Source organism: Bacillus cereus group sp. Bce019 (assembly GCF_051781745.1).
GTDB lineage: Bacteria > Bacillota > Bacilli > Bacillales > Bacillaceae_G > Bacillus_A > Bacillus_A cereus.
The window spans coordinates 1-57,671 of the sequence record NZ_JBPWJX010000019.1 but is presented as its reverse complement, the minus strand read 5'-3'; the positions used below and the strand labels follow the sequence as shown (position 1 = coordinate 57,671).

Below are 57,671 nucleotides of genomic sequence, written 5' to 3'. Positions count from 1 at the left end.
AAACATATTATATTCAGTTAAAACATTTCCAATAGGATAATAACAAGCCACATAATCCCAAGTTTCCTTAGTTTTTGAATTTTCCTGTTTTCTACCATATATCATCAAAGGTTGCTCCCACGTTTTAAATTACTCCAGTCTTATATTAATCCCGTTTTTTTGTAAATTTATCATAAAATTCCTCTTGCGCCCACCGTCCGAATTTTAAAAAACATATTAAACCTGCTCCCAAAAGAATGAGAACGATAGTTCCTAACAATTTTTCCCACAAATTGTTAGATGGAGTAATCATTAATCCTATAATAGATACAGATATTACGACATAAACTAAAATATATAATGGTTTATACGATGGAGTTTTCATATCATTTTTTCTCCTCAGCTTTTTCAAATTTTAAACTACTTCCCACAGTAAAACCCTCTAAAGCAGGAACCGTTATACCAGTTTCTTTTCCAAAGCTACCTTTCAAACCTATTGCGCCTAATCCCAAATCACCTTTAATTTTTAGGTCTTTATCTCCAATAATTGGCAACTATTCTGAAAAATGTAGCATACTTACTTCTACTTCATACTTAAGTGTAGAAGCTTCCGATGCTGCTTTTAAGGAGTAATCGTCAATACCTGCTATAACTTCTAATGAGCAAAATATATATTGGTTAATTTCACCAAACACATTGTAATATATTATTCCGAACTTTTAAACACTTTATCTTTCTATTGAATATTCTACTTTTACTTGCTTTACAAGATTTTATGCAAAAAAGACCACCAAAAGGCAGTCTCAAAACTCAATCCTATTCACCATCCCTCACTCCACCGCTTTCTCATACAAATACTTCGCAGCGATAATATCTACTACTGCCAAACCAACTGATTTGAAAATAGTAATCTCTTCATCATTTTCGCGTCAGTTTTTCCACCGCTTAAGATTTGTTCAAGTTCGGCGTGGAGATTGCTAGTTTTATCGGAATTTGAAGATCATCTGTTTCTAGATCATATTCAATTAAGCAATCCTACAAATGTCTCTTCTTCCTCATCTATAAAACCTACAAATATAATTTCTTCGATATCCTCATGATTAAATACAAATGTATACTCAGGATTAATGTATCCTTCTGGATAAAAACAGCCAATATAATCATACATCACAGGTTCTTTAACCATAAGTTTTTGTTTTCTTCCATAAATCACAATTTTCTTTGTCCCACCTTTTAATAGAACAATAGAACCATTTGGTAAAAACTTTTCTTTAAAAAATGGCATAACTCCCCATCCTTCCTTTATCTAAATGTAATTCTATATTCATGATGTTGCTTCTCCCTTTTCTTTTCCGTAGTCTTTACTGACTATAAGAGAACTGCGATTATATACTTAATATTCAATACAGACTCTTTAAAAGGTTTTATGTGTTCTACCCCCATCTTCTATATGCTTCCTTAAATAATAGTACCTATGGAGTTCCATAATGAAATGAAACAACATAAACGAAAGCATGGAGTATACACACATTAATACAATTGCTACCATCTTTTGTGTTGCAAAACCAAGACTGATATTAGCAATGAGTTGACCCAATCCTACAAAAGCCACTACTCCGAAACTAGAGTTTTTTTTCGATGATTTTGATTTTTTGATTGATTCCTGAAGTTTTTTAATATGATTTTTATAATAATAATTCAAAGCAAAAATATACAAACCAACCGAAAAAATAAAATAGATAGGAGTTTGTAATCCTAACATTCCATATGCAAACTTTTGGGTTATAACTAACAATCCTACTGAACATACGATGCCAAATACCCCACGAAATAGAGTGTATTGTAATTGCCGCTTCCTAGGAGTTATAACAATCCATATTGCCCATACATTTAAAAAAGCAACTGGTGGAACTATTATGTACATATATATCGGTTGAACAGGATTCGCAAAAGCAGGTAAAAGCACAAATATATCTGCTATCCCAATCACAAGAGTAATTATAGTCGATCTTATATCATTTACAGCATAAAGAGCCATATAATATTCAAAAGCTTTTTTATTAAAATCTGTATTTTTTTTCATGTTAATTAAACCACCCCGCTACTGTTGACCAAGCTTTTTTCGAACCCGTTTTCACCCTATCCTTAATACTATTATCTTCACCATCACCATCTAAATCAACATCCCATTTTACACCTTCTGTGAAATATTATTCCCTTCTCGAAAAGAAGATCAACCCATTAATAAAATCTAGGCTTATCAAAAATTTCAAAAAGCCAAAGATTTTGCTGGGATCGAATCTATTGGGACTCACACCATGTGCAAAACCTTCGGCTATTGGTTCTATAAACAAACAAAAGATTTCGCTATGTTGTAAGAAATACTCAATCATAGCACCTCATAAATTACACTTAAAATATATTGGTATCAATAAGGAAGAAAAAGATAATATCTGAGCTACATTTCAAATTTAAAAAATAAAAAGGGCATATCCCTTTCAGAATTGCCCTTTACCTTAAAAGTATATGTCAGCTTATTATTTATTTCTTTTCACAAAATGATGAATCCCTTCAAAGATTACTTCTTTTAAAGCTTCTGGATAATCCGAATAGCCTTCTTTTTCCATAATTATCTCCAACACTTCCCTTAAATTCCCATCAAGTATTATAGTAACTCCTGGCGTTAGTTCACCAGTTTCTTCATTTTTAAATGTTTCTTTTATCATAACTACTTTATTTTCTTCCATGACCTAATCCTCTCTAACTAAATAGTTTTTATTCTCATCTTCCCAATATCTATATTCATAGGGTACTTGTTCATCAAATCGCTGTAAATAACCTCTCCAGTTATTCGGAATATATTCTTCAAAAGATATTGATTCCGGATAATTAGAATAAAAAATTAAACGCTCAAAGTCTATTAGGAAACATGGATTATAATCATAATAGGCTTCTTCTCTATTAGTTCTTAGTTCCCTTAAAAATTCTAACCTAATATCTTCTGTAAATCTTTTATATTTTTCTATTCTTTCTAAAAAGTTAGCTATTGTAGTCTCATTTAAAATACTAATGCCTTTTCTTTCCTCTGGATATTCACTAGGAGAATATCCAGCTTGATTATAATCTAAATACCATAAATCCGATTCAGTTATATACCAATTGAGCTTATTTTTATATTTTACACCTACTATAATATTTTCGGCGTATAAAGGCTTAATCATTTAACACGCTCTCCTCTCTTACTTAATAAGTTTAGCATTCCGTCCGTATTCTACCAACCACCGACTAATGGGGTCAGGTAATTCGTATGCAACACCTTCAAATCCATATTTATCGAAAATACCCTTGTCAACAATCTTAGGAGCTGTTCTACCTTGGTTAAGTGGATTAGTTTTATAACCCTTCTGAGAAATCGCATTTTCTCTAATTAAATCATCTAAATACTGTGGTACATCAAATTCCACAATATATGAGTCTGCTCGTTTATTTTTGAAATATGTAGAGTGATCTTTTCCAGTAGATACATTTAAATTATGATCTGCCCTCCATTTACTATTTAAAGAGAGTGTACCATCATCATTAACTAAAATTAACTCTTTACTATCACCACCTTGAACCCTACGATAAGTAACGTTTTCTTCTCCTACACTAGTTCCGCTGACTTTCTTATTAACTTCACTTGTACCTTTAGCTTCATTTACTTTCTCAACAGGTACTTTTTTAGTTTTATTTACAACCTTAGTAGCGTCAGCAGTCATCTTTACACCCTTACCAACTTTCGAAATTTTTCCAATTGGGGTAAGACCAGCTACTACCATCCCACCAGCTAAAAATCGGTCCAAAGTAGACAGTTTTTCTCCAGATGATGGATCAACACCATCCCAAGCCCGACGAATATCATATTCACCACTTATTTCACCAGCTATATCCCTTGCTAGTTTTTTACCATCAAAACCTTTTTCTTCTGATTCCGATGAAAATCTACCATCAATTGCTCCTTCTTCAATTGTACCACTATTTAGAAGGTTATCAGTCTGACGATTTCTATCTTCTGTAATCTCCTGAATTGAAGTTGTCCATTCCATATTCAACCCTTGCGTACTAAATGTACCACTTGCAGGACTAAAACCTTTCCCACTTTGAACTTCTGCAAGACCTGCAGCAATACTAGCTGCTAATTGAAGGGCTGTACTATAATTATTACTAGAGGTCTGATTGAATTGATACAAATGATCCAGCTTTTCTTGCAGTTTTTTCCTCATCACAGTAAAAAGATTCGCCATAGCGTCCATACCTGGGATTGGCATAGCTTGACTGATGGCTTCCATACTTGCTTTCATTCGGTCAATTTCTCGAATTTGTTCTAATATTTCTTGTTCAATTACATCTGTGGAAGCGACTTGTGATTGAAATTGACTTGGAAAAGCATCGTTCTGGCGAATTAACTCTTCACACAGATAAATGATTCCTTGCGCTAAAGGACGAAAGGTTTGTACAAAAAATGATTTTGCACTGCTATAAGTTTGTCCTTGTAGAACAGTATCAATTGCAAAGGCATCAATTGACTGAATGACTTGTTCCATACCTTGAATGGTAGCGTTACATACAGCATTCATGCTTTGAGTTCGGCTTTGTACTTCTCCTAAATACATATTTAAACTCATGCATTGACCTCCCTCGCTAATTGTTGTTGTTGATAGGAAAGGTCGTTTTCTAAATCACTAAGCTTTCGTCTTTCTTTAAGCAGCGTTTCTTTTTTATTTTCCAATTCAAATGTGACTTTTCGTTCAATATGTTGTGCCTCTTGATATGTATTCATAAAAAACTGAGACATTTCTCTATCACCATGCCAAGTTCCTAAAATTCGATCAAACAAACGATGGTTTCGACCTCTCCATTCATAAAAATCTGCTTCCGCTTGCTCCTGAATGTGAATCGCGGATTGATTTCGGTCTTGTTCTTCAAATACACTTCTTAACTTTTGATTTACTTGATTGATTTGTTTTTCAATATCTTGACTCATTATATTCCTCCTACTATTTTACCTTTACGTAGGTTGTCACATTAGCGAAAAGTGTTGTGAAGTTCGTTATCCATTCTCTCAAACTCTTGGGCTACTGAATGAATATTATCGATCGCTTGTTGAAAGGCAGTGGAAAATTGTTTCGTAAAATCTAACATTTGTTGATTCGCTTCTTGTGCTTTGGAATTAACAGATAGTGTTGTACGCGTCGCCTTTGTTATAGAACGATTTGTTGCACTTTGGATTATATTCGAAGCTGTTCTCATCTGCGTAGCAATTTGTTGTGCCGTTTGAAAATTACTTTGAAATTGTCCCATCACTCAAATCCTTTCTCTAATTTTCAGAACATGCCAAAGAAATCCCAATAAATATATGAAAATTCCCTATCAATATCACTCTTTTTAAACGTGTGTCCAGCTAAGTTGGGCATGCAATCAAATGAGCCATACAATATAAGCTGTATGGCTCATTTGAAATGCTTGTTATATAGAGTATGACAATTTTTATTTCAAACCGAAATTACGTGATAATTCTTCATCATGAGAAGCAACAGCCTCTGCAGTTTTATTAAGCTGCATATTAATTTCTTGTAATAGCTGTGCAAAGTTTTGTACCTTTGGCTTTAATTGATTGAACTGTTGGTCAAAACCTTCAAAAGCACGACCTTCCCATTCTCCTCTTAATTCATTTTGTAAGTTTTGTAGTTGACTTAAAATGTCCTCAATTTGATTTGCACCTTGTCCATATCGAGCCGCTTTCGATTTAAGCTCCTCTGGTGACATACGAATTTGTCCAGCCATTTTCATTTCCCCTTTAATACATAATGAGCAAAATATAAATTGGTTAATTTTACTAAATATATTATAATGTATTATTTTGAACTTTAAAACATTTTATCTTTCTATTGAATATTAGAATATTAATATTCAACTTTTTCTTACTTTACAAGATTTTATGCAAAAAAGACCACCAAAAGGCAGTCCCTCAAAACTCAATCCCGTCCCGCGCTCCACTACTTTCTCATACAAATAATTCGCAACGATAATATCTACTACAGCCAAACCAACTGATTTGAAAATAGTAATCTCTTCATCATTTTCGTGACCAGCTTTTCCCCCTTATAATTTAATCAATTTCGGCGTGGAGATTGCTAGTTTTATCAAAATTTGAAGATCACCTGTTTCTAGATCCTATTCAATTAAGCAATCCTACAAATATAATTTCTTCAATAGCATCATGATTAAATAGAAATGTATAATCAGGATCAATATATCCTTCTGGATAAAAACAGCCAATATAGTCATACATCACAAGTTCTTTAACCATAAGTTTTTGTTTTCTTCCATAGTTATTTATGTGAATTTAGCTCGTTTTTTTGTTTTGGGTGAAAAAAATTTTTAACTTGATAGCAATGTGGTGTTGCCCCTATTAGGCAAATTCGACAAAGAAAAGACACCCAAAGGTGCCTTTTTCCGACTTGAACCATCTTAATTTTATTGCGTTGTTATTATATAAGAAAAGAAGACATCGCTTAAGATGTCTTCTTTTACTTGTACACTTGGTGTTAAGAAGGTATTTATTGCTTAAAAACCATAAAAAAATATAACAATCATCGAGTAAACCTATTATAGCATCAATAAATAGAGTTTTTATATGCATTTTTACATATATATAGATTTATTTACGTTTTATCTATATAGTTAAATTGTCTGTTTCTTGTTTTAATTCGTTTGTTTATTTTGAGTGCTCCAGCAATGGAGCCTTTTTTATGCAATAAAACATTTTCTTAGCATTACTTAGTTGATCTATATTAACTTTACCCTCTTAAATTATATCTATATTTTACCAAATAATTATATAGATAACCAGTTTTTTCTAATAATCTATTGAATTGATAATTTTAATGTTAGATGTTAATACTCATAGAAAAATTCATTATGCAATGAAAATTGAGAAATCAAGAATTATAAAAAACTTATAGTATCTTTTGGAAAAGTATATTTATAATTTGTATATCAATATGTTATAATTTAATTTCTAAAACTACCAAAAAAGAACTGCCAGTAATGGTGGTCCTTTTTTATATTGGTGAGATTGTACTAGTATAATAAAATAGGATTAACTGTTTATTGTGAGGGTGATTGGTTATCCCTTCTTTCCATTTGGAAGGAAGGGGATGATATAACTATGGAGTTTTTGTTTGAGCTTCTAAAAGAATTTGTGAAAGCCATTGTACGTGAAGTGTCTGCATATATTTTTAGGAAACAAATTTTAGAAAAAGATAACAAAAAAACCACTCCTCGTCGCCGTCGGAAGCAAAAGGGTGGGTTTCGTAAAAAATAAATGATCACGTTATATCCCTAATTGATTGTAAATTGATTTGAATACGTGAATTCACCACGATATTTAATTGCAGCGACATAAGTACCGCTCGTATAGCTATCTGTGATAGGGGTTTGCCAAATTTCTGTTCCAGGAATAAATTCTGGTTCTATTGTTTGGAATCGTTCTAGGGTACCATTTGTGTGGATTTTAAAAATTTTCATTTGCGCACCAAAATGTTCTCTACCAAATTGCTGTGTTAAGTAAAATGTATCACCAGTTATTAAATTCCCAATCTTCCAATCTGGTTGATATGTACTTTCCTCTGAATTTTGTAAATCCACAATGGTTTTAAATCCCCAATCATCCTTAAGTGGATCTGAGTAAGCTGCAGCTGCTTGTGAGGTAGGTTTACTCATTTCTATTGCAGTAAAACCGCTAAAAGTTAACGCCCCAATTAATGCTAATTTTCCTAACTTCATTATTGTTCCCCCCTATTAATTTTTGTAATTTTCAAAACCAGAAATCATACACACATAATAATATAATCTACCGTATTATATTTCAAATATTTTCTAATAAACTCTATAAATAAAAAGGCACCCCAAAGGTTGCTTCCTCCAATTTGAATCCCTTTAATTCTAAGAATATGTATTGGACTCCCATTCAAGTATTATTTTTCTCAATGAATAATTGGGATATTTTAGGTTTTTACTATTTTTATGTTAAGATATTTTGGTTGATATTCATCTTATTTTAGGAGGTTGGAAGATCTGTTACATGCTTTTCATATGGATTTTAGCTTCTATACAGAAAATATAAAAGTTTTAGGGTTATTAGGGAATTCTACTCGCTTATCAATTGTTTGTAAATTGATTACATATGGATCGTTGTCAGTTTTTGATTTAAGTAAGCAAACAAGAATTACAGAGGATTTGATTGTACAACATTTGCGTAAATTAGCCTTTGGAAATATTGTAATTAGTGAACGTATAGGGAAAAGACTTCATTTTAAAATAAAAGATAATAAAACAATGGAGATTATTAGGGTTACAAAGTTAATTTTAATTACTTTCGATATAAATGCTTTTGCTATAACTTAATTGTGTAAAATCACAAGTAGTCCACCTACGGAAATAGGTGGGCTTGAAATTCATAAAAAAAAGACACCTAAAGGTGCCTTCTGCCGACTTGAACTATCTTAATTTTAATAATATGTATTGGATTCTGACCCAAATATTATTGTGCCATGTTAAGTTATTGTATTTTATTTTTGCACCAGAACTGTTTTCTTTTCATAGGGTAATTTGTCCAATTAAAGACTACTTCCACTAAAAAGATCGACTCTTTAATAGAGTTGATCTTTTTTAATTTTGAATATTTTAATTTTTAATAACAATAGAATCCTATATTATGTTAACATATAAGTATATCCCAATATTACCAATAATTATTAAATTTTCCACAGTGATATTTGTTACTAGAAACGTACATTTCACTGCTTTTTTCGCTGTTGATCTCTCATAAAATAATAATAAAACCTCTTAACTTATTTGAAAGGCGTTATTATTTCAAATAACATTTAAATCTTTAAATACCCTTTTTTGATCCCGCAAAAATAATAAAGATGAATATATGAACAATGAATTAAAAACAATTATTATAAACTGAAAATTTACTTTTTATTTACAAAAAAATAAGTATATGGTAAATTTACATTGTAAGATTTTACTTTTTTGTAAAATCTTAACAAAATATAAAATGATAGAAATGGGGAATTAGTATGAAAAAAGCTATTATCGGTGCAATTGCTGCAGGTGTTTTAGTAGTTCCAGCTTCAATGAATGTATTTGCCGCAGAAAAAACAGTTGGAAAGTCCGAAATTGTGACAGCGGATAGCACAATAACTGAAGGATTTGTAGCAGATGAAAACAATTCTGGCAATAAACCTCAGTTATACGCAGGTGTAACGTCTGGTAAAGCAGACGGTGGGTATTGGATTAGAGGAAAAAGAGATGGAAACGTTATTTCCGAATATAAACATTACACAAAACAAGGTAGAGCGACAGTTACAAATGGAAAAGGCGTCTACAATGATGGAAAATGGCAGAAGAAAGATGTATTTAGCAAAGCAAAAGCTACATGGACATCTAGTGGTACAAATAAAGCGAATTACGATAATAAATAATATTCAAAAACAAGAGAAGTTTAAAAACTTCTCTTGTTTTTGAATATAGATAATTAGTGATATTAGATTTTTCTAAGAGGTGTTTGCATGAAAAAAATCATTTTTATTTTAATGGCAGCAACGCTGGCATTAACTGCATTTTTATCTTTAAATATTTTTAAAGAATATAAAACACAACAATTATTCTATAAAAATACAACTAGTATTACTTTAAATTTTGAAGAAGAGAAAAGTTACACTAAGAATTACATTGAATTTTTACAAAGTTTAGCAAAGAAATATAATGTGAATATTTCAAAGTACATATACCCGGGAGAAAATGATTTACATATTTTCACAACTGATACTGGTTTAAATAACCATATCAAGTTAAAATCAGGGAAGTTTCCAGAAGTAAATTCAAACAAATTTATAAGTACTTCTGAAATTGAGAGCACAGATCAAATTGGTATTATAAAAAGAATAGATTCGAAAACTAAAATAACTATCCAACCTTTAAGTGCAGATGAAAATTTTGATGGAAGTGGTATGTACTATATCTCGACTCAAGATAAAGAAAAAATAAATGCCATGTTAAAAGAACTAAATGAAAATGTAGCTAAAACAGAAATTTTTGGCGAAAATAAAGCCGATTTTATATATTTACTTGAGAGCAATGTGTTTCAGATATTTTGTATATTTTTGATTGTATTATGCATCTTTGTTGCGATTATTCACTATATCATTCGTAGATTGAAAGATATAGCTATCATGCAAACATTGGGCTATACAAGAAAAAAAATAGTTAGCTACTTTATCTTTAATTTAGGGAAAATCATGATACTATCAAGTCTTATGATTTATGTATTATTTATTATGTATTGTATATTTACAGATAGTACAGATTTTTATTTTGAATTATCATGTATTTTTTGGATTATAGCAATTACATTGAGTTTTATTTTAATTATACCTATCACAATAATTACGATAGTAGCCTTTACTAGAAATATAAATGTTTCAAAAATAAAAGGTAACAAGCCATATATATTAGTTAGCACATTAAATTTCACTTTAAAATTTCTATTTATAGTCGTAATGTTATTGTCCACGTATCATTGGAAAATCCTATCGAATGAACTCAATCAAAAGATAGATAATTTATCTAATTGGTCAAAAACTAAACATATTTATAAAACTCAAGTTACTTTCGCTAAGGGCGACGATTTAGGTGCGGAAGAAAAAATTAGTAAAAAAATGAAAGACCTTTACTTGGATATGGAAAAACAACATGGTGGCTTTCTAATTAGTACGTCAAATTATGACAAAATAGATGGAAAGTATATCTATGATTTAAATAATGAAAATGGGGATCCGAAGTTAGAACCTTCCGGAAATAGTGTTACTATAAATTCAAACTATTTATCTTATAATCCTATTAAATCAGTTGAAAAAACAATCAAAGAGCAAATTATTCATGATTCGAATACTATGAATATATTAGTGCCTGAAAAATTAAAGGAATATGAGAAGGAAATATATAAGAATTATAGAAAACATTTTTATTTCCAAAAAGTTGAAGTTGATAACATTTATAATGAGGAACTAGGAAGAGAGAAAAATAATACTAAAGAACAAGAGTTAAATATAAATATTATATATGTAAAAAATAATCAAGATTATTTTACTTATGATTCAACTATAAAAGCGGAAGATAAAAATCTCATTAGAGATCCTATTGCAATTATTGATACAGGTATCTTCAATCAATCCTTTTATTTGTCATATGTTGCATCTGAATTTTATTTTAAAACTAATAGTGAGCAACCATACGATAGTATAAGGGCTACTATTACTAAAAATGAGGCTCAATCAACTATACAAAATATCACCTCAGTATATGATCGTTTAGCGTTTGAAATTCAAAACCTAAAAACAGAAAAAGAAAATTTATTGATCGCAATGATCATATTAATCGTCTCGAATTTTCTAATAACTTATAACACTATTTCTAGTTACTATGAAAAAAACAAGTTCAATTTGTATATTAAACAGTTATTTGGATTTAGCGCTATAAAGCGCAATAAAATTATGATTACTTTATTGTTATTAGTAAATATTATACCTATTATATCTGTATCTATATATGTTATTGATACTTATGTGATTTCTATAGGTATTTTGATCCTAATCTTAGAAATTTTAATAAGCTATTTCTTTGATAAGAAATTAAGCAATCAAACATTCAATGCTATCATAAAAGGAGAACATTAGTAATGATTGAATTAGTGAATATAAATAAGAAATTTGGTAATAAAGTTGTATTAAAAGACTTCTCATTGAAGATTGAAGATACAGACTTCATCGCAATCGTTGGGGAAAGTGGAAAAGGAAAAACGACGTTATTAAATATTATTGGTTTATTAGAACAAAGCGACTCTGGAGATATAATTATAGAAGAACAAATGAATCCAAACAAAAAGCAAACCTTACTATTGCAACGTGAAAAATTAGCTTATCTATTTCAAAATTACGCTTTAATGGAAAACGAAACGGTAGAGAAAAATTTATTAATAGCCCTAGAATATCAAAAAAATATCGATAAAAGAAAAATAATAAAAGAAGTTTTACAAAAAGTGAATTTGCCTAATTATGAGAAGAAAAAAATTTTTGAGCTTAGTGGTGGAGAACAACAAAGAATCGCTTTAGCAAGAATACTTATTAAAAAATGCGACTACATTTTAGCTGATGAGCCAACTGGTAATTTAGATAACAATAATCGAGATTTAGTGTTTAACATATTAAAAGACCTTAATGAAGATGGAAAAACGATAATATTTGTTACACATGATATGGAATTGGCCTCTAGAGCAAAAAAAATTATAACAATTTAGCGTAGGTTAAAAAGAAACTATTTTTACCCATACCATTAAAATAGTATGAGACTGATATTAATGCATCATTTGCAAAACGAAAGGACGATTCTTATGTATTTATAGAATCGTCTCTTCGTTACTATACGTACCCTTATTAAAGTCATTAAAAGGGGTCCTGTTGCAAAAAATCGAGAAGCTGATATTGTGTATGAAATATTGTATAAAAGAAGCTTATAACGATTTAATAGTGATGAATTATTAAATCAGTTGGAATCTGTTCGTAAAAAAGTAAGGTATGTAGAAAACAGCGCTAGTAATTGGGCTAGGATTAATCCCACTCTGTTCTTAATTTAAGGAATTCCAAAACGTTCTAACTTCAATGGAAGACCGCCTGCACCACAAGCTTAATTGTTCCGCAAAGAAAGTCATACTACTTGTATGGCTTTTTCTTTATTTTAGTTACTTAAGCCCTACATTTTTATCTGATTTGCTTCTGCTGGTGTAGAAGAGGGAAAAGATATAGAAGCATAAAGTGAAACTTTAATCAGCCCTCACCAATTGGGCTTTTACAGGCAGCCCGCCCCCCCACCTAATTTCTTTGATTCCGCTGAATTTTGAAATGGGGATCTTACCGCCCGTTAATGCGGGATAAAAGAAAACCACCTGAAATGATATGTACTTGAATAGTAGTACATAAAAAATACAAATAACAATAAATTAAATATCGTTAAAACAAAAAGGAGATGTCCTAGGCATGGTACTAGGACATCTCCTTTACTTATCTAAATTTCTAAACTCTATACAGCACTATCATTTAAACAATTATTAAATATATCTTCTATCTAAAACATCGTATTATCATTAGCTGCTTCACTTGGAATCTCTTGAATTACATCCCAGTGTTCGACAATCTTTCCATCCTTGATACGAAATATATCCACTATAGCAACTCCCTTATCTTGAGAATTAGTACGAGAATGTACATGAAGAGCAACTGTATCCCCTTCAGCTACTACACGTTTAATCTCTGCAGAGGAATTAGGATTTTTAACAAAATCCTCCTTAAAGAAATCCATGAAGGCTTTTCGTCCATCAGCAACAAAAGGATTATGTTGCTTATAATCTTCGCTAACATATTTAGGGATAATATCGATATTATGTTTGTTAAAAACTTCATTATAGAAATCAACTACCATCTTTTTATTCTTTTCATTTTCTTTTGATACAGAAGCGACATTTTCGCTCTTTATTGAGTTCCCTTTGTTATTACCGGTGGAAGCTTGATATACCAAAGTCGAAACTACTCCTAAAATAAATACAGAAATAATTGTTATGATTAAACTTTTCTCTAATTTCATATATACCTACCTCTTCTACTTAAATAAGTTCTCTTCTATAAAAAGCTTGAAGAAGGAGAAACCTTCCCCAAAATGTAATGTCAGGGGTAATGTTAGGAATTTCATTTATCCTAACATTACCCTATACAAGGCATATTAGAAACGATTAACTCTAACTTAATACCTCATTAACAGTTGCACTGTCCACAATTTGAATAAACTTCTTAACCTTATCGTTCTCATCAAACTTATAAAGGTGACAAAAATCTGCTATGAACGATTTCCCTGTAGCTTTATATGTTCCACTATATTTTCCATACACGATAACAGTATTGTTATTAAAAGCGTAAATTTCATCTTTAGCGCTATAGTCATCCCATTCTGTGCCAAGACGTTCATGTACGTTTTTCACTACTTCATCTGGACCTATATAAGTACCTGCATATGGAAACCCAGCAGCTTCTGTCCAAGATACATTTTCACTTAAATACGTTTTGAACGCATCCAATTTCCCTTCGCCAGTTAACACATACGTTTCATGTAATAGTTTTTGATATTTATTCATATCATTAACCCCAAGGCATTTCTTTTGTTACAACTTTTGCGCTTAATTCTAATACACCTTTATTTGCATAGCCTGGATATGCTGCTTCAAGTTTTGCCACAAAATCTTTTGAAGTTCCACTTTCCTCAGAAGCTTGAACCGCATTTCTTAGATAATCCATTGTCGCAGTAAGTGCTTGATTATTTAGGGATTTTTCGATTGATCCATGGCTAGGTACAATTATGTCAGCATGTAATGCTTGTAATACTTTCAAGTTCTCAATCCACGCCTCCATAGCCGCTTTTGAGCTAGTATCCGCTAAGAATACATGTATTTCGTTAAAGACATCAATACCACCAATTAATACTTTTAGTTCTTTATTAAATAGGCTAGTTCTGTAATGATCTAAGCCTACTAGTTCAAATGTTAACCCCTGAAAATCAATCGCTTTTTCTTTAAACACTTGAGGTAATATCACGTTATTTGGTGCATTTTCTCCAAGGATGTCTTTCCAAACTTTTAATTTCCCTAAGACAGAATGAACGATATGTTCAACAGTAGACTCTGTTGCATACGCTATAGCTTCTGGGTAAACGGCTTTAATGCTCTCTAATCCAAAGTAGTAGTCTGGATCCCCATGAATAATAAAGATTTTATCTAAAGATAAGTTATTTTTTTTCAGATACTCCACAATTTCTTTCGAATCAGATTGAGTAAATTTTGAGTTTATTAAAAATGCATGTCCTGCTTTCTCAACTAATGTTGCTGTGACCATAAAGCTTTTTTCGTCCGAACTAAACACCGTTAATTTCACATCTTTTTGATTTGTATCGATTGTTTTAAACATAGTATGTTATTCTCCTTTTGTTAAAGTTATTAACTAATTATCATATTTTTATCTTGTTCCGATAAAGTGAAACTTTAATCAGTGGGGGTTTTGTTCATCCCCCACTGATTATTAGCCTTCACCAATCGGACTTTTACGGACAGTTGATCCCCCACCTAACTTCTTTGCTTCCACTGAATTTTGAGGTGGGGGTCTTACTGCCCGTTAAAGCGGGATAAAATCTCCCACTCCCATTTATCTGAAAGTGTAATAGTACTGGCGAATATTCCGGAGATCAACGTCAGGTGGTCTAAGATAACATGTTTGCTACTGTATCCTAAATTTTCTTAATAAAAATTTTTAAAACGCGCTTCAATTTTATCCGGCGTCATTACGCCACCACCAATAGGAATAATTTGATTATCCTTTTGTAAAAGTAATGAAGGATAGCTATTAACACCAAGCTGTCGAACTTTATTAAAATCATTTTGGACATCTATTATTGTTTCTTGAGCGTTTAAACGTTCTAATACTTGTTCAGGGTCCAAACCATGCTCGATTGCAATTTTGCGATATGTTTCAGGATCACTCAGACTTTGGCCCTCATAATAAAACGCTTTTTGCATAGCCGAAGTGAATTCTAATAAACGGTCTGGCGCTAATGAGCGTAAAGCTGAAAAACCAATTGCAGCATCTTTCGAATTCATTTTAAAAGTCCCTTCCTCCACCAATTTTTGATAGGAAGGACCAAATTCAGCACCTGTAAGTTGATTAATTCTTTTATTTCCTTCTTCTATATATGAGAAGTTTTTCATTGGTAAATTATCTAAAAATAACCCTCCACATAAAACCGTTAATGGCACTTCAGTGTGTTTTTTGTAAAATCCTTTAATACTTTCTGAAAAACCATAGCACCATCCACAATATGCATCCCATACGTAAATAAGGTTATCTTGTTTCGTCTCCATTTAAATCTCCTACCTTTTTTTTATTATCCAGCTCAACTAAATTTTTGGTTTATATAAGTACATCTTTTTATACCTTATTCTTTTTTAGATACCTTACTATATTTCCCCAAAACTAATATTTCCAAAGAAAGATCCACCAAGGTTTTTAACAAAAGATAACGTTGCACCTTATTGCCCCGTAACAGAAAATACTAAAGCTTGGAATATGCATTGATTTGAATGTGTTAGTAACTTTCTACACCGGGGGCAACGTATGGACCACCATCCTTAATTAAATATACAAATCATATTTTTAGCAGATATTAGTTGTAACTAAATTGATTACACTTTTATGTAACTATTTTAGTTACAACTAATATAGAAGTCAATTCTTTTTTCCGAAAACATTAAATTTCTACATTATAACGAACTTTTGTGTTAACTTATAACAAAAAAAGAGGAGCCATCTCCTCTTCATAAATAAACACTATTTAATTTGTTCCTTATACTCATTGTTAACAACTACATACCACTTTCCTGTATCAAATTTTTCTTTATTAATCACGTAAACTTTATTTTGTCTCTTTACCTCCCCTGGTTTTAATTCCTTAGTAATAGTAGAGGTCTCACCTTTTTCAACCGCATAACTACTAGCTGCTAACACATCACTTTGATAAGCATTATCATTTTCATCCACTAAATCCACTGATGGTAAAACGGCTAATTTCATCGGTTCGTTTGTGATATTTTTCCCTTCTGCTTCTACAACAATAAAGACATGTCCATCTTCAGGTTTTTGGAATCCTATACTCTCTTTACCAACCTTATCTCTTTCTACAACTCTTTTTACAGTTACATCAAATTTAGGTGTATGAAAATCCTTGTTTACAGCATACTCTTTTTCTTTTATTTTTGATTTCTCTTTTGTTTGTTCTGTATTTTTCTGCTTTGTATTCTCTTTCGTTTTCGCCTCATCAGTTGTTTGCACTTTCTTTTCTTCTTGTTTAGAATTGGTTTCTTTAGATTCTGAAGAAGTTTTGTCGGATGTATTGCCGCAACCAGATAAATTGAATACTAAAGCGCCACCTAAAATACATGTAGTAAATTTTTTCAACATCTCTTTTTATCCCCCAATAACACGATATGTAAATTTCTTACTTATCATAGCAAAAAATATGATCTTAAATTGTTGTATCTTGTCGAATGATTAAGAATAATCAAGTTACTCCACGTCCTCTTTTATTATAAAGGTAAATATAACGTCTATAAAACCTGCTATAATAGGTTTTTACACCCTTAGCATACAATTTTTCACTTTCGGTAATGTGCCCCCTATTTGAAAGGTAATTGAAATATTAAGACCAACTGATAGAGGTGTTTATGTGGAATTATTTGAGTATTATAAAAAAAAGGGAAAGTTGAAGTGTTTAATTGGAACTGGGCTTTTTCTTTATGGATTAATTGGTATGTATAATACTTGGGGTAATATTAATTGGGGACCAGTAATCTTAATTATTATAGCTTCTCTTGTATTTTTTAGTATTGGATTTTGGCAATTAAGAAAAGGAAATTTACTAGAAAAAAATATAATTAAAAATGATTTAACATTTTGGGATATTGATACTTATGTTTTGTTAGAATTACCCGGTAATAATAAACATTTAGGTTTATATACTCCTGATGGAAGATATGTAGCAGGAACAAAGATGATTTCTTCAACATTACCTATTTTAAAAAATAAAGAAGTTTTTGGATTGGAAGCAAGTGATGGAGAAATCCTTGCATATTTTCAAAGTGAAGTTGAAAATTATGATTGGGCTATTTATGATTCGAATTATAATTGTGTAGGTATGTTTAAAGAAAATATGATACAAGGATTTGGAATGGTACGTGGTTCTTTGATGAATGAAAAAGAGATAAAAATTTCTGAGATAGAAGTGGAATTTGATTTTTTCGAAACGTCTTTTCATACAATGGATGATCGTATATTAATAAACTGCAAGAGGGGATATATGCCTTTAGAATGGAGTGAAAGATTTGGCTTAAATGTACCGATTATTAAATTAGGTAATAATATTTCTAATGCTGAAAAAATATTTGGTTTAGGTATTCTTCTTTATATTTTAGAAACAATTAAAGTAAGAAAAAGTAGGATTTTTAATGATTAGAATTAAATATTTACATTATGAAATTTATTGGATCTTTTATTAGAGATTACATCGCCGAAAGTGAAATATTGTATATTTTAGAATTACTTTACGTTTACTTCTTAAAATTGATGAGCATTTGTTATGCCAGAACCAACTGGAAATGGAAACGGCAAGCGAGTATACTCCGCTTGCCGTTTTTTCATAGCTTCGTATGTATTTGAATTCCTTTCGCTTTCTCTTCTTCACCCTTCACACGTACAATTAAATCATATGATCCGGATTTTGGCGCTTCAAAAGAAAGCAAACCTTCTTTTTGAGAAGTGACTTCTTCTTCATAAATGACCTTATCATCTTTTGTGACTTGCAATAAAATCGTACCTTCTTCAACTGCTGCCTCATAAGGAATTTCCACATTTCCTTTTTCAGCTTTAAGCGTTTGTACATCGTAATACCCCTGCAAAGAACCAATTGTTAAAGTCGTTTCGCCATTTTTTTGAACCTTTGTGACTTTTATTGCTGTATTACATGCGCTTAACAATACAACAAGAGTGAAAATGAGAAATGAACGAAGCAATTTCATAGAGAGTCCCCTTCCTTTAAATATATTAAGGTTAAAATATACAATCTAACATATTATTAATCTCATCTAAATTAAATTCCTCAACTGCTTTGAAATTCTCTAACAAAATTCAATATAAATGTATCAGCTATCATTTACAAACACCTCCTTACTCACTCTATCTCCATATTAACTGATAATAAAGCTCCCACACCAAAATTTGATGTAGGAATGATGCCCGTACAAAAACACTTGAGCGGGCTAGTAATCAGTTTCCCTTGATTACAGTTTCAGTTTCTTCTACCGCCCTCTTAATCTGCAAAATCCGACTAACCGGCACACTCGCATCGTGCATAACTGTTAATGCTTGCGAGAAGTGTTGTAAGTAGTTTGGATCATGACTTTTTGGTGAGACGATGATCATTTTCCGATTTAGTTCCTCTTCGAATAGGGTGAAGACTTTTTCTTTTCGGCTGTCGTCTAGGGCGCTGTCGTATTCGTCTAGGATGATGTAACCTGGGGAGGCTTCGATTGTTTGCAGTAAGGCTAGTGCGAATAGTAGGGATGAAAGGGATTCTTCTCCTCCTGATACGCCGCTTCCTACTTTTCCTCCACGTCCTTTGGCGCTGATGTCTTCCATTTTGCCGCGGTGACCTTTTTTGCGCGCTTTTATGTATAAATAATAGCGCATGTCGCCGTGTTTATTTGTGTCCATGTTCCATTCTACTTTTCCTTCGAAATGGAATTGTTCCATATACTGTTCAAATTTCTTATGGATTTTGTGCGCGTTCATTTGGATCGTTGTTTCTAGACGTTCTTTCATAAGCGCTATATTTTCGCGAAGTTCGTTTAAAATTTGTTCTGCGTTATGCAGTTCGGCATTACTTTTTTCGTTTTCTTCTTTCATCTTCGCGTAATTTTCCGGTGCGAGTGGATCAACCGTTAGGCTTAACGCTCCTTCTAACTCAATCTTTGCATTTTGTTTTTGAGAAATTGCTTTCGCTTCAGACCATTTCTCTATTTGTTTTTCCCAGCCTACTTGCTCTAACAATTTTCGGTACGTGTCATTCACATCATGGTTTTCTCTTTGTATGCTCACTAATTTTTCTTCTGTCGTGATGAAATACTCTTGCACATCTTGTTTTTTCTTCTCTAAACGCTGAATATACGTATGTAATTCTTCTACTTCTTGTTTTTGTTGTTTCGTTTTTTGATTCACTTTATTACATTCAATTTCTAATCTATTACAAACATCGTCAAGCTCATCTCTTTGTTCTACTACTCTCTTGAGCTCTTCTAGTAAATTTTTATGAAGTTGTTCTAGCTTTTGCATATGTGCAATTTTTTCTTTTTCTTTATGCAGTTCTTCGTATATCATTTCGTACTGTTCTAATGTTTCGAGACGTTCTCTTAAGCGAGATATACGTGTATGCAATTCTTGGTTGATTGCGTATAGTCTTTGGATTTCGTGTTCTAATCTTTGTTTCTCTTCTGTTTTTCGTCCTAACTGTTCGGTTCTAAATATACGTTCGGCAGCTTTTTGTAACACTGCTTCTGCATCTCTTACTTTGTATACAATATCGTGAAGTTTTCTTTCCTCTTCTTTTAGCGTATGAATATCGCGTTCATATTGGATGAGCTGCTTTTCGTTTTCTTCAATCCATTTCCCTGTCTCTTCTAGACGTTGCATAATTGCTTTTTCACTTAAAATGTATTCTGGTTTCTCTTGTTCACCACGTAATCCCCTTATATCCATTAGACTACCTTTTTGAATACATGGCTGTTCACCTGTGAAAAATTGTTTTACCCACCATAAAGCTTTCATCGCTACAGAAACAAGTTTTTCATTGTCCCCTTCTTTAATTCTTAACTGATACTGCGGTAATGAAATGACACTTTCAGTTGGAACAATGAGTGGCAATGGTACATAATACAAATCATTTGGCGGTGTAAAGTCTTTTGAATCTACGAAAATGGCATATTTAATTGTATTTAAAATATCCTCATTACGAAATTCTGCGTCACTTTCTAATTCAACTAAGTCTCGAAGTGGATACGCTTGTAACCCTTGTCTTCTGAAATATCTAAGCCCTTCTTCTTGCCTTGGACTTACGTAACGATTTAACTCTAGCTGTTTTTTCTCTTCATACTTTTGCTGAAGGTCTTTTTTCACCGTTTCTACAAGATCCTTCGTTTGCCTCATCATACCTTCTACCTTTTTATGCTTTTCTTCCATATAAAAGCTAGATTTATATTGCTCTATGTAATTCTTTGCAGAAACGACAGCTGCTTCATCATTATCTACTTGCACTTCTAACTTCGCGACTTCTGACCTTAATTCATTTAAATTATGGCTTGTCTCACGAATAAGCTGCTCTGTATATACTTTCTCCTTTTCAGCTTCTTGCAATTGCTGTTCTTTACTACTCTTTTCGGCTCTAACAACTTTTTCACTAATCCCTATATTTTTCACGCGATCTGTTACGTCTTTTATCTCTTCTTTCATTGCGTTCCATTCGCGCTCTTTATCTTTACTTTCCTTTTTGTACTGTAGTTGTCGTTCTTCGACAATTTCACGCTCTTTTTCTACACTTTGAAACTCTACTTGTTTCGCTAGTAACTCCGCCTCTAATTGTGCAAACTGTTTTTCTCCTTGCTGAGCCTCTTCATACTTCTCATCAAGGTTCTCTTTCATCTCTTCTAGCTCATCTTTATACTTCATACGCTCTGTATAATAATAATCTTCTAATGTACATAAGGCCGTTTTATATTGTACAATCCCGCTTTTCATACGATTTTGTTGATCTTCATAACGATTTTTTTCGTTTTCCCATCTCTCCAGCTCGAACTTATATTGAATTTGGTTGTTACGAGCTGTTTGTAAAATCGATTCCTTATCACGTTCTTGTTCTTTAAAGGACTCCCATGACCTTTGAATACTTTCAATTCCTGTCATTTCGCTAAAAATACGGAATCTCTCTTCTGGCTTCATGACAGCAAATTGATTTACATCTTGCTGGTACCAAATTAAATAAAACGCATCTGGATCAATTTTATATTTTTGAAGAAGCATTCTTTTATACTCTCTAAAGTTAAAATGCTTATCCGAAGATGAAAAGCGTGTTTCTTGCTCCCACTCATCTACCCGGTCACCTTCTGCAATATAATATTCTTTTTTCAATGGATGACCTGGCTCTTGCTCTAGATCAAGTGTAAATCTCACAAATTGTGCTGCATCTATAAATCCATCATTTTCATATATAAGTTCGATTTTTGCTCGCCACACTCTATTGTCTGGAAGGTTTTTCGACCGAAGTCCTTCCACATTTACTTTCGTAGATGCCATAACAGCGCCCCAGCAAAATGTCAGCGTTGATTTCCCGGCACCATTTGCACCTGAGATTAAAATGTGGTCACGTTTTCCCATTAAAGAAATCGTTCTTGGCTTATAATCACGTATACCAGAAAAAGAAATACGGTATGGAATCATATCGTTTCTCCACCTCCTACGTTATAGCGCTTAAAGAATTTTAAAACATCGTCCATATGGAGTTGTTGCGACTGACTGAACTCAGCTGCCCTATGCAAGAACGAATCGGAAAACATTCTGCTTCCAATTGCCGTTAACGTATACGCCTCTTCTTGTGATTGAGAATCATATTTCGTAATAGCCCCAATTTTTAAGAGTGGATCTAAATTCGTTTGTACTTTTCTACGCGCTTGCAACGTTTCATGCCCAAGTGCACTAAGCAATTGATCAAATAACGTAAATTCATTTTGCAACACTTCTTGATGATAAAAAATAAACATAAGTAACCCGAGGCTTTCTGAAGATAATACTTCTCTCGCCTGCTTTGCTGGCACTCGCATCATCACAATAACTTGGTCACGCCTTGCATCATATATACACTGAAAATAGCCACTTAGCGCACCGTTTATACGCTTCATAAATGACTCAAATCCTTCTATATCATCACTTTGTAATCCAAGCATTTTCACTACTTCTTTTCGGCGTAAGCCAAAGTTTGTCGCCCTCATACGTGCTGAAGATGAAAACAATAGTTGCATAAAAGTATGCTCTTCATCACGCGATAATATGTAGCGAAGTTCTCCTAATTTCGCAAGCGGATTAATTCCCTGTCCGGCTTCTAACTCGTTTTCGCCTATCATCTTCACTACCCCATTTCCATTCTTTTTCTATATTTCTTTCTTTTACATTTTGATTATCCACAATATCTGCCTTATTATTAGCCGTTAAAGCCGACAGCGCGATTAATGCATTTACCGCATCTCCCCACGTATTAGAACCGGCTTCAAGCACGAGTTCTTCCATATCGACTTCTTCTTGTTCCATAAGAAACTCTTCTAATCGTTCCGTTTGAATTTGCTCTTTCGTCATACTCCACTGCTGATCTGCCAATAGCTTCTTCACTTCAGCTTCTGACATTTCTTCTATATCTTCATATTCTTCCTCAACAACTTCTTCTATATGATCTGTGTAGGGCTCGTACTCTTCTAAAAACTGAATACCACTAGAAATTGCGCCACTTGATAGCGGGGCTGCAAACTGTACTGGCATCCATAATCCATCTTGTCTCTCACCTTCTCTACGGTCTTGCTCCATAAAGCTTAAAATTTCATGCGCATCTGGCAATTCCATATTTTGCTTCGTAAAACAATTTTCAATAAATCGCCGAAGTGCATCATGACGGATATTCGCTCCAACTGTAGACTGTTGAATATGCGTAAAATGCAAAATCTTCTTAATCGTTCCAAGGCTCACTTGCGATCCTTCAAACATAACGCTCGTACCCCTTTTCACAAGCGGCTCTAGCACCAGGCTTTCTTCAAACGTTTGAAACTTTTGGAACCTTTCTTCAAAACGAGCATTTAGTTCATTCATTAAACGATGAATAATTTGTACTTGTGGCAATGCATATCGATCTGCTAAATATTCCAGTTCTCTCTCTTTTAATCTTTCTACCGCTTCTTCTACATTTTTAATCATACTCGCTAACTTATTTCCGCCCGATACACCTTTATCATCATACGCTTCACTTAAATCTGCATCGCGATTCGCTTGATATAAAGATCTCGTTATTTCATCTTGCATGTAATACGCTAGTGAATCGTTTGCTAGCCTGATTAATACATCAATCATTCGTTTCCCAACGTCCATCATCGTAATCTTGCTTTTCCCTTTTGCAATCCATCCATATTTATCTAAAATATTAATGAAATGCTCTAAACGAATCGACGGGTCCCCGCCGTACATATTACGGTAACGAAATTTCAACGTACGCACATCTTCAATAGAAGACGTCAATCCTAACGCTTCTTCGTTTAAAATATTTAATAGTAGTAAAAACTCGTATGTTTTCAATGGATCATTAAAATATTCACTCTGCCCAAGCTCCGAAATAACACCTGATAATTTATTTAGATCTTTCATCGCATTTCGTACTGAAACATGCGACGGATCTGTTTGTAAAATCGAAATTACTGACTGATCCATTTCTTCCAAGTATCCACGCCTCCTAAGCTCTCTTCTTGTTCAATTTCGCGTAAACGAACGGATTGCTCAAATTCTTCCTTATTTAATACCTTTCCTTCTGAAGAAATCCATCTCGTATACTGTTCATACGGAGAAACTAGTTCGAATAACTTACCACTAATAATCTCACCCGCACCGTCATAGTCCGTCCAAATCATAATTTTCATAATAGATTTCGAGTGATCCAATACGCTTTGAATCAACTTTTTATGCCCACTACGTAATTGCCCATCCACTCCGATAACGAGACTACCTGTACTTGCTACAAAATCACTCTCCGCTGCCATCCTCGTTAATACCGCTCTATTTTCAACGAGCCATAAAACCTTCGCATCCGTTTTATACTCATAACGAAATACAACTAAATCCGTTAATGAACGTACCGTATCACACTCATAGCGCGTATTACCTTCATATAAATTCCCGCAAAAAAAGATAGGCGTCACTGTTCCTAAACTAACCAATCCTAAACAATGCGGCGGAGCATCTAACATATCTTCTAGCTTATCGAGAAACTCTTTTTTATGTTGGTCAAACTTTTTAGAGCCACCAATCACTTCATAATACGTCGCTCCAATCTCTTTCCAATCAAACGTACGCTTTTCACAACTCATTTTATATATGGCAAGTAGAAAGTCTACAAATAAGAGCCTCTTCTGAAACGACCAGCGTTTTTCATCTATAGAAGACAAATCACTTTCAATATTGCACAAAACGTGCCATAATCTTTCCGTATACTCATTTATGTACTTTGGCATAGACTGCTTTTCCTTCGCCCACTTTCGGAAAGCCTCTTCCTCTTTTCCCTTTTCTAACTGTTGTTTCTTTTCCATGTATGTAAACAAACCATATCCCATTCGATAAAAAATGGAATGAACAGTTTTCTCGTCTTTCTCAAAACGAACTTCCTTAATTAAAATTCCTCGTTCTATACAATCGATCATTTCATGCATTGTTAACCATTTTAAAACATCACTTTCTCTTTTCCTTACATTAGGTGAATAAAAGTTTTTTGTAATAGTAGTAGAAACATCTGAAACTTCTTCTTCACTAAAAAGAAGTTCTGCTGTTTTTATAATCTTACGCGGGGTCTGTTTTATAATGGGGAGAGTTGTTATACCTTGTTCTTCACGTATATATAATTCATCAATCTTTTCAGCAATTTTCATTACATACAATTGAATAAATTGTATACCATTCATACTTTCACTTCCTTACTTACAAGCTATTTCCATTGTAGCATAAGCTCGGACCGTTCTTTCTGTCAATGAATGCCACACCTTAAAAAAATATATTAACGATTATCCAATTATATCGACTTACCGACAAATCCCGTAGAAACTAACAAGAAATCCCACAGATATCACAAAACCAAAACCCTCCATATCCACCAAGTTTCAAAAATGATGGATGTAGAACCCATGATAGCATTTTTACTCATGATGGTCGGTCTCATTATCGTTACTGGTTACACATCGATTAACGCAATTGTAAAAGCCGAACTCTTCCCAACTGAAATTCGCGCACTTGGTGTAGGTTTACCATATGCACTAACAGTTGCGATATTTGGCGGAACAGCTGAGTTCATCGCATTATGGCTAAAGAGTATCGGAATGGAATCACTCTTCTACTTCTACGTAGCTGGATGTATCGCGATAAGCTTTATTACGTATTGGCGTATGGATGAGTCATCGAAGACTTCGCAGATCGAGGCGGAGCTTGGTGGTGGGGATACACTAGCTAATAATAAGTCTAGTTAAAATTATGTATTCTATGTTTTTCGTTTACCTGAACTCGATTTGCTTTATCTAAAAAAGCATAATTCATTCATATATAATTTAAAAACCTCTACTTATATGTAGAGGTTTTTTGAATTGTATAACGGAAAAATAATCAAATTCACTTCTCTTCTATTCGATTATGACATGTATTATTTAGTTCGTTAATCATATTTGAAAGCGCATACACAAAGTTTAACATGTTTAATATATTTAAAAAAGCCTATATTTTTGTAAATAAAACAAATAATATAAGAATATACAGAAAAATACATCATTTACAATAGGATGGGGGAATCGTTATGAAACTAAAAAAGACGTTTATTGGGGTAACATCTACACTTTGTACATTTTCTATGTTAGCAGTAGCACCTGCTAATTCTTATGCGGAAGAGTTAGAAAATGAATTAATTGAACAAGAGGTACAAATAATATTACCTAATATAACTCAATATACATGTTATCCTGCTATACAGTGCGGAAAACCAGGCACGACTTATACTAGACAAATAGCAGATATGACAAATGTATACTTAATGAATGGAGCATTAATTGGGCTTTCTGGATTTTTAGGAGGTAATCTTGTCGCGGCGGGTAGTTTTATTGCAGGAACATATTATTCAGTTGCTTCTGCATATTGGAAACCAATGTCTATGATAATTACATATAGCTCTGGGACTCCTGGTGGCGTCTCTAAAGTGGTAATGTATTCTCAAAAAAACTTTAAAGGCAAATCACAAACAAAATATCGTTAATCTCTAGTAAGGAGATGATCATCTATGAAAAACTTAATTTTAGGAGTTTCGTACTTTCTTTTACATTGTTTTATTGTTTTCCCAATTTATTATGCATACCCAAGCTATTTTGATACACCAAACAAACTCATATACTACTATATCCCTTTATCATTGTTATGTTTTTTATTAACATTAGGTATAGGAAAATTATATGATAAGAAATTCAAATAAGATGACACCTCAAAGTTGTCATCTTATTTTCCGATCCTTTATCTTATATTGATATACGAATAAAGATTACTTTACGCTATAATTCTAAATAAAATTTATTAGTATAGAAACGCCCCCATCCTTTACTAACAAAACAAAAAAGCACCAGGTCCCCCCTAGTGCTCTCCCTCTAAAACAAATGACAAGCCACTTCATGCCCTTTCGCAATCTCAACCATCTTCGGTACTTCCTGTGCGCATTTTTCAGTGGCGAATTTGCAGCGCGTTCTAAATTTGCAGCCGGATGGTGAGTTGAGCGGGCTTGGAACTTCACCCTCTAGGATGATCCGGTCTTTACCAGTGTTTGTTGGATCTGGTTCTGGCATAGATGAGAGTAGTGCTTGTGTGTATGGATGTGCCGGTTTTGTGTATAAGTCTTCGCTGTCGGCAATTTCTACTATGTTTCCTAAGTACATGACTCCGATGCGGTCTGATATGTGCCTTACCATCGATAGGTCATGTGCGATGAATAAGTATGTGACGCCTGTTTCTTCTTGGATGTCTTGCAGCATGTTTACGACTTGCGCTTGGACTGAGACATCTAGTGCTGAGATTGGTTCGTCACATAGGATAAAGTCTGGTTTTACAGATAGTGCGCGCGCGATGCTAATGCGCTGGCGCTGGCCCCCGCTAAATTCGTGCGGGTAGCGATATAAATGTTCTTCTTTTAAGCCTACCTTTTTAAGAAGGTCTAATATGATTTCTTTTTGTTCTTCTTTTTCATAAGATCCATGAATGTTCATTGGCTCACTAATAATTTGGAATACGTTCATTGCCGGGTTTAATGATGCGTATGGATCTTGAAAAATGATTTGCATTCTTTTTCGATATTCTTTTAGTTCACTTTCCTTTAAACTTGCGATATCTTTTCCGTCGAATAAAACGTTACCTGAAGTGACGTCGTGTAAACGAATGATGCTTCTTCCTGTCGTTGATTTTCCGCAGCCAGATTCTCCTACTAACCCGAATGTTTCACCTTTTTTAATTGTAAAGCTTAAGTCATCGACTGCTTTTAATTGCTCTGTTTTTCTACCGAATAGTCCTTTTTTAATAGGAAAATACTTTTTTAAGTTCCGAACTTCAATTAAGTTTTCTTCATGCATGGGAATCACCTACCGCCCTATCATTTAACCAGCACATGGAACGTCTTTCGTTTCCGATTTCAAAATATGGTGGACGTTCTTTTTCACAAATGTCCATCGCATACGGGCAACGCTCTGCGAATGGGCAACCTTGTGGTGGATTTAATAAGTTTGGCGTTACACCTTGAATAGGAGCGAGTCTTTCTTTTACACCGTTCGATATTTTTGGCAGAGAGTTTAATAGCCCTTTCGTATATGGATGATTCGGCGCTTGGAAAATATCAAGTACAGGTCCTTCTTCCATAATAAGCCCGCCATACATAACGATGACGCGCGTACAGTTTTGCGCGACAATTCCTAAGTCATGCGTAATAAGAAGTAACGCCATATTCGTTTCGTTCTTTAAGTTTTTCATTAAATCTAGTATTTGTGCTTGTATCGTTACATCAAGTGCAGTCGTCGGTTCGTCAGCAATAAGAAGGTCAGGGTTACAAGACATCGCCATTGCAATCATAACCCGCTGCTTCATACCACCGCTTAGTTCATGCGGATATTGTTTTACCCTTTCTTCTGGTGACGAAAGGCCGACTTGTTTTAACAAGTTGATCGCGATTTGCTCTGCTTCTTTCTTTTTCACTTTTTGATGACGTATAATTACTTCCGTCATTTGTTTTCCAATTTTCACGACCGGATTTAGCGCTGACATTGGGTCTTGAGAGATAAGTGAAATTTGATTTCCTCTAATAGAACGCAATTCTTTTTCAGATTTAGAAAGTATGTTTTCATTATGAAAAAGGATTTCCCCTTCTTTCACTTTTCCTGGTGACGTAACGAGAGACATAACAGACTTCGCCATTACACTCTTCCCGCTTCCAGATTCCCCAACGATACCGACTACTTCTCCTTTATTTAAGCGAAATGTAACGCCGCGAACCGCTTCAACTTCGCCACTTTCTATGAAAAAAGAAGTCTTTAAATTTTTCACTTCTAGTAGTTTTTCAGACACGCTTCTCACTCCTTTCACTTAACACTTTAGTTTTCATGTCCGGCTCCTTTTGGTGCGAAAGCTTTCTTCAATGCTTCACCAATTACGTTAAAACTAAGTACCGTTAAAAGGATAAGGAATCCTGGGAAGAGTGTTAAATACCAAGCTTCACCAATATATCCTTGCGCATTGTTTAGCATGCTGCCCCAAGAAGAATCTGGTTCTCTAATACCTAATCCTAAGAAACTAAGTGATGATTCCATTAAAATCGATGTCGCAATTGTTAATGTCGCAGCGATAATAATGGTTGATAAAATGTTAGGAATGATATGTCTTACAATAATCATAAGTGATTTTTGTCCTGATACTTTTGCGTATAAAACGTACTCACGCTCTTTTACAGATAACATTTCTGCCCTTACGATACGGGCGGTGTCCATCCATGTTAGTAATCCGATAATAAGAACTAACGTCGTAATTCCTGGTTTTAAATACGCATTTAATAGTAGCATTAAAAAGAATGATGGAATTGACATAAGCACTTCAACAACTCGCATTAAAAAGTTGTCTAACTTTCCGCCAAAATACCCGCTAATTGTTCCAACTGCAGTACCGATTGTAATAGAAACAACCATCGCAAGGAAACCGACCGCAAGCGAAACTCGTCCGCCATATAACGCTCTCGTTAAGTAATCCCTTCCGTAATCATCCGTTCCGAAAGGATGACTCATACTCGGTTCTTGTAAGCGATCTGGAATCGACATTTTGCTAGGATCGTACGGCGATACGAATGCGAAAATTGATGTGACCGTTAAAACCGCAAGTATAATAACTCCCATTGCAACAAACTTATTTTTCGTAAAGCTATGTTTTATCGTTTGAAATCTCCTATTATTCATTCCAAATCACCCCCTCATTCGAATGCGCGGATCTACTACGCCATATAAAATATCAGCAATTAAGTTACCGAGAATTAACATGAATGATGATAGTAATGTAATTGCCATGATAATCGGATAATCAAATCTAAAAATAGCATTTACCCCAAGTGAACCAAGACCCGGCCATGAAAATACTGTTTCCGTAATAAACGCTCCGCCTACTAAACTTGGAATCGATAATCCGAAAATTGTAATGATCGGTATTAATACATTTCGAAGTACGTGATTAAATAACACTGTTTTCTTTGAAGCGCCGTACGCATATTGAATTTGTACATATTCTTCTTCTAATTGCTGAATCGTACTTGAACGAATATATCTCATATAAACAGATACGTTTTGGAACGCTAACACCATGCAAGGTAAAATGCCGTGTTGCACAATATCCCAGACAGAGTCTTTACCTACTGTGCGCATACCCATACTCGGAAGTAGGTTCAATTTTAAAGAGAATAAGTAGACTAATAGTAGTGCAAACCAGAAAACCGGCATAGAAATACCAACGTATGAAATAAAGTTTACAATGCGGTCAAAGAATGAATTCTTTTTCACACCTGTAAATAGTCCAAGCGGTATTGCGATTACGAATGAGACGAGTAAAGATGATCCCATTAATCCAATTGTTGCAGGTAATCTTTCTGTGATAAGTTCCAAAACAGGACGATGATTTTGAAGTGAGTAACCAAAGTTTCCTGTTAAAATGTTTTTTAACCATAAAAAATACTGCACGTAAATTGGTTGATCTAGTCCTAAACTTTTGCGAATACGCTCCACATCAATTGGACTCATGTTTGGCGTTACAAAGTTTCGAACAGGATCCCCCGGCGCTAGCTTTATTAATAGAAAAGAAATAATAGAAATAACAAATAAAAGCGGAATTGCATTTAAAAGCCTCTTCGCAATTACTTTATACACAAACTTCCCCCCTCAAGCTAAAGAAGCTGATTTCCACCAGCTTCTTTATTGTTTCTTATTTCACTTCATAAATCTTAGATAGATCTTCAAACATTGTGACAGGAATTGCTTTCGCTTCTTTTAATCCATCAAACTTTTTATCTACTGCAATAACTGCTTTCGGATACGCGATTGGTAGATAAGGTACGTCTTCTCTAGCTGTCTCTTGAATTTTATGGTATAGCTCTGCGCGTTTTGTTTTATCTGTTTCAACTGCAGCTTCTTCCCATAACTTATCGAAATTAGCGTTTTTATATCGTGCATAATTGTATTCAGCATTGCTTAAGAATAAGCTCTTATATGAATCTGGCTCAGGTCCCATTATGTAACCACCAAATGTAATGTCATATTCTTTATTCTCTTTATCTAAGCCTTTTTCACTTGCTGCACTAGCATCTAATGCATTTAGTTCAACTTCTAAGCCAACTTCTTTTAATTTTTGTTGTGTATAAAGTGCTAAGCTTTCCATGATTTTATTATTCGTTACATACATCACACGTACTTTTTCTTTATCTTTCACGCCAGCTTTTGCTAATAAATCTTTCGCTTCTTTTTTATCATACTTATAGTCTTTAATATCTTTCGCATAATACATAGCGTCTGGCGTTAAGATTGAATTTGCTGGTTCTGCAAATTCACCCGAAACGAATGCTGAGTTAATCATTTCTTTTTTATCTAACGCATGCGCAATTGCTTGGCGCACTTCTTTTTTCTTCATCAAATCTGTATTCATGTTATAAGATAAGTAGAATAATCTACCTTCAGGGAATGTTACCATTGAGAAGTTCCCAGTGCTATCTAATTTCTTAAAATCTTGTGGCTCAATCATCTTCATGTTGATTTGACCATTTTGCAGTGAAACATTTGCTGTATTACGGTCTTTTACAACGCGGTATACAATAGAGTCTAATTTAGCTTTTCCACCTACATAATCATCGAATCGATCTAATGCAACGTACTCATCTGATTTATATTCTTTAAACTTAAACGGACCTGACCCTACAGGTTGTAAGTTTTTCTTACTCTTCGCTAAATCTGCTTCCCCTTCAAATACATGTTTCGGAATTGGGAAGAAATCATTCATCACACCTTCGAAAGATGCGCTTACTTGTGGTAAGACGAATTGAGTCGTTAGCTCATCCACTTTTTTCACCTCAAGCGGCTTTCCTTTAAAAATAAAGTTTTCACGGCTTGAACTATTTTGCTTCTCATCTAAAATAGATTGGAATGTAAATGCAATATCGTCTGATGTAATCTTCTTACCGTCATGCCATTTCAAATTATCCTTTAGTTTTAAAGTCCATGTTAATTGATCCTCTGAAGGCGTAAAGCTCTCAGCAAGAACAAACTTTTTCTTACCGTCTTCCATATGATATAGCGGTGCATATAAAGCTTGCTGCACAGTTAATGACACACGATCATTCGCATAAAGCGGATTCATCGTATCTGGATTATCGCTAACACCAATCGTTAACGTTCCTCCATCTTTCGGAGTCCCTGATTTACTAGTGCCCGCTTGCTTCGAATCTTTTTCCCCTGAACAAGCAGCTAATGCAATAAATAATAGTAGGACAAATGGTAATACAAACAACTTCTTCTTCATATTTCGACCCCTCTCGACTATTTACACCTATAAGAAAACTCGGAATTAATACCGAGTTTTCTTATAGGTTTTAAATTACCACTACCGGTATGTATTGTCAAACTTTTTCGCAAAGGTAGAAAGTTTGTAATCTATTAATGCATTCTTGCGATAAACTATATTTATGCGGAGGAGAAAATAAAAAGACCACGAATAAGTAGCCTCATAAAATGAGTTAAAAAACTATCAACTTACAGAAAACCCCTCTAAAATGATTGTTTTATATGATCGAAAATGTAGAATGAAATTAAAGACAAAAACACATTTAGGAGGTTATCATGACATTTGATGAATTGAAAAAAAGACCACCAAAAGGCAGTCTCAAAACTCAATCTTATTCCCTACTCCTTGCTCCACCGCTCTCTCATACAAATACTTCGCAACGATAATATCTACTACCGCCAAACCAACTGATTTGAAAATAGTAATCTCTTCATCATTTTCGCGTCCAGCTTTTTCTCCGCTTATAATTTGACCAAGTTCAGCGTGAATGGCGTTTGCTTTGAATAAACCTTCTTTTATCGGAACTTGAAGGTCTCCTGTTTCGTCTAGTGCTGCTTCTTTTGATTCGACTACTACTTTGTTTGCTTTAGCTATGGCATGTGAGGGTAGTTCTTGCATGCTCGGTCTGAATGAGCCGACGGCGTTTACGTGGACGCCTTTTTGTAGTGTTTCTGAGAAGACTGGTGTGGATGCATTCGTAGTTGTGACGATGATGTCTGCTTCACGTATCGCTTCATTTGGATCCTTGTAAACGTAAGCTGGTTTGCCTAATTTCTCTTGTATATATTGCGCAAATGCATATGCTTTTTCTTCTGTGCGATTGTATAAGATGACTTTTTCGATATCTCTAATCGCAAATATTGCTTCAGCAATTCCTTTCGCTTGTTCACCCGTGCCGATAATGCATAAAGTTTTTGCGTTATGACGAGCTAAATATTTTGTCGCTACTCCTGATAAGGCGCCTGTTCGGATCATCGTTAAGTACGATCCTTCTAAAAGTGCGAGCGGTTCTCCCGTTTGAAAGTCTAATAGCATCACAATCCCGTTGATCGTTTTCTTTCCTATCTGTTTATTTTGCGGGACTACCGTTACTATTTTTACTCCAAGTGCCTCAAGTCCTTCCGCTACTGAAGGCATAATTAATGCCGTATTTTGCTCGTTCGCAAATGGTAATGAGCCTCTTATTGGTGTAATCGTTCTTTCTGCGGAAAATTCTTTTAAAGCAAGCGCCGCGTATTCAATAACTTCATTCATATTTACTAAGTTTCTTTGTTCGTTCGCGCTTATAACTAGCATATCTTTCCACCCCCTCCTTCTATCCCGTATTAACGGGCAGTAAGACTCCCATCTAAAAATTCGGTTGGACAAAGAAGTTACACGGGAGATCAACTGCCCGTAAAAACCCGATTGGTTCAACTAATAATCAGTGGGGAACCCCTCCACTGATTAAAGTTTCACTTTATCCTAACAAAAATCCCCGTTTCAAATCATCTCTCGGATCTACAACGAACTGATGAAACCCTGTAATAAATGCATGCCCCGTTACTTTCGGAACGACAGCTTCATATGTACCTACCGCTGTTACCGACAATACTTCTCCCTCGAATTTCCCATCAGTAATGCATTCATGGATGAATACTTCTCCTTTTTGCAAGGTAGCTTTTTCAAAAAGAGTTGCGATTCTCGCTGAAGTTCCTGTACCGCAAGGAGAACGGTCTACTTGCCCATCAGCAAAAATCGTTATATTTCGTAGCGTAGCACCTTTGTCTTTCGGTTCATCTGAAAAAATAACGCCGTATATCCCTTTTAAACCTTCTTCAAGTGGATGCTTCACTTCCATTTTGCTCTCTATATAATGTTTAATTTTACCGCCCCACGTTTGAATAGCAGGCAAGTCTTTAAAATCAACTTTCAGACCAAATTCTTTACAGTCTACTACAGCGTAAAATGCTCCTCCAAACGCGATATCTACTTGAAATTCATAGTTATCTATTTTAATAGGAACGTCTTTTTTGTATACAAAGGAAGAAACATTTTCAAATGATACAGATTCTACTTCACTCCCGTTATATGTTGCATACGCAATGACTTCCCCAGCCGGGCTATCAATAATGAACTTTTGTTTTTCCCCCTTTACTTCAAACATACCTGTTTCAATTCCAACCGTAATAACAGCGATAACGCCATGACCACACATCGTACTCCAGCCTTCATTGTGCATAAATAATACGCCAAAATCAGCGTGAGCACTTGCAGGCGGTGTAATGATACAACCGTACATCCCGTGATGCCCTCTCGGTTCATACATCAGAACTTCACGAAGGTAATCCAAATGTTCCATACAGTAGGCGCGTCTTTCCAGCTGCGTTTCTCCTTTTATTTCTGGCACTCCGCCCGTAATAATTCGAAGCGGCTCCCCAGCTACGTGTGCATCAATCGTTGTATATATTTTACTAACCTTCATTTCTATCTCTCCCCTATACGTTGATACTATTTCCAACGCAAGTATCATGCCAAATCGTATAGCATTACTTTTTCCAAATCCCCTCAGCAATGTGTATTCTTTTTTCAACAAATTCATATACAACTGTCTACTTTTTTATACACGGCTTGGACGTTACGTTATAAAACACCTCGATAACTTTGCAATTTCACTGGTACACACATGCAAAATTCCTTTTATCATTATTATTTTCAATGTAAAGTTACTTCGCCCCCCAACATATACTGTTCAAAAGCAAAAAGGAAGTGATCCCATGTATTACGGAACAAAGGGCTGGTACGTAGCTGAACTAAAAAAATTAGGCGTACGCTATCATGAAGGACGAAAACTAGAAAGTTACCGCGGGCACATATTACGCAATTTATTAATCGCACAACAAGAAAAATTAAAAGAACAGTAATAGATTCTCCTATCACAATATCAACTTATCGCCGCCTACAAGCTGTCAATCAATCACACATCAAACTACACTAAAAAGGTCACCCAAACGGGTGACCTTCCTTTCTTATTCACAAACAAGAATTTGTCTAGTAAATGACCCTTTTCTTGTAATACAGCGATCTGTAATTTCAAATCCTGCTTCATGGATCATGTCATCCATTGTCTCCATCGTTACAACGACTACCTTTTTAGCGATGCGGCGCGCACTTGAAAGAATGGAGAGCTGGTCTTCTGGTGTGGCATGCGTAAATAAGTCGTACGGCATATCGATAATGGCAACGTCATAGTTCTCAGTAATTTCCTCGATTGGACCTTTTGTTACTGTTCCTTCAAATCCGAAATGTGCGATGTTTTTTCTCGTTCCAAGAACTACAAGTGGATTAATATCTCTACCAACGATATTAATCCCCATAGAAAGTGCTTCTACTACTACTGTTCCAATACCGCAGCACGGGTCAATTGCTCGTACTCCCTCTGGATTTGGTACAGCGATATTTGCAACCGATCTCGCAACACGTGTGCTAAGTGATGTCGAATAGCTATGCGGTTTTTTTATGTGATGATACCAAACTGGTTCGCTTTCTACATAGTGCCCGAAGTACCAGCGTCCTCCAAGAGGAACAATCCCGAATACACGCTCTGGATTACGAACATCCGCTTCTCCTTCAATATGCATGCCAAGGTCTCGTTCAATAAGACGTCTTTCTCCATATTCAATTTTATTCTCCCCAACGAGGTCATTGATTTTAACGAAGATAACTTTAAATGTCGCTCCCGCCAAATCAATTTGTTCCACTTGTTTTAAAATGCTTTCTAAGTCATCTCCTTCATACATAACTTCAATTCGCTCTTTCATAAACGCACTTCTACTCGGGTCAATTTTGACATCACTTTTTAAAATATTAACGTGGGACTCCATTCCAAAGAACGAGCGCATTTCCAAGTAACATAAAGCACGCTCCTCCTCACGAAATGCATACGTATATATACAGGCAGGTGTTTTACTATGATTATTCAATCTATTATCATCCTCTATCGTTTAAAATTGTTCTAATTACAATTACTCAAATACTTTTGTATATAAAATTAAATGATATCATATGCCGGAAATAAAGAGAAACGTTAATAAATAAAAGAGACTGCCAATGGCAATCTCTTATTATTTATTAACGGAAAGAAGACACGTTGTTACCCATTTCTTCATAGTAATCTAAAATACCTTGATAAATAGCTTCCGCTGCACTTTGTCTCTGCGCTGGTGTAGCTATTTTATCTGCATCACTTTTATTATCTACAAATGCTAATTCTGCTAATACAGCTGGCATTGTATTTTCTCTAATTACGTATAAATCGCCTTTTTTCACACCACGATCTTTTGTTCCCAGTGCATCTACAAGACGTTCTTGAATTTTTTCTGCTAGTAAACGACTTTCTGATACGTTAGGATTTGTTCCTCTTGCTGTCGCTGATTCATAGTAAAACGTTTCTGTACCTTGTCCATTTTTACTTTCCGTACCATTACCATGAATACTTACAAAAATATCCCCATTATTTTTTTGAGCAAATTCTACACGTTTCTTTAAAGAATCAGAAGCACTTGTTCCTGGACGTGTATCATCTGTACGAGTGAATAACACAGTAAATGGTGTCTTTTTCTCAAATATCTTCTGTAATCGCAATGATACATCTAATACAGTTTCACTTTCTTTCTCATAATAACCTGGATTACCTGAATCAACTCCACCATGACCTGGATCAATGATAATCGCTTTGCCCTCTAAGAAGTTACCTTGCTTCACTGGATTTAATTGATTTTTATTAACCCATTGGAAACCAGCGCCCATGCGGATACGAATCCAACTGCCGCTCTCTTCAATAACAGTTACTTGCTGTGCGTTATGTGTTCCCATTACTTTTGAAGAAGAAGAAGCTTCTGCATAAGTAGTGAATCCTTCATTAATAACTTCTGTTTTCTCTACTAGAGGTGTCCATTTATCACCGTTACTTGTTGCAATTTTAATCCATCCATCTCGTTCTTCTTTAATTTCAACCATTTGTGGATTATGCTGATTTGCACTAATCCCAGAACTTAATGATGGTGCGTGATATGTAATGAATTTTCTATCTATATACATTGTCTTTGTTTCTACTGGACGATCACTATTCTTGCTAAATTTATCTGTTTGCGCAGTAAGCTGAGCTGCTTGTTCACGCGTAATAGAATCATTCGGTTTCCAGCCATCCTCTGTACCTAAAGAAAGTTTTAATTCTACTAAAATATTAACTTCTTCTTTACCCCAATGATTCTCTAAATCAGAAAATTTTGTAGGAACTGGTCCTGTTACTTTGCTTTTCAGATTATATGCTCTTACAAGCATAGCTGCCATTTCAGCACGAGTTACTTTTCCTTCAGGATCAAATACTCCTGGTTCTCGCCCTTTAATAATATTCTCTTTTTCCATGGCTGCAATAAATGAAGCTGCCCAACTATTTTTTGCATCATTATAAGACGGCTTTGCATTTGGATCTACTTTAGCACCAATTGCTGTTGCGATAATCTTTGCTGCCTGGGCACGTGTTAAATTTCCGTATGGCATAAAGTTACCATCTGGCATACCGTTAATTACATTTCTCTCTACTAAATAATAAATTGCGTCTTTCGACCACGCACTATCTGAAACATCAGGAAATTTCTTCGTTTCTGCTAAACTACTAATTGGATGTGCTAGTAAATTTGCTGCTAATAAACCTGCGGCTATTGCTTTGTACTTCATGAAAAATAAATCTCCTCTCAAAACTTCATATTCATACAATTTTTTAATCAAGCTAACTAAAAAATATTAACTATTAATTAATTCCTTTCATAGTGTATAACATTATATATCTATAGTAAATACGTTTCCGGCCGTATAACAAAAATCGCATATATATAACTTATAATGAATGTATATAAAAAAACTTTAATCAGCTCACAAATAGCGGGATAAAAAAGCGATTAGAACATGTCTCCTAATCGCTTTGCCAAATAAAAAGCTGATTAAAAATAATATCTTTAATCAGCTCTCTATTATCTATGAAATTATTCTTCAATTAAATTAGACATTACATATGCATACACTAATGCTTCTGTATGCGCAATAGAACTTTCATGTGTACGTTCAAATGCGTGAGAAGAATCAATACCCGCTCCAATTAAAGCATGTTTCACATCAAATCCCGCGCGAATCGCAGCTGATGCATCAGATCCGTAGTATGGATAAATATCTACTTTATATTCAATATGATTCGTTTTCGCAAGCTCTACTAAATGTTTACGCAGTGCGTAATGATACGGGCCGCTAGAGTCTTTTGCACAAATAGATACTGTATATTCATCAGATGTTTGTCCATCACCTAACGCTCCCATATCAACTGCTAAGTATTCAACAGTTTCTTCTGGAATGTTAGAGTTACCACCGTATCCAATCTCTTCATTATTAGAAATTAAGAAATGCGTCGTATATGGTAATGTTACGTTTTCATCTTGTAATCTTTTAATTAATTTTAATAAAATCGCAACACTTACTTTGTCATCTAAATGACGTGATTTTATGTATCCACTCTCTGTAATTTGAACGCGCGGATCAAATGAAACGAAGTCTCCTACTTCAATTCCTAATTCGCGTACTTCATCAGCTGAAAATACGCGCTCATCAATACGAACTTCAATATTTTTCTCATCGCGTTTTGCTTCACCTGCATCTTTATATACATGTACAGATGTTTGATGCATTAAAATCGTTCCTGTATATGTCTTGCCACTTGATGTTTCAATTTCGCAATATTCTCCTTCTACAGAGTTCCAGCGAAATCCACCAATCATAGAAAGACTCAGGCGACCATCAGGCTTAATTTCTTTCACCATCGCACCTAACGTATCAACGTGTGCCGTTAATAAGCGGTGCTGCGCATCATTCTTCCCTTTTACCGTTAAAATAAGAGCTCCCTTATTATTACGTTTCGTTTCTACGTTCCACTCACTGACATAGTTTTCAATGAAATTAATAATTTTTGCTGTATTTCCAGATGGACTTGGAATAGAGACAAGCTCCTTAATCAGTTCCATCGTTTCTTTCGTATGGTGTGCCATTGTCGTTTCCTCCTCATTTTCTCTACTATTCAGTATACAAAATTCGCCAGAAAACCTCTACTTATATGGCCTAATTTTCTAAATTGTAGTAAAATTCTTTTTAGTATACAAAAGGAGCCCTGAAATATGAATATATCAAAAAAATATATACACATTGTACTCATTTGGTTTTTAGCATCATTATTTTGTTTACAAATCTCTTATGCCATTCATACTACTACTTCTATTACAATCGGGTGGATATTAACAGTTATCTTCTTCATTATTAGCTTCATTGCAACAAAAAAGCATAGCGTTACTCAGTAACGCTATGCTTTTCCTATAAAACTATTCTTCTGAAACGTCTAATAAATAAATCCCTCTTTCAAATCCACCGCGCTCTATCTCTTTTTGCTTACGAAGGCGTTCCACATCTTCAATCGATGCACCTTCTGCACGTGCTAATGAAATGATAACCTCTAGCGCATCTGCAAGAGAATCTAGTGCATGTTCGCGTTCTTTCATAGAAGCAAATTCACGAATTTCTTCCGTTCCAATTTTCGCTAAAGCTTGTATGTAGGCTTGACCTGTTAATTTTTGTGCTGTATATGTTTTTCCAGACATTAAAATCTTCTCTGGAACACGATCTCTTACTAACTTATTATATGCTGACATCATTCATCCTCCTATATTTAATAACATCCGAGCTCTGCTTTATAGAAAAACCATTTTTTCTTCACGCACGCACTTAACATATCAATTCCTGATCCATGTGCTCTTACATGCGGAAAGAAATAGTGCTCTAAGTCTTCTTCCTTACCATATAGAGTTTGGTACTCATCTGGAATCGCTTCTTTTTTCACATCTTTTTCTTTCGTCACCCCGTCAGAAAATGCAACACTTGGATGTCCCTCAAAAAATAACGCAGTCCGAACTGCCAAAGATGGTGTACTATGCAAAGCAGAATATGTAAGCAAAATAATAGTGATAACACCAATCATTCTCTTCATGTATTACTCCTAAAAAAAAGTGCTAACACAATTATACTAAAATGTGTTAGCACTTTCTCCCCTTTATCCCGAATTAACGAGCTAATAATCAGTGAGGAATGGACAAACTTTATTCCCCTTTAAATGCTGGTAAACGTTTCTCTAAAAACGCAGCAATACCTTCTTTATGATCCGCTGTTTGTCTCATTGCATATTGACCACGCTTTTCTAATTGCAATGTTTGCTCTAAATTAGAGCGATTTACTTCACATAAAATTTGCTTCGTTTGAATCATTGCTTTAATCGGTTTTTGTGACCATTCATTAATTTTTTGCTTCACAGCCGTTTGGAAATCTTCGCCGATTACTTCATCAATTAAGCCGATATCAAGCGCTTCTGTCGCTGATAATTTCTTACCTTCCCAAATAATTTGCTTCGTCATATTTTCACCGACGCGCTTTTGAAGGAAGAAATGACCGCCTCCATCTGGAATTAAAGCGATTCCAATAAAGTTCATCGCAATAACAGATGATATATCCGCCATTACATAATCAGCTGTTAACGCAATACTTAATCCAAGACCTGCAGTTGGTCCATGAATTGCACTAATAACAAGCTTTGGCATCGTATATAACGTCACGACAACTTCAGAAATAGTATTCATAATACCATCAAACTTACTTTCATCATTACTTGAAAGCATCGATTTAATATCCCCACCCGCAGAAAAACCACGGCCGTTCCCGCATAACACAACGATATGCGCAGAACTTTCCGCTACTTCTTTCAACTTTTGTAATAACTCTTTTAAGGTCGGCTCATCTAACGCATTTAACACCTCTGGGCGATTGACCATAACCGTTGCAACGTGGCCTTCATATTTCACAACGACAGATTCTGTTTTACTTGTTATTTCCATTATATATACCCCTCTTTTCTCCATAAAGATTATACTTATATAATTATAGAGAACCATTGAAAAATCCTTCTTTTTTCTCAATTTTCTGTCTAATAATCTCGCAATTTGTACATATACCGTATAAAACATACAATTCCGTTGAAAAATATAGAAATTAAAGTCGGTTTATCCATGCTTTTCATCTATTTACCATTACAATGAAATGGTGTATTCTTAAGTTTGATAAAGTGAGACTTTAATCAGTGGGGGGTGTTCATCCCCCACTGATTATTAGTCCTCACCAATCGGGCTTTTACGGGCAGTTGATCCCCACCTAACTTCTTTGCTTACGCTGTATTGTATTTTGAGGCGGGGTCTTACTGCCCGTTAATGCGGGATAAAAAAACAAATATTGAAATTCATTCGCCTTACTATATAAAAAAGGCTTTATACCCATCTTTTGGGTGTTGTAATAAAGGAATGAAGAACTGGAGGAACATATGGTTAATAAGTTGAAACAAACGGATAACTACTTCCCACATTTCCTATTGCTATTCATTGTGTTTCAACCAATTTTAGATTTATTAACATCTTTTTCAATCTATATATTACACATGAGCGCAACAGTTGGAGTTGTAGTCCGTTTCGCCTTTATGCTTCTTGCATTAGGATACCTACTTCTTCATCACAAACAACAAGATGCGAAAAAGTACATCCTCTATTTATGTTTACTCGGAATCGCACTCGCAATCGGTCTTGTAAATAATATGATGGTTAAATCTCCAGTTTCATTTGGAGAAGAAGTTAAATTCATTTTAAAGAGCATATATCCAATTGTGCTACTGTTTGGATATATTATCGCCTTTAAAGAGCTAAAAAATAAAGAGTATGTATTTCATAAAATCATTACATATTTCTTATATGCAACTTTAATTTTAAGCATTACAATGATTGTCGCAATGCAAACTGGAACGGATTTCCCAAGCTATCCTCACTCAAAAATCGGTTCAAGAGGTTGGTTCTTCGCTGGAAATGATTTAAGTTCTCTTTTTGCCATTATGTTCCCAATCATTGTCTTATATTCGATTCATAAAACAACTTCTTTCTCAAAAATATATTACTGGATTCCAACAATACTTGCGATGTATGCAAGTATTATGGTCGGAACGAAAGTCGGATATGGCGCAATTGTTATTACATTAGGCGTAGCACTTTTCTTCTCATTCATTGAATATATGATAAATCGTAAAAAAGAAGGAAAAGGATTCACACATATTGTAAATACCGTTGTTGCCGCTGTTATACTAGGAGGTTTAATTGCTCTTACACCGCATACTCCTATCGCAAAAAATATGGGCATTCACATGCAAATATACGAATACAAAAAATCAGTACAAGAAGAGAAAGATCGAAAAGAAGGAAAAGTAATTAAAGAAGATCCAGAAGATGCAAAAAAACATGCAAAAGGTGAACTTACAGATTCTGAAGTAAAAAGTTTAATTTACAGCGATCGCGACAAATTCTTAAAAACATACAAACAGTACTATAAAGACGCACCGCTTTCACAAAAACTATTCGGAATGGGTTACGCTGGTAACTACACAGATAAAATTAAATTAATTGAAATGGACTTCCATGACCTATTTTTCGCATTTGGAATTGTCGGTTTCCTTATTTACTTAATACCACTTCTATACTTTGGTATTACATTATTCATCCGCATGATCACAAACTTTAAGAAAATCATGAGCGTAAAGTATATGCTATTAGCGAGCACACTCATTCTATCACTTGGCATTGGCTTTATGTCTGGCCACGTATTAACAGCGCCAGCCGTTAGCATTTTCTTCGTTGTTATACTCGCCTATATCATTGTTGATTTTGAAATTGAATAAAGTGAAACTTTAATCAGTGGGGGTTTTGTTCATCCCCCACTGATTATTAGTTGAACCAATCGGGCTTTTACGGGCAGTTCATTCCCCACCTAACTTCCTTGCTTCCACTGAATTTTGAGGTGGGGGATTACTGCCCGGCAAATAGCGGGATAAAAAGAAGGTGCTACGAAATATTAGTAGCACCTTCTTTTTTATTTAATTAATGTTTTACGTATTCTAAGCTTTCTTTTGCAATATACGCTTCTGTTACAGTAGGATTATCTGAAATAACTTTAACCCACGCTTTTCCATTTATTATCTCTTCACCAGTAACTGTGACAACTACATTTGTATTTAAACGATACAGTCGCTCATTTGATATACTAGGATTCTTTTTCACTTCCACGTTATTCATCACACGTGCAAGTTTGTACTTGTTGTATTCTTTTTTACCTAAATAAGAATCAAAACGGTTCATATGCCCCGCTACTTTTTTACCCCAGTTCGCATCAGATGCATATTTCGCATTTAAACCAGCAGCTTTATCACCTGTATATGTTGCTGTATAACGCCAATGTCCTGGATTTAAATATCCTTCATTCATGTATAATTTTGCTGCATGTTCAATACAATCTTCTTTTGAATTGAATGCTTCTCCGTTACCATATGGACTATCGTCTGTTGCTTTTAAACCAAATAAATTATTTTTGTCTTTTGCAAGAGCGCTTGTTCCATAATAACTTTCATGAATTGCTAATGAATATAAGAATAATGCATTTACATTATACTTGCTTTCTACTTCTTTAAATTTCTTTCCTAAACCAATTAATGGAGAGTCTGGCTTAATCGATTTCACATAACTATCTAGTTGTTCAGCTGTATAATCTGTTTTCGAACGTAATGATAAATAATTGAAATATTGATAGAAAGTTTCGTCTCCAAATGTCTTTCCATCTACACTATACATTTGCTGTCCTTGCTTCATGAAAGAAGGTGCCACACCATATCTAAATTCTGTATATCCAGGTGAACTTGTATTATATGTATAATATTTATGGTATAAATATCCATCTGATTTCACATAATAAGACGACTGTTTCATTTCATTGGTAGGAATTAAAGTGATTTCATTCTTCTTCACATAACCTGTCAAACCAGAAAGTTGAACTTTCACACGATCTTCGCCAACTTCTAACACTTTCAATTCTGTTCCATACTGAATATACGTATATACTGTTGCTAAATTCTCATCATAAATATTAATGATGTTTTGCCCAGTTATTCTTTTCGCACTTGCAAAACCATCTTTAATCCATAAAAATTCGTTCTCGTATTTTACCGCATTCATACCTTTATTTTGAGCAGCGGTAACCGCTTCTTTATACGTATTATAGCGCTCTACTTCTTGCTCTGTTCCGTTTTCTCTTACATTTGTCACGACATATTTCTTAGTTTCTACAGGATTGCTATTTCCGTTTTTTTCAATCGTCTGAAGCATGCGATCCAACATAGCTGAAGCCATCCCTCTTGTAGCTGATAAATGTGGTCTAAATGTATTATCTTCTGGATACCCTTTAATAATTTGAGTAGCCACCATAACTTGCACATGCTCTTTATAGTTAATACTATCTTTATCAGTAAAGGTAAGCGGACTTACAGCTACTTTAATATTTTTATAGTCTAACGCTCGCTTTACCATGATCGACATTTCTTCACGTGTAATCACATCATTTGGTGAGAATGTCTCGTTCGTACGACCATTAATAATTTTCGCTCCATATGCTCTACTTACACCATCATATAAACCGTAAGTCTTCGGCACATCCTCGAAATTCGAATCAGCTTTCGGTAAATTTAAAGCCCTTGCTATGAATGTAGCAAACTCTGCTCTTGTTACTAATTTATCAGGCGCATATACATTGTCTCCATACCCCATTAAAACTCCTTTAGTAATAAGTGAGCGCATATTCGTCTCAAACATATGTCCTGTAATATCATCATTTGCCGCATAACTTGAAATAGGAGTTAAAAGTAATGATCCCGTTAATGCCACTGCTGTTATACCTTTTGAAAAAGTCTTCAAGGTTATCCTCCTCGTAATCTACGAATTTATTATCACAAATTTGATTATATAATAATCGCAATCATTTTAGCATAATAAATAGGAATTAAAATAAAACGTTTTTAAAATCAGAATTTTCATTATATTCAAAACAAAAATAAAAGACACTTTACTTTTTTAATAAAGTGCCTTTTTCCATATGATCAATGAGTTTCTTTGTTGCCTGTTTGCCTTGCAACCGAAGCTCATCTATTGTCAGTTGTAACTCTTGCTGCACAGTTCCTTGTTGCATTAATTGCTTTTTCGCAATTTCATATAAATACTCAGCACTCCATTCACCATCCACACTTCCTATAACTGGCTGATTCACTTGACTTAAAAACGAATCAATTTTCGGATCGTATGAAATCCCGACCATTGGAGTTTTGGCTACAGCAGAAAAAACTAGTGCATGAAGACGCATACCAATTAGTAATGAACATTGTGATAAAATGAATATTTTCTCGTCGATATCCATTTTATATGGAAGCATATACGTCTCTTCTCCCATTAAGTCTACTACTTCACGCGAAGCTTTTTGATCAAATGGCTCATGCATTGGAACAAATAGAATTTGGTATCCTTCTTGCTTTAATTTTTTTAATGCCGCAGCTAATTTTTTTATATAATCTTCTTTTGCATTCCAATAACGCACACTAACCGCGATTACTTTTCCATGTATCGAATGCTTTTGCAACCAATCCGATTGTTTTGTCCGTTTCCATGTTAAAACAGGGTCTGGAACAATTTCAATATCGTTTTTTATGCCAAGTTCTTTTAAATATAAAAACGAATCCTCATCTCGAACTGATACATAGGAAGCTTTTGACAAGTTCCATTTTACTAATAGACGATTATATCCTTTTGTAATTGGACCTATTCCTTGTGAATAAATATAATACGGCTTTTTTAATAATCGAGCGAGTCCCATAATACCCGTATAATATAGAATACTCTTCGTACTTGTCTGATCTTGAAGAAGGCTCCCGCCACCGCTAATAACTCCATCACTGTTTTTGATTGCATGATAAACAGCTTTTATATCCCAGCGATCTACCGATTCTACACCATACATTTCCTTTGTATATTTAGAATCATTTGATAGTACTACTAGTTCTATATCCGGGTTCTCTTTACTTAACGATTCAATAATTGATTGTAGAATCGCCTCGTCTCCAACATTATAAAAACCATAATATCCTGATAAGACTAAACGCACCCTAAATCTCCTCCAAAACTAGGTAACCGTTTATTTCATCTAACATAAACTAGTACCCATTCCTTACCTAAACACTTAATACCCTACATAGTTTCCTCTTTATCAGTTCATATGAATTATAATAAAAAATTAAATTTCTATATTTATCTTTTCAAAAATGGTATTTTGTTTATTGATATCCATTTTAATTTCAAAGCACATACACCATACAAAATGGTTGTAATACTTAATGCTATACCACTGAATAATAACGTCATAATTCTTGAAGATGTAATATTTATCACATTACATAGTTCATACAATCCTAGTCCCAAAATACATGCTATTGCTAGCACACCAAAAAAGCTTTTTAAATGAATAGAATAGGCAATATAGCTTCGAATATACAAATGATTTACAATACAAACCAATACGTAAGTAATTAATGTACTATACGCCGCTCCATCTATGCCAAACTTCTGCACGAACATTATGTTTAACACGACTTTCACACAACTCGCACCAATAACAATCCATGCAGCTTGTGCAGAACGGTTAATGCCCTGTAAAACACCTATTGATAATACCATAACCGCAGTAAAATACGAACTGCCAATCATAACTGTTAACATACTACTGCCTTTTACATCTGTGAACAATCCGACATTTAACGGTACTGTTAATGCCATCAACCATATTGTTAACGGTGCTGTCAAAACATGCGCTAGTCGATTTGTATTTTGAATTGTTATTTTCGCCAAATTTATATCTCTTTTGGCCAATGCGGAAGTTAAGAGTGGTATTAACGGAAATACAATTGCACTTGCAAAAATAACAATTATTTGCGTGAATGCAAAACCGCGACTGTATATTCCAAATTGTTCTTGAATTTCTGTTGATGATCCTTGTAATACATGCGGTATTGTAAGCGAGTCTACTAAATTTAAAAGTGGCATTGATAAAGCTCCAATAGCGATTGGGATCGATACCCGCAATATCTTTTTGCCGTTTTCTCTTAAATCTCGGAGTGAATAGGAATTGCTTTTATTGTAGTATGGACTTCTATTATATTTTATACGCAAATATATAAGCGAACTAATGACTCCAAGAAAAGAGCCAACCATCGCACCACTAGTAATAACAGTATTACTCTTATCCCATGATACTAGTATGTAAGCAATTATTAACATAAAAAACACACGTACAAATTGCTCAATGACCTGTGATACCCCTGTTGGTTTCATATCACCGAAACCTTGAAAATACCCTCTATACACCGCCATGTATGGCGCAATGAGTAATGCTAATGAAGTAATAAGCAACGGCATTCTAGTTTCTTGTCCACCAAGCATATTTGCAATTTCAATAGAAAATAATACAATGACTAAACAGCCGAAAACGCCAAATGCTATTCCTATAATTGACGCTGATGTAAATAATTTCGCAATTTCCTTTTGCTTATTTTTTTCGTTCAACTCTGCAATTAATTTCGAAATTGCAAGTGGAACTCCGGCTACCGATAATGTAAGAGCAATCATATATACAGGAAAAACAAGGCGGAAAATACCGAGCACTTCATCTCCTGCAATATTTTGTAATGGAATTTGAAAAAAACTACCAAGCAATTTCGACAAAAAAGTTGTAATGGTTAAAATTGCTGCTCCTTTTACAAATGTTTTATTCATATTTTTTCTCTTTTCTTTTATACATATACTCTCAAACATATTTTTTTAAACGATAAGGATTCATTTTATCCCATTGGTTATCATAACAAATTTATTATAGGTTGAATACTTGGTTTTTTTTTCAAAATAGAAAAGAGAACCCATTTAAGCCTGTCTCTTTACAATTTTTTCTAATTCCTTCCATTATATATGTACACACTATAACCGTTTCTGTTACGCCAAAAGAACCCTTCCTCTCTATCACTGCGATACATATTACTAAAAACATTATAAAAATATCCCACAACTCTACATTATAATTTATGTAAGATTGTGAGATATTCTAATTACCATCTAAACACTTAAGATTTTCAATTGCTCTTTCTGTTCATTGCTTGCCATTACTGCGATTGTTTTTTCAATACTCGGATGTACTTGCTCAAGCTTTACACTTGCTCCTACTTTATTTGATTGCTCAACAAAATTTAATAATGCCATAGCTCCTGATACATCCATATAACGCACATCTTTCATACGTAAAACAACCGGTGACTTCACATCTTGTAAAGTAGAGAAAATACGATCTACTGATAGGAAAGAGAGCGGTCCTTGAATTGTGTACGTTTCTTCTTTTTCTTTTACGATAGAAGTTTTGCGTTCTTTACATTTCACCATATATATGATGAACGAAAGAATAATACCGAATACAACAGCAATCATTAAATCGAACTTCACCGTTACAATCATCGTTACAAGCATAACAACGACATCACCTTTAGGAGCGACATGCATCTTTTTCATGCTTTCCCAATCGAACATTCCAATACCAGTTAAAATTAAAATACCTGATAATACGGCAAGTGGAATATATTGTACGACCGAACCAAGACCCATAATAAAAATAAATAAGATAACACTATGCATACATGCCGAAAGTGCCGTTTTACCGCCACTTCTTATATTCACGATAGACCTTACAGTCGCACCTGCACCTGCTAATCCGCCAAACAACCCGCTCATCATATTACCGATACCTTGTCCGACCAGTTCTTTATTACTTTTATGACGTGTACCTGTCACATTATCCATTACGACCGATGTTAACAACGAGTCAATCGATCCTAATAAAGCAATACTAAGCGCTGGCAAAATAAGTGCTGCTATTCCTGTTCCACTTAAAGATGGAATATGAAGCGTAGGTATCGCTTCTGGAATGGTTCCAATCTTTTCAATTACTTTATTTAGTGAAAGATTTCCGATAATCGGTAACTTTACTGTAAGTCCTTCGAGTAGGGAAGAAAATAAAGGAAGCAAAGCTGTCACACCGACTAGTGCTACTAAACTAGACGGAATCGCCTTAATCCATTTACCAGAAACAATCATTACAATAATCGTTAACACAACAAGTAAAAAACTATTTTGTACGTGCTTTATTTCGCCTAAAATAATGATTAATGCAATACCATTCATAAATCCCGAAACGACAGGATACGGAATATATCGAACGTAAGAACCGAGCCTACATACACCGAATAAAATTTGAAATAACCCTGCCATCATAAAGGCAATAAAACTTGCCTCTAACCCGTGCGTCGCAATAACTCCTGTTGCAATAACGGTAATTGGTCCCGTTGGCCCTGTTACTTGCCCAGGTGTCCCGCCAAATAACGCTGCGAATAAACCTGCAAAAATCGCACCATACAATCCAACAAGCGCTCCCTCAGACGTTCCTGTCGCGGCAATACCAAATGCAATCGCAAGGGGTAACGCAACAATCGCAACAGTAAATCCTGCTAAACATTCCTTTGCTATTTTTTGAAACATAAAAAAACCACCTTTGTATAAAGTCCATGTTCCATTGTACACCTAAAAAGATACATTCGTTAGCTCACTTTTTACATTCTCGTGACGTAAATGTATTCAACGAAAAGTTTCCCCCTTACCTTTGGAAACAATTGCAACTATGCTATAATGAACAAATTAAATCTTTTACTATATACTTGGAGGCACTATGCTAACTTTTGAAGAAAAATTATCGATTATTGAATCTTTCCCAGAACTAGAAAGAAAGAACGTATCATTAAAACGTGTAAACTTCCACTTTGAAGAAAGTCGTTTAGATAAAAAGAACGTTGTATTTCATTTACACCCAAATGGAAATGGCTTTGTATATGCAAGCGGTATTAAAGGTTATAAAACAGATGATAAAGGCATGGTTAACATCCGTGAGTTTTCAGCAGAGGAGTTACGTTCAGTAATTGAGAAATCAATTGACCTTCTATCACAAGAAGAAGTAGTAGCACCTGTAGAACCTGCGAAAGAAGAAGAATGGCAGAACGAAGATGGTCATATTCTTACTCTTATTTCAGAGGATGACATGTGGAACGTGTACGCTGGTGTAAACTTAGACGGTACATTCAACTCTTATCCAGAAGCTGCGGAATACCTTGATGAAGAAGGCTTTTCACGCAAATAAAAATAGAAACCTATTTCATTCAACGACTTTTATAGTAATCAAAGAAGACACTTAAGGTGTCTTTTTTTTATATAAACTCCTTTCTCACACTATCTCTATTAATTTTCATAAAATGATTCAGAGGAGGTTTATATGAATACAACTGCTAAATTAATAACTTGGAAAGAACATGGCGATATGATTATTCTAGAATGTGAATTAAATGGAAAACGCTTCGAGATATCAACATATAAACAACGAATATATAATGCACACCTTTTATCAGCTGACGTTTATATTCGTTTAGACTCATCTGATAATATAATTGGAATAAATATTTATAAAAAGTAAGAAAAGCCCCCTATTCCGTAGGCGGGCTTCATCTTTATTACACAATATTAGAGTATACTCTCTTTTTTTTTCATACAGTTTATGTAATTATACATATTCATCAAAAAATACACTAAATGAATATTACATGTAGTAAAATATAACTTGTGGGCACGTTCTATAAAGCAGATTCTTTTAAAAGGCGTAACATATCAATTATTATAGGGGATGTGGCGTCACTTCGATATTGATCTCAAATCTCTTGTCTTTTGTGAACTAACAATCTAGTGTATATAGACGATTCTGCTTTATAGTGTGTGTTTACACTCATAACAAAGGGGTAATGGTAATACGGATAGATTCCGATTCGTATGAAATGAAATGGTTCAAGTCGGAGAGAGGCACCTTAAGGTGTCTTTTCTTTTTGTATTACATCCACTTTGTGTTTCCACCTTATTTCAAATGCGCTAATTAACCTTCACCAAGAAAAAATGAGAATTAACAAAGATATTGTTTCTTCTGTTTAATACAGAAAAATGCAGGATACCCCATAGATATGGGGCATCCTTCATTTTCTATTTTTTCGCACCTTTCAACGACTCCCTCAGTACAAACTTCTGCAACTTCCCGCTCGCATTACGAGGGAGTTCATCTACAAATAAATAATGACGCGGACGTTTATAATCTGCTAATTCATCACTTTCTTTGCAATACGTTTCTAAATCAGCTTCTGTTATTGTTTCATCTTTCTTCACAATAACTGCCACAACACGCTCTCCCCATAATTCATCTGGCTCACCAAGTACCGCCACATCTAATATACCTGGATGACTATGAAGGAAATCTTCAATTTCACGAGGATAAATATTTACGCCACCGCTAATTACCATATCATCAACGCGATCAGCAACGAATAAATAACCGTCTTTATCAAAATAGCCTAGATCACCAGAATGATACCATCCTTTATACATCGATTTTTTATTCGCTTCTTCACGATTATGATAGCCAGCCATCATAGTTGGGCCGCGTAAAATAATTTCTCCCACTTCATAAGGAGGTAATACATCATCTGGTTCTGCCGGTGCATCCTCGTTCGGTTTCACAATACGAACTTCATGGCTAAAACATGGCGTGCCTGCTGAACCAGCTTTCGTAATTTGATCCTCCTCTACGAGAAATGCAACAACTGGCCCCATTTCTGTCATTCCGTATATTTGAACAAGATCAATATAAAGACGTTCTTTACATTCCTTCACTAACGCCGGTGCCATTGCTGCTCCGCCATATATACCGATTTTCATTGACGTTAAATCATACTGAGCTAAATCTTTTTGCAACAACATATTCCACATCGTCGGCGCTGCAAAGAACGTCGTAATCTTTTCTTCTTGAATCGTATGTAATACTGTTTCTGTATCAAAATGATGCAAAATAACATTCTTTCCGCCAACTTGAATGCGTGGTATGATTCCAGCATTTAATTCACCACAGTGATATAAAGGCGCAACGACAAGCCCTACACTATCTCTATTATATTTTAGGAAATACGTACAAATCATACTATGCTCAGCCATTTCACGATGACGATGTAACACGCCTTTCGGATGACCTGTCGTACCGCTCGTATACAGCATAGAACAATAATCCATTTCATCAATTTCGATATTTACTTTCTCAGAAGATGCTTCATTCACTTTTTCATGGTAGGAACTTGCATAGGAAGGTTTATCGTTTTCTATAGACCAAAAAGATGTATTTGGAAAATCTCTTTCAATTATAGCAACAGTTGACTCAACTGCTTTTTCAAAGACAACGACTTTTGAGGATGCGTCCTGAAGAATATAAGATACTTCTTTTGCTTTTAAGCGGAAATTAATCGGGTTAAAGATCGCTCCAATTTTCGCACAGGCTAAGTAAACGTTTACAAATTCATGGCAATTATATAAGTAAACAGATACCGTATCTCCCTTTCTTACCCCTTCTTCTAATAGAGCGTGCGCTGTTTTATTTATTTGTTCATCCCACTGTTTATACGTCCAGCGAATATTTTTTTCAGGTTCCACTAACGCCTCTTTATTTGGATACTTACCAACTGATAAATCAAAAATTCTCCCTATCGTCATATACATGCCAACAATTTCCCCCTTTTCTCTTTCATAAATCTATCATTTCGTCCATAAGTAGACATTGTCCTCTAATGATTTGACTAATTTTTCTGATTATTATCGACATAGTTTTACATACGGTACCGCTAGACGATAAATGAAATTATATCGGCGATTTTCCAGATATATCGACCGTAACTTGAAATATATCAACCACAACTCAATTTATATCAGCGATTTTTCGAATATATCGACTTACCGACAAAAACTGACAAGATATAATCGGACCGCCCGTTACTGCAGGATAAAAAAGAGGTTGTTCCGACTCGGAACAACCTCTTTCTTCTTATGCAAATAGCTCTTCTAAAATTTTCAGTTTATCTTCTGTATATTTCACAAAGCCATCGTTATATGATTTTGGATCTTTCGGATTCGCAAAGTGCGTAATTGCTCCCGTCTTCGGATGAACAAATTTACTTGATGCACCACAACCAAGTCCGATAATTGATTGTACTTCTTCCATAATGACAATGTTGTAAATACTTTCTTGCGTCGGCATTGCATAACCAACGTTCTCTAAGTTACCTAAAATATTCTTTTGACGATATAGGTAATATGGTACGTAATTATGCTTTTGCGTCCACTCTTCTGCTTCATGCATCATCGCTGTAATTTCTTCGCGACCTGCTACTTTATATTTACGTTTGTTTTGCGTCATTTCAGAAGCACGTTTAAATGATAACGTATGAACTGTTAATGATTCTGGCATTAACTTTTCTGTTTCATCTAACGTATGCTTGAAGATATCTAACCCTTCACCAGGAAGACCAATAATTAAGTCCATATTAATATTGTTCATTCCCATTTCACGAGCTAAATGGTATTTCTCAATTGTTTCTTCTACAGTATGATGACGTCCAATTGCTTTTAGTGTCTCTTGATGGTATGACTGCGGATTAATACTAATACGGTCAATATTCCATTTATTTAACACTTCTAGCTTTGCTGGCGTAATTGTATCTGGGCGACCTGCCTCAACTGTTACTTCACGCACATTTTTCACATCTGGGAACGCTTCATACATTTCTTCATACAGCATATCCATCTCTTCTGCTGTAATACTTGTAGGTGTACCACCGCCGTAATAAATCGTCGTAACTTTTACACCTTTTTCTTTTAAAAACTTACCAATTTCACGAACTTCATAATGTAAACCACCTAAGAACGAATCAACAGATCCTTGGCGTCCATTAATTGCATAAGCCGGGAATGTACAATATGCACATTTCGTTGGGCAGAACGGAATACCGATATAAATACTTACTTCTTCTTTCAAACGGTATAAATCCGGAACAACTGCTAATTGGCAATCAACAATGCGCTGAAGAAGTTCAATTTTCTCTTCATGAATTAAATAACTTTCACGAAGTTCTTGATGCGCTTCTTCTTTTGACATACCATTTTGAAGCATTTTGTGAAGAAGTTTCGTCGGACGTACTCCCGTTAAAATACCCCAGCTTTGTTCAATACCAGTTAACTGCTGAAGAACAGAAAGATATACATAAGAAACAACGTGTTTCACTTGCTTCATACGCTCTTTTTCATCTGTGAAAGCAGATAAATCTTTCGAGAATGTTTCTTCATACACATTTCCTGTGCTAACATCCGTTAATTGAGCGGATGCTTTCACATTATCCTCAATGTGTATATCAACGATCAGATTTGCTTCCTCTTGTTCAAATCCAATCGTACTATCTTCAAAAAATAAGCCGCCAATATTTTGTAGCGGACGTAAAAAACGATCATCTTGTAACGTTTTAATTGAAATTAACAACATTATCACCTTTTCATTTGCAAACTCTCTTTAGTTTACTTGAAGGGCGTTTACAGGTCAATACAGAAGGTTTTACCTGTTTCTCTTACATTTTTTCAAATAATTCTTTTTATGAATATCGCTCATGTATATAGACATCATCATTTTCTCTTGTTAAAATTTATTAGTGTTAAAATCGATACATAGTGAAAATACAATATAAAAGGAGGACTGTTAACACTAGATTCCACAATCTAATGTGTTAAAAACAAATATGAAAAAGAAATTTTATAGTGTTTTAACTCTCTCTCTTGCATTACAAACTGTTCTTGCACCTACTTATTCATTTGCAGAGAGTGCTGAAAAATCCGCCGAAGTATATACGGAGGATCAAGTTTTTAAAAGTATTAAAGAACATGTTAATGAGCATAGTACTCATGAAGAAGATATCGAGGTTACTGGCCAATTCCTACTATACACTTCAAAAAAACATTCATTATATACCGCGAATGATTTAAAAAACAAATCGAATATCGAGATTACAGAACAAGTCGTAACGGCGACAAAGAAAAAAGGAAATGCTTACTACATAACGACGTCAACTGGCGCTGGATGGATAGATAACAATGATAATAGTTTAGAAGTTCAAGAGATTCATAAACTATCTAACCAAAAATTAATCGTAAAAGAAGAAGCTTCCATACATGCACTTCCGTTCCAATCGTTTAAAGAAGAAGGGAAACTAGAGCCACAAGTCATTACTCCTACTGAACAAGCTGGAAATTGGTTTAAAGTCCAAATAAACGAAACAGCAAAATGGATTTATGCACCTTCTGCTACATTTGAAGGTACAAAAGCTTCATTATTAAAAAACAGTCGTACTGCTAAAAATAGTTTATTGAGATCGCCAGAAGCTCTACAAACAAACACTATTTATGGCGTTACATTTAAAGAAATGATTGTCCCAAAAGGAAATGACGATATTCGCCCTGGCTACCCGATGGTACCTAAATATATTACGATTCACGAAACGGCTAATACAGCGAAAGGTGCTAATGCTCTAAATCATGCAAAATTCTTAGATAACCAAGCACGCGGAACAGCTGATCGCGCCGCATCTTGGCATTTCACAGTAGATGATAAAGAAATTTATCAACATCTTCCAGTAAATGAAGTTGGATGGCATGCTGGAAATAAAACTGGAAACTATGAATCTATCGGAATTGAAATTGCCGTTAATCAAGATGGAAACTATGAAAAAGCGGTAGAAAATGCCCGTAAATTGGCAGCTTATTTAATGAACGACTTAAATATTTCTCTAGATAAGGTCCAAAAACACCAATTTTGGTCAGGAAAAAACTGCCCTGCGTTTATGATTCAACGCGGACAATGGGATGCTTTCTTAAAAGGAACTGAAACATATTATAAAGAAAATCAAAAAAATCCAGTAACTGATGACATTACAGGTGGATGGTATGAACAAGACATTCGTCAATTAGCAGCTAGAGGCATTATGCAAGGAGAAGGGAACGGCAAGTACTTCCCAGAACGTCTTGTAACGCGTGCTGAATTTGCTACATTAATTACTCGTGCTTTACAATTACCAAGTGGAAATGCTAATTTCACAGACTTAGAACAAGTACACCCATCTTTAAGAGACGGTATTAATCGTGCAGCAAGCGCAGGCATAATCCGCGGACGTGGTGATAATACATTTGATCCAAATACTACAATTACACGCGAAGAAGCTGTTATTATGATCGATCGTTCTCTAAAACACGCTGGTATTTTTGCAAAACAAGTTGAACTACCATTCGTAGACCAAAACTTAATTTACGCTAAAGAAGAAGTACAAAGAGTGTATGGATATGGAATTGTAAAAGGTAATGAATTTAATCAATTCGTACCAAAAGGACCATCACAACGTGCACACGCAGCTGCATTTATAAACAGAATGCTTAGCGTAATTGAAGCTTAACATATTTATCATTCCATATAGATATTTTCATTTTATCTGTATTCACTTAAAAGGCATCAGAGATTATATATCTCTGATGCCTTTTATACATCCGTTAACTATTTTTAGCCATGAATCTTAAACGTATTCCTAGTAACAGAAGCATAAAACCGATGAATGGAACGTAATTCGTATTGTGTCCTGTAGCTGGAAGTTGTTGATTATTAGAAGAACCTTGTCCTTTTTCTGGTAAATTAGGTTTTTCTACTCCCTCACCTAGCTTCTCTGTTCCTTCACCTGGTTTTTCTGTTCCTTCACCTGGCTTCTCTGTTCCTTCACCTGGCTTCTCTGTTCCTTCACCTGGTTTTTCTGTTCCTTCACCTGGCTTTTCTGTTCCTTCACCTGGCTTTTCTGTTCCTTCACCTGGCTTCTCTGTTCCTTCACCTGGCTTCTCTGTTCCTTCACCTGGCTTCTCTGTTCCTTCACCTGGTTTCCCTGTTTCTTCACCTGGTTTCCCTGTTTCTTCACCTGGTTTCCCTGTTTCTTCACCTGGTTTC

55 protein-coding genes and 5 pseudogenes (1 of these 60 running past the window's edge) are annotated in these 57,671 nt (G+C 34.6%); 15 read left to right on the top strand and 45 right to left on the bottom strand.

Features of this window, described 5'->3' with window-relative positions; all coding sequences use genetic code 11:
* From ACS2QP_RS21740 to ACS2QP_RS21715, 6 genes and pseudogenes are all read right to left on the bottom strand, one after another.
* Positions 1–129: pseudogene (locus ACS2QP_RS21740) on the bottom strand (DUF4176 domain-containing protein) (its annotated part extends 84 nt beyond the left edge of the window); the annotation flags it as partial.
* 16 nt (positions 130–145) lie between these two features.
* The gene (locus ACS2QP_RS21735) at positions 146–364 is read right to left on the bottom strand and encodes a hypothetical protein (protein WP_438882822.1); all 219 of its coding nucleotides are present in this window, start codon (positions 362–364) and stop codon (positions 146–148) included.
* 1 nt (position 365) lies between these two features.
* The gene (locus tag ACS2QP_RS21730; protein ID WP_326035708.1) at positions 366–533 is read right to left on the bottom strand and encodes a hypothetical protein; all 168 of its coding nucleotides are present in this window, start codon (positions 531–533) and stop codon (positions 366–368) included.
* A 276-nt stretch (positions 534–809) separates the two neighbouring features.
* A pseudogene (locus ACS2QP_RS21725) lies at positions 810–990 on the bottom strand (ornithine cyclodeaminase family protein); the annotation flags it as partial.
* Positions 991–1,000: 10 nt separating this feature from the next.
* Positions 1,001–1,264: a DUF4176 domain-containing protein gene (locus tag ACS2QP_RS21720; protein WP_153581913.1), complete on the bottom strand. Its 264-nt coding sequence runs from the start codon at positions 1,262–1,264 to the stop codon at positions 1,001–1,003.
* A gap of 129 nt (positions 1,265–1,393) precedes the next feature.
* Entirely contained in the window at positions 1,394–2,062 is a 669-nt protein-coding gene (locus ACS2QP_RS21715) for a hypothetical protein (RefSeq protein WP_438882821.1), read from the bottom strand.
* 127 nt (positions 2,063–2,189) lie between these two features.
* Here ACS2QP_RS21715 and ACS2QP_RS21710 point away from each other — a divergent pair.
* Positions 2,190–2,436, top strand: a pseudogene (locus ACS2QP_RS21710) (tyrosine-type recombinase/integrase); the annotation flags it as partial.
* 80 nt (positions 2,437–2,516) lie between these two features.
* Here the strand turns inward: ACS2QP_RS21710 and ACS2QP_RS21705 are convergent.
* The 8 genes and pseudogenes from ACS2QP_RS21705 to ACS2QP_RS21670 all read right to left on the bottom strand — a co-directional run bounded on the left by ACS2QP_RS21705 (position 2,517) and on the right by ACS2QP_RS21670 (position 6,364).
* The gene (locus ACS2QP_RS21705) at positions 2,517–2,726 is read right to left on the bottom strand and encodes a hypothetical protein (protein WP_000392187.1); all 210 of its coding nucleotides are present in this window, start codon (positions 2,724–2,726) and stop codon (positions 2,517–2,519) included.
* 3 nt (positions 2,727–2,729) lie between these two features.
* Complete coding sequence (locus ACS2QP_RS21700) at positions 2,730–3,200, bottom strand: hypothetical protein (RefSeq protein WP_000595046.1); 471 nt, start codon at positions 3,198–3,200, stop codon at positions 2,730–2,732.
* A gap of 18 nt (positions 3,201–3,218) precedes the next feature.
* Complete coding sequence (locus tag ACS2QP_RS21695) at positions 3,219–4,643, bottom strand: pre-toxin TG domain-containing protein (protein ID WP_438882820.1); 1,425 nt, start codon at positions 4,641–4,643, stop codon at positions 3,219–3,221.
* Positions 4,640–5,002, bottom strand: coding sequence for a DUF3958 family protein (locus tag ACS2QP_RS21690; protein ID WP_000076118.1), 363 nt, complete (start codon positions 5,000–5,002; stop codon positions 4,640–4,642). The genes ACS2QP_RS21695 and ACS2QP_RS21690 overlap by 4 nt, the downstream gene beginning before the upstream one ends.
* Positions 5,003–5,043: 41 nt before the next feature.
* Complete coding sequence (locus ACS2QP_RS21685; protein ID WP_016121983.1) at positions 5,044–5,319, bottom strand: TIGR04197 family type VII secretion effector; 276 nt, start codon at positions 5,317–5,319, stop codon at positions 5,044–5,046.
* A gap of 186 nt (positions 5,320–5,505) precedes the next feature.
* On the bottom strand, positions 5,506–5,802 hold the full coding sequence (locus tag ACS2QP_RS21680; protein WP_000918591.1) for a WXG100 family type VII secretion target: 297 nt from the start codon (positions 5,800–5,802) through the stop codon (positions 5,506–5,508).
* 126 nt (positions 5,803–5,928) lie between these two features.
* Positions 5,929–6,120: pseudogene (locus ACS2QP_RS21675) on the bottom strand (hypothetical protein); the annotation flags it as partial.
* Positions 6,121–6,196: 76 nt separating this feature from the next.
* Positions 6,197–6,364, bottom strand: a complete 168-nt coding sequence (locus tag ACS2QP_RS21670; RefSeq protein WP_332284701.1) for a DUF4176 domain-containing protein — start codon at positions 6,362–6,364, stop codon at positions 6,197–6,199.
* Positions 6,365–7,189: 825 nt separating this feature from the next.
* Between ACS2QP_RS21670 and ACS2QP_RS21665 the strand changes: the two genes are divergently transcribed.
* Positions 7,190–7,345 (top strand): hypothetical protein, encoded by a 156-nt coding sequence (locus tag ACS2QP_RS21665; protein ID WP_438882819.1) that lies wholly within the window; start codon positions 7,190–7,192, stop codon positions 7,343–7,345.
* A gap of 17 nt (positions 7,346–7,362) precedes the next feature.
* On the opposite strand, the gene ACS2QP_RS21660 is transcribed toward ACS2QP_RS21665, so the two are convergent.
* Positions 7,363–7,806, bottom strand: coding sequence for a DUF5065 family protein (locus ACS2QP_RS21660; protein WP_438882818.1), 444 nt, complete (start codon positions 7,804–7,806; stop codon positions 7,363–7,365).
* Positions 7,807–8,115: 309 nt separating this feature from the next.
* Here ACS2QP_RS21660 and ACS2QP_RS21655 point away from each other — a divergent pair, with 309 nt between their 5' ends.
* The 4 genes from ACS2QP_RS21655 to ACS2QP_RS21640 all read left to right on the top strand — a co-directional run bounded on the left by ACS2QP_RS21655 (position 8,116) and on the right by ACS2QP_RS21640 (position 12,385).
* Positions 8,116–8,427 carry an ArsR family transcriptional regulator gene (locus ACS2QP_RS21655; protein WP_438882846.1) on the top strand — a complete coding sequence of 104 codons (312 nt, stop codon included), beginning with the start codon at positions 8,116–8,118 and terminating at the stop codon, positions 8,425–8,427.
* A gap of 680 nt (positions 8,428–9,107) precedes the next feature.
* On the top strand, positions 9,108–9,512 hold the full coding sequence (locus ACS2QP_RS21650) for a lactococcin 972 family bacteriocin (protein WP_000709112.1): 405 nt from the start codon (positions 9,108–9,110) through the stop codon (positions 9,510–9,512).
* Positions 9,513–9,599: 87 nt separating this feature from the next.
* Entirely contained in the window at positions 9,600–11,765 is a 2,166-nt protein-coding gene (locus ACS2QP_RS21645) for a DUF1430 domain-containing protein (protein WP_326263094.1), read from the top strand.
* Positions 11,766–11,767: 2 nt separating this feature from the next.
* Positions 11,768–12,385 carry a putative bacteriocin export ABC transporter gene (locus ACS2QP_RS21640; protein ID WP_326263093.1) on the top strand — a complete coding sequence of 206 codons (618 nt, stop codon included), beginning with the start codon at positions 11,768–11,770 and terminating at the stop codon, positions 12,383–12,385.
* Between the two features lie 824 nt (positions 12,386–13,209).
* Here the strand turns inward: ACS2QP_RS21640 and ACS2QP_RS21635 are convergent.
* The 5 genes from ACS2QP_RS21635 to ACS2QP_RS21615 all read right to left on the bottom strand — a co-directional run bounded on the left by ACS2QP_RS21635 (position 13,210) and on the right by ACS2QP_RS21615 (position 17,138).
* Positions 13,210–13,725, bottom strand: a complete 516-nt coding sequence (locus ACS2QP_RS21635) for an ester cyclase (RefSeq protein ID WP_326263092.1) — start codon at positions 13,723–13,725, stop codon at positions 13,210–13,212.
* Between the two features lie 151 nt (positions 13,726–13,876).
* Positions 13,877–14,269 carry a nuclear transport factor 2 family protein gene (locus tag ACS2QP_RS21630; protein ID WP_001046359.1) on the bottom strand — a complete coding sequence of 131 codons (393 nt, stop codon included), beginning with the start codon at positions 14,267–14,269 and terminating at the stop codon, positions 13,877–13,879.
* A 4-nt stretch (positions 14,270–14,273) separates the two neighbouring features.
* The gene (locus tag ACS2QP_RS21625; RefSeq protein ID WP_326263091.1) at positions 14,274–15,095 is read right to left on the bottom strand and encodes a cytoplasmic protein; all 822 of its coding nucleotides are present in this window, start codon (positions 15,093–15,095) and stop codon (positions 14,274–14,276) included.
* Between the two features lie 326 nt (positions 15,096–15,421).
* Positions 15,422–16,042: a DsbA family protein gene (locus ACS2QP_RS21620; RefSeq protein WP_000448606.1), complete on the bottom strand. Its 621-nt coding sequence runs from the start codon at positions 16,040–16,042 to the stop codon at positions 15,422–15,424.
* 466 nt (positions 16,043–16,508) lie between these two features.
* The gene (locus ACS2QP_RS21615) at positions 16,509–17,138 is read right to left on the bottom strand and encodes a hypothetical protein (protein WP_326263090.1); all 630 of its coding nucleotides are present in this window, start codon (positions 17,136–17,138) and stop codon (positions 16,509–16,511) included.
* A gap of 265 nt (positions 17,139–17,403) precedes the next feature.
* On the opposite strand from ACS2QP_RS21615, the gene ACS2QP_RS21610 reads away from it, so the two are divergent.
* On the top strand, positions 17,404–18,189 hold the full coding sequence (locus ACS2QP_RS21610; protein WP_326263089.1) for an ABC transporter ATP-binding protein: 786 nt from the start codon (positions 17,404–17,406) through the stop codon (positions 18,187–18,189).
* 181 nt (positions 18,190–18,370) lie between these two features.
* Here the strand turns inward: ACS2QP_RS21610 and ACS2QP_RS21605 are convergent, their stop codons facing one another.
* The 5 genes from ACS2QP_RS21605 to ACS2QP_RS21585 all read right to left on the bottom strand — a co-directional run bounded on the left by ACS2QP_RS21605 (position 18,371) and on the right by ACS2QP_RS21585 (position 25,486).
* A complete protein-coding gene (locus ACS2QP_RS21605) occupies positions 18,371–18,751 on the bottom strand; it encodes a BA_1872 family lipoprotein (RefSeq protein ID WP_326263088.1) in 381 nt (126 codons plus the stop codon).
* Positions 18,752–18,998: 247 nt separating this feature from the next.
* Positions 18,999–22,220: a hypothetical protein gene (locus ACS2QP_RS21600; RefSeq protein ID WP_438882817.1), complete on the bottom strand. Its 3,222-nt coding sequence runs from the start codon at positions 22,218–22,220 to the stop codon at positions 18,999–19,001.
* Positions 22,217–22,900 carry a hypothetical protein gene (locus tag ACS2QP_RS21595; RefSeq protein WP_438882816.1) on the bottom strand — a complete coding sequence of 228 codons (684 nt, stop codon included), beginning with the start codon at positions 22,898–22,900 and terminating at the stop codon, positions 22,217–22,219. The genes ACS2QP_RS21600 and ACS2QP_RS21595 overlap by 4 nt, the downstream gene beginning before the upstream one ends.
* On the bottom strand, positions 22,860–24,254 hold the full coding sequence (locus ACS2QP_RS21590) for a hypothetical protein (RefSeq protein ID WP_153581922.1): 1,395 nt from the start codon (positions 24,252–24,254) through the stop codon (positions 22,860–22,862). Before ACS2QP_RS21590 ends, ACS2QP_RS21595 begins: the two co-directional genes overlap by 41 nt.
* On the bottom strand, positions 24,230–25,486 hold the full coding sequence (locus ACS2QP_RS21585; RefSeq protein WP_438882815.1) for a histidine kinase: 1,257 nt from the start codon (positions 25,484–25,486) through the stop codon (positions 24,230–24,232). The genes ACS2QP_RS21590 and ACS2QP_RS21585 overlap by 25 nt, the downstream gene beginning before the upstream one ends.
* Positions 25,487–25,699: 213 nt before the next feature.
* Here ACS2QP_RS21585 and ACS2QP_RS21580 point away from each other — a divergent pair.
* A pseudogene (locus ACS2QP_RS21580) lies at positions 25,700–26,044 on the top strand (alpha-ketoglutarate transporter); the annotation flags it as partial.
* A gap of 320 nt (positions 26,045–26,364) precedes the next feature.
* Complete coding sequence (locus ACS2QP_RS21575) at positions 26,365–26,817, top strand: hypothetical protein (protein ID WP_438882814.1); 453 nt, start codon at positions 26,365–26,367, stop codon at positions 26,815–26,817.
* A 382-nt stretch (positions 26,818–27,199) separates the two neighbouring features.
* On the opposite strand, the gene ACS2QP_RS21570 is transcribed toward ACS2QP_RS21575, so the two are convergent.
* The 7 genes from ACS2QP_RS21570 to ACS2QP_RS21540 form a co-directional block, all read right to left on the bottom strand.
* The gene (locus tag ACS2QP_RS21570) at positions 27,200–28,171 is read right to left on the bottom strand and encodes an ABC transporter ATP-binding protein (protein WP_332284623.1); all 972 of its coding nucleotides are present in this window, start codon (positions 28,169–28,171) and stop codon (positions 27,200–27,202) included.
* Positions 28,164–29,156 carry an ABC transporter ATP-binding protein gene (locus ACS2QP_RS21565; RefSeq protein ID WP_336745263.1) on the bottom strand — a complete coding sequence of 331 codons (993 nt, stop codon included), beginning with the start codon at positions 29,154–29,156 and terminating at the stop codon, positions 28,164–28,166. Before ACS2QP_RS21565 ends, ACS2QP_RS21570 begins: the two co-directional genes overlap by 8 nt.
* A 26-nt stretch (positions 29,157–29,182) precedes the next feature.
* Positions 29,183–30,034 carry an ABC transporter permease gene (locus ACS2QP_RS21560; protein ID WP_438882813.1) on the bottom strand — a complete coding sequence of 284 codons (852 nt, stop codon included), beginning with the start codon at positions 30,032–30,034 and terminating at the stop codon, positions 29,183–29,185.
* A 6-nt stretch (positions 30,035–30,040) separates the two neighbouring features.
* Positions 30,041–30,991 (bottom strand): ABC transporter permease, encoded by a 951-nt coding sequence (locus ACS2QP_RS21555; RefSeq protein ID WP_000278778.1) that lies wholly within the window; start codon positions 30,989–30,991, stop codon positions 30,041–30,043.
* A gap of 55 nt (positions 30,992–31,046) precedes the next feature.
* Positions 31,047–32,633, bottom strand: a complete 1,587-nt coding sequence (locus ACS2QP_RS21550; protein ID WP_119683013.1) for an ABC transporter substrate-binding protein — start codon at positions 32,631–32,633, stop codon at positions 31,047–31,049.
* Between the two features lie 360 nt (positions 32,634–32,993).
* Complete coding sequence (locus ACS2QP_RS21545; RefSeq protein WP_438882812.1) at positions 32,994–33,971, bottom strand: ornithine cyclodeaminase family protein; 978 nt, start codon at positions 33,969–33,971, stop codon at positions 32,994–32,996.
* 163 nt (positions 33,972–34,134) lie between these two features.
* Positions 34,135–35,139, bottom strand: coding sequence for a proline racemase family protein (locus ACS2QP_RS21540; RefSeq protein ID WP_438882811.1), 1,005 nt, complete (start codon positions 35,137–35,139; stop codon positions 34,135–34,137).
* Positions 35,140–35,347: 208 nt separating this feature from the next.
* Between ACS2QP_RS21540 and ACS2QP_RS21535 the strand changes: the two genes are divergently transcribed.
* Complete coding sequence (locus tag ACS2QP_RS21535) at positions 35,348–35,578, top strand: YflJ family protein (protein ID WP_154818493.1); 231 nt, start codon at positions 35,348–35,350, stop codon at positions 35,576–35,578.
* Between the two features lie 105 nt (positions 35,579–35,683).
* On the opposite strand, the gene ACS2QP_RS21530 is transcribed toward ACS2QP_RS21535, so the two are convergent.
* The 3 genes from ACS2QP_RS21530 to ACS2QP_RS21520 form a co-directional block, all read right to left on the bottom strand.
* The gene (locus tag ACS2QP_RS21530) at positions 35,684–36,637 is read right to left on the bottom strand and encodes a TRM11 family SAM-dependent methyltransferase (protein ID WP_001059319.1); all 954 of its coding nucleotides are present in this window, start codon (positions 36,635–36,637) and stop codon (positions 35,684–35,686) included.
* A gap of 148 nt (positions 36,638–36,785) precedes the next feature.
* Positions 36,786–38,393, bottom strand: a complete 1,608-nt coding sequence (locus ACS2QP_RS21525) for an N-acetylmuramoyl-L-alanine amidase (protein ID WP_438882810.1) — start codon at positions 38,391–38,393, stop codon at positions 36,786–36,788.
* A 305-nt stretch (positions 38,394–38,698) separates the two neighbouring features.
* A complete protein-coding gene (locus ACS2QP_RS21520; RefSeq protein WP_000930086.1) occupies positions 38,699–39,748 on the bottom strand; it encodes a M42 family metallopeptidase in 1,050 nt (349 codons plus the stop codon).
* Positions 39,749–39,874: 126 nt separating this feature from the next.
* Between ACS2QP_RS21520 and ACS2QP_RS21515 the strand changes: the two genes are divergently transcribed.
* Positions 39,875–40,054 (top strand): hypothetical protein, encoded by a 180-nt coding sequence (locus ACS2QP_RS21515; RefSeq protein ID WP_001027090.1) that lies wholly within the window; start codon positions 39,875–39,877, stop codon positions 40,052–40,054.
* Positions 40,055–40,075: 21 nt separating this feature from the next.
* On the opposite strand, the gene ACS2QP_RS21510 is transcribed toward ACS2QP_RS21515, so the two are convergent.
* The 3 genes from ACS2QP_RS21510 to ACS2QP_RS21500 form a co-directional block, all read right to left on the bottom strand.
* Positions 40,076–40,402 (bottom strand): nucleoside triphosphate pyrophosphohydrolase, encoded by a 327-nt coding sequence (locus ACS2QP_RS21510; protein WP_001277350.1) that lies wholly within the window; start codon positions 40,400–40,402, stop codon positions 40,076–40,078.
* Between the two features lie 17 nt (positions 40,403–40,419).
* Entirely contained in the window at positions 40,420–40,737 is a 318-nt protein-coding gene (locus ACS2QP_RS21505) for a hypothetical protein (RefSeq protein ID WP_000827124.1), read from the bottom strand.
* A gap of 109 nt (positions 40,738–40,846) precedes the next feature.
* Positions 40,847–41,659: an enoyl-CoA hydratase gene (locus tag ACS2QP_RS21500; RefSeq protein ID WP_001999174.1), complete on the bottom strand. Its 813-nt coding sequence runs from the start codon at positions 41,657–41,659 to the stop codon at positions 40,847–40,849.
* A 455-nt stretch (positions 41,660–42,114) separates the two neighbouring features.
* Between ACS2QP_RS21500 and ACS2QP_RS21495 the strand changes: the two genes are divergently transcribed.
* A complete protein-coding gene (locus ACS2QP_RS21495; protein ID WP_438882809.1) occupies positions 42,115–43,509 on the top strand; it encodes an O-antigen ligase family protein in 1,395 nt (464 codons plus the stop codon).
* A gap of 199 nt (positions 43,510–43,708) precedes the next feature.
* On the opposite strand, the gene ACS2QP_RS21490 is transcribed toward ACS2QP_RS21495, so the two are convergent.
* The 4 genes from ACS2QP_RS21490 to ACS2QP_RS21475 all read right to left on the bottom strand — a co-directional run bounded on the left by ACS2QP_RS21490 (position 43,709) and on the right by ACS2QP_RS21475 (position 50,275).
* Complete coding sequence (locus ACS2QP_RS21490) at positions 43,709–45,571, bottom strand: S-layer homology domain-containing protein (protein WP_000847503.1); 1,863 nt, start codon at positions 45,569–45,571, stop codon at positions 43,709–43,711.
* 148 nt (positions 45,572–45,719) lie between these two features.
* On the bottom strand, positions 45,720–46,808 hold the full coding sequence (gene csaB, locus ACS2QP_RS21485; RefSeq protein ID WP_001241591.1) for a polysaccharide pyruvyl transferase CsaB: 1,089 nt from the start codon (positions 46,806–46,808) through the stop codon (positions 45,720–45,722).
* Positions 46,809–46,951: 143 nt separating this feature from the next.
* Entirely contained in the window at positions 46,952–48,472 is a 1,521-nt protein-coding gene (locus tag ACS2QP_RS21480) for a polysaccharide biosynthesis protein (protein WP_326263078.1), read from the bottom strand.
* 333 nt (positions 48,473–48,805) lie between these two features.
* On the bottom strand, positions 48,806–50,275 hold the full coding sequence (locus tag ACS2QP_RS21475; RefSeq protein WP_438882808.1) for a SulP family inorganic anion transporter: 1,470 nt from the start codon (positions 50,273–50,275) through the stop codon (positions 48,806–48,808).
* A 187-nt stretch (positions 50,276–50,462) separates the two neighbouring features.
* Here ACS2QP_RS21475 and ACS2QP_RS21470 point away from each other — a divergent pair, with 187 nt between their 5' ends.
* Both ACS2QP_RS21470 and ACS2QP_RS21465 read left to right on the top strand, forming a co-directional pair.
* Positions 50,463–50,927 (top strand): hypothetical protein, encoded by a 465-nt coding sequence (locus ACS2QP_RS21470; protein WP_000954998.1) that lies wholly within the window; start codon positions 50,463–50,465, stop codon positions 50,925–50,927.
* Positions 50,928–51,059: 132 nt separating this feature from the next.
* Positions 51,060–51,257 (top strand): hypothetical protein, encoded by a 198-nt coding sequence (locus ACS2QP_RS21465; protein WP_001098262.1) that lies wholly within the window; start codon positions 51,060–51,062, stop codon positions 51,255–51,257.
* Positions 51,258–51,811: 554 nt separating this feature from the next.
* On the opposite strand, the gene ACS2QP_RS21460 is transcribed toward ACS2QP_RS21465, so the two are convergent.
* Together ACS2QP_RS21460 and ACS2QP_RS21455 are read right to left on the bottom strand one after the other, a co-directional pair.
* The gene (locus tag ACS2QP_RS21460; RefSeq protein ID WP_000281991.1) at positions 51,812–53,368 is read right to left on the bottom strand and encodes a fatty acid--CoA ligase; all 1,557 of its coding nucleotides are present in this window, start codon (positions 53,366–53,368) and stop codon (positions 51,812–51,814) included.
* A gap of 322 nt (positions 53,369–53,690) precedes the next feature.
* Positions 53,691–55,181, bottom strand: coding sequence for a coproporphyrinogen III oxidase (locus ACS2QP_RS21455; RefSeq protein ID WP_002164625.1), 1,491 nt, complete (start codon positions 55,179–55,181; stop codon positions 53,691–53,693).
* 250 nt (positions 55,182–55,431) lie between these two features.
* Between ACS2QP_RS21455 and ACS2QP_RS21450 the strand changes: the two genes are divergently transcribed.
* The gene (locus ACS2QP_RS21450) at positions 55,432–57,135 is read left to right on the top strand and encodes an S-layer homology domain-containing protein (protein ID WP_002183325.1); all 1,704 of its coding nucleotides are present in this window, start codon (positions 55,432–55,434) and stop codon (positions 57,133–57,135) included.
* A gap of 94 nt (positions 57,136–57,229) precedes the next feature.
* On the opposite strand, the gene ACS2QP_RS21445 is transcribed toward ACS2QP_RS21450, so the two are convergent.
* Positions 57,230–57,671: LPXTG cell wall anchor domain-containing protein (locus ACS2QP_RS21445; protein WP_438882807.1), on the bottom strand; the 442-nt coding region annotated here is incomplete at its 5' end.

Excerpts from the sequence above, each read along its gene's own strand:
- ACS2QP_RS21525 (WP_438882810.1), bottom strand. The coding sequence starts at position 38,393 with ATGAAGTACAAAGCAATAGCCGCAGGTTTATTAGCAGCAAATTTACTA.
- ACS2QP_RS21450 (WP_002183325.1), top strand. The coding sequence starts at position 55,432 with ATGAAAAAGAAATTTTATAGTGTTTTAACTCTCTCTCTTGCATTACAA.
- ACS2QP_RS21605 (WP_326263088.1), bottom strand. The coding sequence starts at position 18,751 with ATGAAATTGCTTCGTTCATTTCTCATTTTCACTCTTGTTGTATTGTTA.
- ACS2QP_RS21520 (WP_000930086.1), bottom strand. The coding sequence starts at position 39,748 with ATGGCACACCATACGAAAGAAACGATGGAACTGATTAAGGAGCTTGTC.
- ACS2QP_RS21505 (WP_000827124.1), bottom strand. The coding sequence starts at position 40,737 with ATGAAGAGAATGATTGGTGTTATCACTATTATTTTGCTTACATATTCT.
- ACS2QP_RS21735 (WP_438882822.1), bottom strand. The coding sequence starts at position 364 with ATGAAAACTCCATCGTATAAACCATTATATATTTTAGTTTATGTCGTA.
- ACS2QP_RS21480 (WP_326263078.1), bottom strand. The coding sequence starts at position 48,472 with ATGAATAAAACATTTGTAAAAGGAGCAGCAATTTTAACCATTACAACT.
- ACS2QP_RS21645 (WP_326263094.1), top strand. The coding sequence starts at position 9,600 with ATGAAAAAAATCATTTTTATTTTAATGGCAGCAACGCTGGCATTAACT.
- ACS2QP_RS21695 (WP_438882820.1), bottom strand. The coding sequence starts at position 4,643 with ATGAGTTTAAATATGTATTTAGGAGAAGTACAAAGCCGAACTCAAAGC.
- ACS2QP_RS21495 (WP_438882809.1), top strand. The coding sequence starts at position 42,115 with ATGGTTAATAAGTTGAAACAAACGGATAACTACTTCCCACATTTCCTA.
- ACS2QP_RS21460 (WP_000281991.1), bottom strand. The coding sequence starts at position 53,368 with ATGTATATGACGATAGGGAGAATTTTTGATTTATCAGTTGGTAAGTAT.
- ACS2QP_RS21545 (WP_438882812.1), bottom strand. The coding sequence starts at position 33,971 with ATGCTAGTTATAAGCGCGAACGAACAAAGAAACTTAGTAAATATGAAT.
- ACS2QP_RS21705 (WP_000392187.1), bottom strand. The coding sequence starts at position 2,726 with ATGGAAGAAAATAAAGTAGTTATGATAAAAGAAACATTTAAAAATGAA.
- ACS2QP_RS21595 (WP_438882816.1), bottom strand. The coding sequence starts at position 22,900 with ATGATAGGCGAAAACGAGTTAGAAGCCGGACAGGGAATTAATCCGCTT.
- ACS2QP_RS21640 (WP_326263093.1), top strand. The coding sequence starts at position 11,768 with ATGATTGAATTAGTGAATATAAATAAGAAATTTGGTAATAAAGTTGTA.
- ACS2QP_RS21690 (WP_000076118.1), bottom strand. The coding sequence starts at position 5,002 with ATGAGTCAAGATATTGAAAAACAAATCAATCAAGTAAATCAAAAGTTA.
- ACS2QP_RS21540 (WP_438882811.1), bottom strand. The coding sequence starts at position 35,139 with ATGAAGGTTAGTAAAATATATACAACGATTGATGCACACGTAGCTGGG.
- ACS2QP_RS21650 (WP_000709112.1), top strand. The coding sequence starts at position 9,108 with ATGAAAAAAGCTATTATCGGTGCAATTGCTGCAGGTGTTTTAGTAGTT.
- ACS2QP_RS21515 (WP_001027090.1), top strand. The coding sequence starts at position 39,875 with ATGAATATATCAAAAAAATATATACACATTGTACTCATTTGGTTTTTA.
- ACS2QP_RS21685 (WP_016121983.1), bottom strand. The coding sequence starts at position 5,319 with ATGGGACAATTTCAAAGTAATTTTCAAACGGCACAACAAATTGCTACG.
- ACS2QP_RS21665 (WP_438882819.1), top strand. The coding sequence starts at position 7,190 with ATGGAGTTTTTGTTTGAGCTTCTAAAAGAATTTGTGAAAGCCATTGTA.
- ACS2QP_RS21720 (WP_153581913.1), bottom strand. The coding sequence starts at position 1,264 with ATGCCATTTTTTAAAGAAAAGTTTTTACCAAATGGTTCTATTGTTCTA.
- ACS2QP_RS21635 (WP_326263092.1), bottom strand. The coding sequence starts at position 13,725 with ATGAAATTAGAGAAAAGTTTAATCATAACAATTATTTCTGTATTTATT.
- ACS2QP_RS21660 (WP_438882818.1), bottom strand. The coding sequence starts at position 7,806 with ATGAAGTTAGGAAAATTAGCATTAATTGGGGCGTTAACTTTTAGCGGT.
- ACS2QP_RS21700 (WP_000595046.1), bottom strand. The coding sequence starts at position 3,200 with ATGATTAAGCCTTTATACGCCGAAAATATTATAGTAGGTGTAAAATAT.
- ACS2QP_RS21470 (WP_000954998.1), top strand. The coding sequence starts at position 50,463 with ATGCTAACTTTTGAAGAAAAATTATCGATTATTGAATCTTTCCCAGAA.
- ACS2QP_RS21630 (WP_001046359.1), bottom strand. The coding sequence starts at position 14,269 with ATGAATAAATATCAAAAACTATTACATGAAACGTATGTGTTAACTGGC.
- ACS2QP_RS21455 (WP_002164625.1), bottom strand. The coding sequence starts at position 55,181 with ATGTTGTTAATTTCAATTAAAACGTTACAAGATGATCGTTTTTTACGT.
- ACS2QP_RS21600 (WP_438882817.1), bottom strand. The coding sequence starts at position 22,220 with ATGATTCCATACCGTATTTCTTTTTCTGGTATACGTGATTATAAGCCA.
- ACS2QP_RS21585 (WP_438882815.1), bottom strand. The coding sequence starts at position 25,486 with ATGAATGGTATACAATTTATTCAATTGTATGTAATGAAAATTGCTGAA.
- ACS2QP_RS21620 (WP_000448606.1), bottom strand. The coding sequence starts at position 16,042 with ATGGAGACGAAACAAGATAACCTTATTTACGTATGGGATGCATATTGT.
- ACS2QP_RS21465 (WP_001098262.1), top strand. The coding sequence starts at position 51,060 with ATGAATACAACTGCTAAATTAATAACTTGGAAAGAACATGGCGATATG.
- ACS2QP_RS21475 (WP_438882808.1), bottom strand. The coding sequence starts at position 50,275 with ATGTTTCAAAAAATAGCAAAGGAATGTTTAGCAGGATTTACTGTTGCG.
- ACS2QP_RS21560 (WP_438882813.1), bottom strand. The coding sequence starts at position 30,034 with ATGAATAATAGGAGATTTCAAACGATAAAACATAGCTTTACGAAAAAT.
- ACS2QP_RS21500 (WP_001999174.1), bottom strand. The coding sequence starts at position 41,659 with ATGGAGAAAAGAGGGGTATATATAATGGAAATAACAAGTAAAACAGAA.
- ACS2QP_RS21550 (WP_119683013.1), bottom strand. The coding sequence starts at position 32,633 with ATGAAGAAGAAGTTGTTTGTATTACCATTTGTCCTACTATTATTTATT.
- ACS2QP_RS21615 (WP_326263090.1), bottom strand. The coding sequence starts at position 17,138 with ATGTTGAAAAAATTTACTACATGTATTTTAGGTGGCGCTTTAGTATTC.
- ACS2QP_RS21575 (WP_438882814.1), top strand. The coding sequence starts at position 26,365 with ATGAAACTAAAAAAGACGTTTATTGGGGTAACATCTACACTTTGTACA.
- ACS2QP_RS21510 (WP_001277350.1), bottom strand. The coding sequence starts at position 40,402 with ATGTCAGCATATAATAAGTTAGTAAGAGATCGTGTTCCAGAGAAGATT.
- ACS2QP_RS21680 (WP_000918591.1), bottom strand. The coding sequence starts at position 5,802 with ATGGCTGGACAAATTCGTATGTCACCAGAGGAGCTTAAATCGAAAGCG.
- ACS2QP_RS21715 (WP_438882821.1), bottom strand. The coding sequence starts at position 2,062 with ATGAAAAAAAATACAGATTTTAATAAAAAAGCTTTTGAATATTATATG.
- ACS2QP_RS21655 (WP_438882846.1), top strand. The coding sequence starts at position 8,116 with ATGGATTTTAGCTTCTATACAGAAAATATAAAAGTTTTAGGGTTATTA.
- ACS2QP_RS21625 (WP_326263091.1), bottom strand. The coding sequence starts at position 15,095 with ATGTTTAAAACAATCGATACAAATCAAAAAGATGTGAAATTAACGGTG.
- ACS2QP_RS21570 (WP_332284623.1), bottom strand. The coding sequence starts at position 28,171 with ATGCATGAAGAAAACTTAATTGAAGTTCGGAACTTAAAAAAGTATTTT.